Below are 57,318 nucleotides of genomic sequence, written 5' to 3'. Positions count from 1 at the left end.
ATGCAGCGATGGGGACGCTGGAGTACGAGGATCGCGGCCGGGGTGTGTGTGGCCGGGCTGGTCTGGCTGATCATGACAGCGCTGCGGGACGGATGGGGTGAAGCCGACCCTGTCGCCAGTGTCCTGGGAGGTGCAGCCGGGCTCGGTGCCCTGCTGCTGGCGCTTCGCGTCGATCCCAGCAGTGCGTCCTCGCAACTGCCACTTCCGCCTGCAGCACCGCTCGTACCCGAAGGATGGGTGGATCGTGAGGAAGCGGACCTCGTCTTCACCGCCCTGCGCCGTGGAACCCGTAGGCGGTACCGCGGCAGCAGGCCGGGCGCGACAACCATTGGCCTGCACGGAGCCGGCGGATTCGGTAAGAGCACTTTGGCGAAATACGTGGCCGGGCAAAGCGCTATCCGGCGCCGTTTCCCTGGTGGCGTGTATGTGATCACCATCGGCAGGGACGTAGGTGGACGTGCCGCTATTGCCGCCAAGGTCGCCGAAGAAACACGGCGCATCACCCAGGAAACCACCGAAGCTGGTCAGGACCCCGAGCAGGCAGGCGCTCGATTCGGGGCTTTGCTGGAACAACGACCACGAACCCTGCTCGTGATCGATGACGTCTGGCATAAAGAGCAGCTTGCTCCGTTCCTCATCGGCGCTGAACGAAGCTGCATCCGTCTCGTGACTACCCGCAACCACAACGCCCTTCCCGACCATGCCACGCGCATCGTGGTCGACCGGATGACGGAACCGCAGGCCCGGGCTGTTCTCACCCACGGCCTGCCGCACACGCCCGATTCCTCAGCGATCCATGAGCTGACCAGGGCGACCGGGCGCTGGCCCCTGCTCCTACGAGTCGTCAATCGCGTCTTAAGCGACCAGGTTTCCACGGGAGCCGACCCCACGGCGGTCGTGCGTAGCCTTCTCGAGCGGCTACGCGTTGACGGACCAGCTGCTCATGATCCCCACGGGTTCGTCGACCTGGACGACCCGGAGCACCGGAACACCGCCGTCCACGCGAGCCTCGAAGCGGCCACTACGCTACTTCCTGCCGCCGGCGACCAGCGCTTCACCGAGCTGGGCATATTCCCCGAAGATGAAGCAGTCCCCATTCCTCTTGTCGCCAGGCTCTGGCAGGCGACAGCACAGCTCGACGAATGCACTGCGCGCTCGCTGTGCAAACAAATGGCCGACCTCTCGCTCATCACTATCGACCGTGGAACCCCGGGCGGCACCATCACGATCCACGACGTATTCCGCGACCATCTGCGGGCGAAGCTGGGAGACCGCGTCACTGACCTAAATGCCGCCTTCCTTGACGTTCTTGGCAGCACCGACCAAGACGCAACGGCATGGTGGACCACACGCAGCACGTACTTGCAGGACCATCTCATCGCGCACCTATTGGACGCCGGACGCACTGGTCAGGCCGAGACGTTGGCTACCGACTTCCGGTGGGTCAGCATGCGCCTGCACCAGCGCGGCCCCACCGCTCCCCGGCGCGACCTCGCTCGCATTCCCAGTCAAGCGGCTCGGGACCGAGGAGCGGAACTCGCCCGAGCCGCACATCTGCTGTCTCCCACCCAGCCTGCGCGAAGTCTGGATGCAATTCTTCGTAGCCGCGTTCCCGGCGACACGCGCTGGCAGCAAGCCGCAGACGCCGCGATTGCCCGCCCAGCACTGGTCAACCTCTGGCCGGCTCCCGACCTCCATCCCGTCCTGGTGCGCACCCTTACGAACCACCAGGGCCTTGTCTTTGCCGTGGTGGTCAGCCCGGACGGCACCTGGTTCGCCAGCGCGGGCGACGACCACACGGTACGGATCTGGGACGCTGCCACCCACGAGCCACTGCAGACCCTTGACGGTCAAGGCACCGTATTCGGCTTGGCAGCCAGCGCAAGCGGCAAGCTCGCGGCCGCCTGTGAGGACGGCACTGTACGCATCTGGGACACCGCCAGTGGAGAGTTACGGTACACACTCACCGGCCATAACGATCGAGTGGACGCGGTGGCGTTCAGCCCCGATGGCGCCTGGCTTGCGTCAGTTGGTGAGGACGCCGCGGTCCGCATTTGGGATGCCGCAACCGGGGAGCACCGTCGGACGCTGACGGCCCATCGGGGCTGGCTCGCCGCAGTGGCCGTCAGCCCGGACAACACGTGGATCGCCACCGGCGGCAAAGACGCCACAGTGCGGATTTGGGACGCGGCCACTGGCAATGCACTGCACACCCTCACCGGGCACACGTGGTCGGTGCTCGACGTGCAGATCAGCCCAGATGGCAGATGGCTTGCCTCTGCCAGCAGCGATGATGCCGACGCCGTACGCATCTGGGACGCGGCGACAGGCGAGCTGCTGCGTACCCTCGACACCGGTCGAGTGGACTCGGTAGCCATTAGTTCCGACAGCAAGCGGCTCGTCACCGCAGGCCATGATCAAGCAGTGCGCGTTTGGGACCCTTCCAACGCCCAGCTCGAGCACGCCCTCCGCGTGCATACCGGTGCCGTGCTCAGCGTGGAGTTGAGTCCGGACGGTACACGACTCATCAGCACCGCCGGTTCGACAGTGCGCACATGGGACCTGACCAACGCGCATCTTGAACACGCCCCTCAGGGCCATACCGACACAATCTATGAACTGGCAGTAAGCCCCGACGGCACGTGGCTAACATCCGCCAGCCGCGACTCCACAGTGCGGATCTGGGACACTGCCAACGGACAGTCTCTGCGCGTCCTACAAGGGCATACCGGGACAGTAGCCGCAGTGGAAATCAGCCCGGACGGCACCTGGCTCGCTTCTGCCGGGCAAGACACAGTCATCCGAATCTGGGATGCCGCCACCGGCAACCTGTTGCGCACCCTCACTGGCCACACCGAATACGTCAACGAGTTGGCGATCAGTCCGGACGGCACCTGGCTCGCCAGCGCGGGCGACGACGAATCGGTGAGGATCTGGGATGCCGCCACCGGCAGCCTCGTGCGCACCCTCACCGGTCACACCGGGTTCGTCTGCACGGTAGCGATCAGTCCGGACGGCACCTGGCTTGCCAGCGCGGGCGACGACGAATCGGTGAGGATCTGGGATGCCGCCACCGGCAGCCTCGTGCGCACCCTCGCCGGTCACCACACCAACCGGATTTACGAATCGGTGATCAGTCCCGACGGCACCTGGCTGGCCACTTCCGACTTCACCGGAAGAGTTCAGATTTGGGATGTTTCCAGCGGGAACCTGCGGCAATCCCTGACTGCTTCCGGACCCGTAGTCGCGATGACACTCACTCAGGACGGCACCCGCCTCGCGACCGGCGCTGGCCGTGCGATGGCGATCTGGGACGTGGCTACAGGGGAAGCCGCCGCCGTGATGCGGATGGACGCCAACGTCAATGCTGTCTGTTGGAGCTCTGACGGACGGTCGGTGTTCGCGGGCACGGCTGACTTGTTCGGCTACAGATACATCACCTAGTGGCCTGCCCAACCAGATTCTAGGCGGCCTGATCACTCGGATTGGTGATGGCGCCACACGTGTTGCGTTAGATATCGTCGCCGCTACCGCCGCTGAGCTGCCCGGACTCGCGTGCCATCATGTTCCTGCCCCGGAGAACTCCTGGCCGTCGGGGAGGACCACCGTGATCGGCGGCGGCTCCGGCTCGGGTGGCGTGTCCGCCACGGCTACGCCGCCTCCTGGCCCTCGCCGTCCTCACGTTCGAGGGCGTGCTTGAGCTGGGAGCGGGCATCGAGCCGTTCGGGCCCGGGGACCTCGTTCCAGAAGGCGTGCGTGAGGATCACTCCAGTGAGTTCGCGTTCTCTCTCCCGCAGCACGGCGACCTCCTGCTGCTCCTGATCCGACCAGCCCGGCGAGTCCGGGTAGGCACGGGAGGTGGCGAGCCAGTAGCCCTCGGGACGCTGCCAGGCTTCCATCGGTTCGACGGAGTACGGCAGCCGCTTGTACAGGGCAGTGAGGTCGGACCGCACCTGGTTGAGTTTCCTACCTGGCGCCCGAGGTGCAGCTCTTCTACAAGGCCCGCCAGCCCCGGCCGAAGGACGAAGAGGACTTCCGGGCTGCACTCCCAGCCCTCTGTGCCGGTCAACGACAGTGGCTGGCAACTGCCATCACCCAGGCGTATGGAGATCGTCCCTGGTGCGAGGAACTTCGGTAAGTGCCGAGGCGGCACCCACCGGAGTGTGCTCTTTCACGGAATCGCGAGCAGAGCATACGAGACCGATTCAGGCGTACATGGCCGTTTCAGATTGCCGGGTGCAGGGCGAACACTCTTGCCGGGAAGCCCGAGCCGCCGTACGGCTTCGGCCAGGTCGCGATGATCAGGGCGCCCGCCTCCGGGACCCGGTCCAGGTTGGCCAGGAGTTCGATGTGCCAGCGGTCCCGCTGAAGGACGTACAGCTCAAGGCTGTAGTCGCCCGTGGAGCCGGCCAGGCCGGGGTCCGTGTCGGTCTGCTCGTGGCCGATCGCGGTGACGTCCGCGTCCTCGAACAGGTACCGCAGGACGTCCGGCGACCAGCCCGGCGTACGGCTGATGCCCGCCTCGTCGCGGTTGGCCATCACCACCGGATCCGGCCAGCGCCGGCTCCACCCGGTGCGCAGCGCGACGAACGACCCTGCCGGTACACGGCCGTTGCGGCGCTCCCAGCCCCGCACGTCGTCGAGGGTGGGCACGGCGTCCGGGTCGGTCTCGACCCGCCCGTGCGCCTGCCAGCCACGAAGTGCGAGGGCGGGTCGACATGGGTGCCCCACTGGCCCACCAACGTGTGGCGTGCACGGTGAATCCGTCGCCGCGTTCGGTGTCGAAGAGGGTCTCGCGGCCTTCGTCGGGGAAGCCCGCGAAGTGCGGCTGGCCGGGGTGGAAGGCGCGGGTGAGGTCCGTACGGACGGTCTTGGCTGCCAGTTCGCGGTACGCAGCCCACAACCCGGGCTCAGGGAGCCCGGGTTGTGGGTCGGGAGCGGAAGGAGTCATCGTGCGGGTGCCATCACGGCGGGTGCGGATCCGGGCTCCTCAACTGCGGATGCGGATCCGGGCTCCTCAACGGCCGGCGCCGGCTTCAGGGCGCCCTTGCGGCGGGTCAGGCCGACGCCGACGAGGACGACGACCATGCCGGCCGCGACCCGGAGGCCGACGCTCTCACCCAGGAAGGCCGCGCCGAGCGCCACGGAGACCACGGGCAGCAGGTAGCCGACCACGGCGGCCTGGGTGGCGCCCTCGGCCGCGATGATCCGGTAGGTGAGGTGGAAGGTGACGCCGGTGCTGAAGACCCCGAGGACCAGGACCGCGACCAGGGCCGTCGTGCTGAGGTGGATCGCGTCCAGGCCGCCGACCGGCACGGCCATGGCGGTCAGCCCGGTCGCCGCGACCAGCTGGGCGGCGGAGAGGGAGAGGGTCGGGATGCCCCGGCCGACCAGGGTGCGGCCCATGTAGACGAAGGCGACGGCGTAGCTGGCCGCGGCGCCGAGGATCGCGAGGGCGCCCCAGCCGAGCGAGCCCGACCGCTCCCAGGGCGCGAAGATGACCACGACCCCGCCGAAGCCGAGCAGCAGCCCGGCCAGCCGGACCGGGCGCAGACCGCGCTCGGTGCCCAGGGCGAGCCCGAGGGCGAGGGAGAAGAACGGGGTCGTCGCGTTCAGTACGCCGGCCAGGCCCGAGTCGACGGTCTGCTGGCCGATGCTGAAGAGGGCGAACGGCAGGGCGTTGCAGAAGAAGGCGGCGATGATGATGTGCCGCCAGACCGTGCGGCCGGTCGGCAGGCGCCGCCCGGTGGCGTACAGCGCGCCGGTGAGCACGACTGCACCCAGCACACAGCGGGCGAGTGTGACCTGGAGCGGGGACAGCCCCCGTAGCGCCAGTTCGATCCACAGGAAGGTCGATCCCCACAGCAGCGCGAGCACGGCCACTCGTGCCGCACCCCTCAGACTCTGCGTGCTGCCACTGTTCACGATGGTGTCTCCGTATCTGTGTCTGGATCTGTGTCTGGTCCGTGGCTGGCTTGGTACGGCATCCCTGTTATGAAGGTGCCCCAGCCAAGCTTTGAGGACAAGCAAATGGTTCTACACCTTTTGTTAAGCTGTACTGCATGCTTGATGTGAGGCGCCTCCAGGTCCTGCGCGCGGTGGTCACCAGCGGCACGGTGACGGCTGCCGCGGCCCATCTCGGTTACACCCCTTCCGCCGTCAGCCAGCAGGTGGCGGCTCTGGAGAAACAGGCGGGTACGGCGCTCCTGGAGCGAGTCGGCCGGGGGGTCAGGCCCACCGCTGCGGGTCTGCTGCTCACCGAGCACGCGGGTCTGATCAGCGCGGCCGTCTCCCAGGCGGAGACGGCCCTGGCCGATCTGCGGGCCGGGCGGACCGGCCGCCTCTCGGTCCGCTACTTCGCCACGGCGGGCTCCACGCTGGTCGCGCCCGCGCTGGCCCGGCTCCGGCTCGAACACCCCGGCGTACGGATCGACCTCGAACTCGCCGACCCCGAGGACCCGTTCCACGAGGTGGTCAAGGGGCGGGCCGACCTGGCCGTGGTCGTACAGGCCCGGGACAGGACCGGCGACGGCTCCATCCGTCTCGTCCATCTCCTGGACGACCCGTACGCCGCCGTACTGCCCGCCGACCACCCGCTCGCCGAGCGGCAGGTGATCAACCTGAACGAGCTCGCCGGCGAACAGTGGGTGGGCAGCGAGCCGCCAGGACCCTGTCTCGAACCGGTGCTCGACTCCTGTGCGGCGGCGGGCTTCAGCCCCGACTTCGTCATCCAGACCGAGGACTACGCGACCGCGCAGGGCTTCGTGGCGGCCGGCCTCGGCATCGGTCTGATGCCTCGGTTGGGGCTGCGTACCCCGCACCCGGGCGTGGTCGTGCGCGAGGTCCGCAATCCCGAGCCGGTGCGCGTCATCTCCGCCGCGGCCCGCCGCACCGCACCGGAACACCCCGCGCTGCGCGGCCTGGTGGACGCACTGCGGGAGGCGGCCGGCACGGTCGGCACAGGTGCCGCAGCCAGCACAATCGATGCAGCCGGCACAGTCGGTACGGCCGGCGCGGGCGGGCGGTCCGATGTGTCCCGGTCGCTGTGAAGTCGGGGCAGATCGGACCCACCGGGGAGGTTGTGGATGCCGGCCGACCAGGGCGGGGGAGTCCTGCATCGTCGTCCTCGACGAAAGGGAACTCTTCGGGCGGTTCACGGACCGTGTCCAGGCCCCGCCGCGAGAGCGAATCCATAGATTGATCACGACTCGATACGCGCCCTAAAGGGGCGTGACCCTTGCGGCGCCTGGTGCGCTGCACAGCCCTCCCGCTCGGTCACTCGGACGGAGCGGAAGGGGCGCCGACCCGTACCACTGTCTGAGCGGGTGGCCAGGTGCCGGGTTTGCCCAGACAGACGGGGCGCCGATGGTGGCGCGTTATCGGTAGCGGCTGCCGCCACGCCGTTATACGTTGTGATTCACCAGTCGTGGTTCCGAAGTTCCGTTCGCCCGTGATCGCCATCACGGGCGTTCTTGCTGTTCAGCGCCTCTCCGGACCAGGGCGATCACCTCCCGGGCGCGCAGGGTGCGTGCCCGGTTTCCCTAGAAGGAGACAGTCATGGTCAAGGGCACTGTCAAGTGGTTCAACAGCGAGAAGGGCTTCGGCTTCATCGAGCAGGAAGGCGGCGGCCCTGACGTCTTCGCCCACTACTCCAACATCGCCAGCCAGGGTTACCGCGAGCTGCAGGAGGGCCAGAAGGTCGAGTTCGACGTCACCCAGGGCCAGAAGGGCCCGCAGGCAGAGAACATTCGCCCCGCCTGACGCCCGCCTCGGTAAAGCCCGGCATCCCGACTTCGGGCTTGAGCGTCGCAACACCTCACTTCAGGGGTGCGGTGGACTTCAAGATCCGGGATGACCGGAAGCCACAGGGCCGAAGGCAGTTGGTCCGGGAGCGGGAGGAATACCTTCGGCTTGTGGATCAAAGAACTCCGTACGAGGACGCCTGCCGGATCGTCGGCATCAATTCGAAGACCGGCAGGCGATGGCGTAACGGCCGCCATGCGGACCGCCGTCAAAAGCCGGCACTGCCTAGCACCGGGGTGGTGCCGCCTCACCTCGTTCCCGTGCCTGAGGAGCCGTCCGCCCCCTCGCGCTACCTGCGCGAGGCCGACCGCATCCACATAGCCGACCGGCTGCGGGAGAAGGCCACCGTCCGGACTATCGCGGCCGAGCTGGGCCGTAGCTCGTCAATCATCAGCCGGGAGATCCGCCGGAACTGGACTGTCCTCCCCGACGGTCGTTGGTCCTACCGGCCGCACGCTGCCCAGCGCCGCGCATTCTGCAGCTCGGCCTGAACGGCGCTTTGCCGGGGCGGCCCGTCGTCTCGTGAGCGGAATTCTTGCGCACCAGCTGTGCGGCGGTGCCGCGCCGGTATCCGTCTATCAGCCAGAGCTCCTCAAGGTAGGGGGACAGCCTGCTCGCGGTGGACGTGGCTCCAGCCGTGCCCCTGGTTGCCATGCACGCTTTTCGGGCGCCGTCCAGCGGATTTGAGACGGCCAGTACCGATGCCCCCTCGCCAGGCCGCCCAGAACGCCTCTACAGGCTCCGGGCTGAAGTACTGGGTGCGCCGGCTGGGTAGCCAGGGACGTTTCACTGCACGATGCCGGCGGTGCGGGCGGCGGCCAGCCAGTCGGGGAATTCCTGCAGTAGCTGGTCGAAGAGCTGGTGGTCTGGGGTAGCTTGTGGGGTGTGGCCGGCGTGGAAGAAGCCTGCGTTGTCGACGATGCGGTGGGCCGGGACGGCGAGAGTGTCCAGCTTGCGCAGGAACGCGAATTCGTTGTCGTCGGGGTCGCCGAAGCCTATGAACTGCCAGAACAACGGAAGGCGAGCGGCCTTGCACAGGTAGCGTTCGGCAGCGGACTTGCTGGTGGGGCCACCGTCGGTTTGGAAGATGACCAGGGCGGGGCAGTTGCTGCCGGATGCCATGTAGTGGTCGATGACCTCGTCCATGGCCCAGTGATAGTTGGTGCGTCCCATGTGGCCGAGGTTCTCGTGCAGTTTGTTGATCCGGCCGCGGTGCCCGCCGAGTGTCAGGTCGGTGGATCCGTCGACGTCGGTGGAGAAGAACACCACCGGAACGGTGCCGTCGTCGTCGAGGTGAGCCGACAGCGACAGAACCTGCTCGGCCAGGTGCTGCATGGTGCCGTTTCGGTAGTAGGGCTGCATTGACCTGGAGCGGTCCAGTACGAGGTACACCGCAGCCCGCACGTCCTCCAGCCCATGTCTATGCACGCTGGCACCCGCTGTCTTGTACAGACTGACCAGATCAGGTGCCCTCTCCAGCACCTTGGTCAGGCTGACAGCCGCAGTGCGCTCACCGTCGTTCGTCGAGATCACCCTCCCATAGTGGTACCCCGCTCCCGAGCAGGCACAGTATTTGCCCGTTTGGCTGCGAACAGCGTGGCCTGGTCTAGGTGCTACAGGCATGGCATTGAAGATCGAGCGAACTGACGCGCGTACGTGGCCGGATGAGCAGCTGAAGGAGCTTTTCAGCGAGGGCTTTCCGGAGTTCATCACCGCTGACCGGCTGGTGAAGGAGTACATAGGCAGGGTCGGTGGGTGGTTCGCCGGTCTGGACCTCACGCTGGTGGATGAGCATGAGGCGCCGGTCGCATCGGGCTGGGGTGTACCAATCCACTGGGACGGCCTGACCGAGACGCTCCCCACCGGGTATACCCAGGCCCTTATCCGTGCGGTCGAAGGTCGTGAGCAGGGGACCGAAGCCAACACTCTGGTCATCTGCGCAGCTGTCGTCACCCCGTCGCTTAACTGGCCGTTCTCTATCCGTCCATGTGGTCGGAGGGGTTCGAACAGGGTTCTGGTTCGGGTGAGTCGGCCGGTGCAGGTGCATGGAAGAAGGGCCTCTTGGTAGCTCGCGGTTGTCGAATCCAGCGAGAAGCAAGAGGCCCTGTTGTCGAAGTGTCGCGTGGTCGTGCTCGCCGAGTCCAGTTCGTCCGCTCCTGGGTGTGACTGCCTCGCTCATCGGTTCGGGAACGCGGCCGACCGGCCGGAGCGCCAGCCCCGGTACGACTCGGACATGAGCGAGGCGGAGTGGGCACTGGTGCGCGAAATGCCGAGCGCCTTGGGCTGCTACCGAACCAGCTCAAGACCATCGAGATCCGCCTCGACACCGTCCGAGACCTGGCACTGCACATCCACGCCCAGGGGCATCTCACCTGAGCATTGTCCCGCAACTGATCTTGACATGAGGGTGGTCGGTCAGGACTGGATCCTGGGGGCCTCTGGGGCGCTCCGCCGCCACGGTCGCATCGTTCTCTTGGACCGTCCGGTTTGATCACTTGCGGTCCAAGGCGGCCCCGGGCGTGACCGGATGGCGGGCGGATCCGCCTGGGGAAAAGAGCGGCAGAGTCCCCCTGCTATGGTGCGCCGATGTCAGCGATCAAGAAGTTCCAAGTCACCTTTGACTGCGGAGAACCAGAGCGCCTCGCTCGCTTCTGGTGCGAGGTGTTGGGGTACGTCATACCGCCCCCGCCGGAGGGGTTTGCCACTTGGGACGAGTTCAAGCGCTCGCAGCCACCTGAGCAGCGGGATTCATGGTTCGCCTGCATAGATCCCTCAGGGGTGGGCCCGCGACTGTACTTCCAGCGCGTTCCCGAGGGGAAGGCCGTCAAGAACCGGGTGCATCTTGATGTGCGGGTCGGCACCGGCCTCGTGGGTAAGGAGCGCCTCGCCGCACTTGAGGCCGAATGCGCGCGGCTGGTCCCCCTCGGTGCGGTACACGTGCAAACGCTGTATGACGGCAATGATGCGTGCATCCCGATGCTGGACATCGAGGGCAACGAGTTCTGTATCGACTGAGTATTCTCCGAGCCGGGGAGGTGGCAGGGCTGCGTCGTTCAGGTGATGTGTCCTGGTTGATCACATGATGCCGAGGGTGATCAGTGGACGGTTGGCGTCGCGGGTGTGGTGGCGGAGTCCAGCGGCGATGTTCGTCTGGTTGGCGAGTCGGAGAGCGCCGATGGCCAGGTTGCGCAGGGATGCCATGGCACGTGGAGCGGTGCCGGTGCGTACGCGGGAGGCGTCCTCGGCGTACGTGGTGTCCCTGACGTGGTGGATCTTGTTCTCGATGCCCCAGTGGCCGCGGACGCGGCGGGCGATCTCGGTTGCGTCGGCCTGCTCCGCGGTCAGGTCGGTCACCCCGTAGATGCGTTCCAGGGTGACCTTGCCGGTGGTGGCGATCCGTCGGCGGCGCACGATCTGGACGGCCTGCACCGCGTGTGGGAACGCGATCCCGGCGACGGCGGCGGCCTTGATCCGGCGGATCTCGTCGCGGCCGTGCGCGGTGGCCCGCGTCTTGTCCAGGAGTGGCACTTCCCGCCATGGCAGGGCCTTCAGCCACTGGTGCAGGGTGGGCTGATTGCCCTTGATCAGCGCGATGTAGTGGGCGTGCTTGTCCTCGACGAGGAAGCGCGCGTGGGCGGTCTGCGAGTGGAGGGCGTTGAAGGTGACCACCGTGCCGTGCAGGTTGAGCGGGGCAAGCAGGGGCTGGAAGACGGTGATCTCGTTGGTCGTGGCGTCCACCTCGCGCTGGGCGGTGATCAGGCCGATCCCCGTCATCGCGGCGAGCAGATGGACCTGGGTGCCGTCGGTGCGGCGGGCACCGCGCACGGTCTTGCCGTCCACGGCGAGGGAGGGCAGGGGCCGCCGGTCGCTGTCGTTCTCCTCCTGGCCGGCGGCGCGTTCGCGCCCGGCGAGCCAACTTCCGACGGCTGTATCCAGCGCGTCGCCGTCGATGCGTTGGAGGACACGACGCACGGTGGCCTCGGCCGGGGCGACGGGGCCGCGGCCCGGCTCCCGGCATGGGCCACCGAGCCGGGCCAGGACGTTGGGCGGGGCGTCGGCGGCCCACTCCGCGATCGCGGCCAGGGACTTCGCTCCGGCCAGGACCGCGCACGCGGCCAGGGAGAGGACGAAGGCGAGCGGGTGGCGTCGGCCCTGGTCCCGGCGGGGATCGGGCACCTGAGCCAGGCAGGTCAGCAGGCCGGGGAGGTCATCGGGGACGGTCGGCGCGGTGTCGGCGAGTTGGCCCAGAGGGCGCGGGATGAGCGAGGATGAGCGGGCAGGCACGGTCTTCCGTCGTGGTGATCAGGGACTCGACACCTCATGATCACCGGAAGTCGTGCCTGCCTCCGCGTCAGCCCCCGCCGACCAACCCGCAGTCCTGCCGCAGCTCCTGAAGCCCCATCAACCCGGATGCACCGCCGGAACGACGCCGCCCTGCTCGCGTACCCCGTCGGTCACCGTCATCGTGGCGCCGAGGGGGTACGCCCGTCACCCGCGAGCGGAGTGCGACTTCAGCGGATGCGGTGCTTCCGCCAGAAGGGGCCGAGATCCCTGTGCGTCATCGCCTGTGCGGCCTTCTTGAAGTCGACGGTGGTGGAGACGCCGTACCAGTGGTCGTGGGCGTACTTCTTGATGAGGCGCGCCATGGTGCCGGCCCCGAGGACGTGCTCCAGGTCGGCCAGGACGCAGGGGCCGATCCCGTACACGACCTGGAAGTACTCGCCACGGTGTGTAGACCAGTAGGCCATCGAGTTGGTGAGCGCGGCGGTGGCGCTCGGCCAGGAGTCGTCCGGCGAGCACTCGAACCCGTCCCAGCGGTAGTAGCGCGCGTTGGCGTACTGAGCGAAACTCTCGTCCAGCCAGGGTGAGTTGTACTCGTCGTTGCCCACGACGCCGTACCACCACTGGTGGGCGATCTCATGGACGGTGGCGCCGCCCTCCTCCTCGGTGCCGAGGATGACCAGGCCGGGGTACTCCATGCCGCCGGCGAACCCGGGGGTCATCACGAGGTCTATCTCGCCGTACGGATAGCGGCCGAACTCCCTGCCGAACCGGTCGATGGCGGCGACGCCGTCCTTGCGGTTGAGGCGGACACCGGCGGCGGGCGTGTTCGGCGACCAGTACGACTTCACGCGCACGCCGTCGGGCGAGGTCTGGGTCGCGGTGCGGAACGGGCCCGCCGCCCATGCGAAGTCCCGCACCCGCTTGGCGACGCTGTGGGTGACCGTACGCCCGGTACCGCCGGAGCGGGTCCATGTGCTGCCGCTCGCCGGGACCTTGAGGGCGGATGGGTGGTCGAGGCGCACCCGGAAGTCGCTCGCCAGGGTGTAGAAGCTCTCGCCGTACGACACATACGGATCGAGGTGCCACCCCCTCGCGTCGTGCACGGCGAGGACCGGCAGCGCGTTGCCCAGGAAGCGGAACGCGCCTTCGCGGCCGAAGCGGTTGTTGCGTGCGGGCACGGTGAGGGCCACGTCGAAGGAGACGGCCGTCCGCTCACCGCGTGCGAGCGGCCTCGGCAGAGTGATGCGCAGCGCCGTGCACTTCACCCCGGGGCGGCCCGGAGTGCCGCCGCGCACGTGGGAGACGCGGACGGGGGACGGTCTTCCGGATGTCCCGCAGCCGTCCTCGCCATTGCCCCACAGGCGTATGTACACCTCACGCAGGGGCCGGCTGGAGGCGTTGCGGAAGGACACCGTCTGCCGGCCCGCCCAGTGGGAGCCGTCGGCGTCGGCGCGCAGCTTCACGTCGTAGCTGGGGCGGTCGGGCGTCGCGGGTTCGGCCGCTCTCACCGCGGCGCCGGGCGCCGGGCCGGACGGCGTGCCGGCCTCGGCCACGGTGGAGCCTGCAGTCGCGAGCAGCGCGAGCAGGGCGACCAGCAGACGGCGACCGGTTCTTGAGGGGCCCCTGGGCGACGAAGGCAACGAAGGCATGGCAGACGACATGACAGATGACATGCCAGCGGATCTTGTCACAGGGTTCCCCACGGCCGACACAGGCCCGCGCGAAGAGGGGAGGTCGGCTCCGCTTGGGCGGCGAAAATGCCAGGGTACGCAGGGGATGTTCGCTGTACGTTGGCGCACAGTAAGGATCCCGGTTCAACCCATCCGCAGTTCATCGCCTTCCATGAGGCCTGGCCACGTGTTCCTGACCATCACCACCACCGGCACCCCCGAACGCCCCGCGACCGACCTCGGCTACCTGCTGCACAAGCATCCCGACAACGCGCAGACGTTCTCCACCTCCTACGGCGCTCCGCAGATACGTAGGTTGAAACTGCTCTCCGCTCTGCCTATGGCAGAGACACAGAGGGCGCTACTCGCCGCGCGGATCAGCGTGGACACCGACGAATCAACGTCCATCCCAAGGCAGTTGGAACTCCGATCCCCGCCGGGACCAGGACCGACGCCACCCGCTCGCCTTCGTCCTCTCCCTGGCCGCGTGCGCGGTCCTGGCCGGAGCGAAGTCCCTGGCCGCGATCGCGGAGTGGGCCGCCGACGCCCCGCCCAACGTCCTGGCCCGGCTCGGTGGCCCATGCCGGTGGTCACCTTCGACGCCCTCCACTCGCAGACCGCCCACGCGCGCTTCCTCGTCGAGGACAAGCACGCCCACTACATCGCGCTGATCAAGGGCAATCAGCCCACCCTGCACCAGTGGCTGAAGGCCCTGCCATGGCGGGAAGTGCCACTCCTGGACAAGACGCGGGCCACCGCGCACGGCCGCGACGAGGATATTTGTCGGGGTTCGGTTGTCGCACTTCCTGCGTGCCGCTGTTCTGCCGTAGCAAGCGCCGCAGGGCCTGCTCCCGAACGCGCCTGGCTGAGGGCAAACACGTGCCCGGCCGCGGGGTGGCCGGGCATGATCCGACGAGTCCTCAGCGCGGCGGCCGCCATGGCCGCCGTCCTCGCCTGAGGCTGACGAAGTGCTGGAAGCCTGCTCGCTTTGGCCGCCAGTCAGTGCGCCTGGGCCTCCGTGTCGGCTCCGCGTTCCTCCTCGTCGCGCGGTGATCTTTCTGTTGCGAGGATTTCGCTAATGGGGCAGCCCCATGCTGCACCTGGTGTGTCGGGCTCGATCAAGGAGAGTCCGCACGCCTGGAAGAAGGCGAGCCGACCAGGTGCACCGTCGCCATCCTGGGGAGCCAGGGCGAGGAACGTCCGGCTGGCTTTCTGTGCCCGGCGGGCGACCTCGACGAGTAGTGCTCGACCGACACCGTTGCGCCGATGCTCGGCTGCGACTGCGATGTTGTAGATCCACGTCTGCACGCCGGGATGGTCAGCCCGTCCCTGAGAGCGGCCGAAGTCGCAACTGAGGTCGTACTCCGCCAGTCCTACGACATGTCCGTGACGTTCAGCCACGACGACGTCGATGCCCTCGAAGCTGTAGGAGCCACTCTGGCCGAGCTCTTCACTTTCCAGCAGATGCATGATCACCCGATAGTCAGACCTGGCTGCACTGCGGATCAGCGTCATGAGCCGAGTATCCCAAGCAGCGCGCAACGCCTTCTCGCACCGCAGTTGCTCATCGCGGCGCAATCGTGCGGTCTTCCTCGACTTCATCGCCTATCTGCGGCTCGCCTCCGTCAACCGGGCGTTCGGCTCGCTCGAGGACTTCGAGGCCGCCATCGCGAATCCCGCGATCAACTTCCGGGAGGCAATTTCGTGATCACCTGCTCGGCGAGGATGTTGGTCATGGCGGTGACGATGTCGCCGTTCTCGCCGACCGGCTGGCGGCGGACGGTGACCCAGTCGCCGTCGCAGATCGCGGCCTCGATCACGGAGTCGCCGACGACCTGAAACCGACGAGTTCGCCGAATCTCAAAGGACTCTGCTTGGTAACCGGCGGCAATTTTGTCCTGTCGCGTTGAGTCTGGCGTGGGTTCGCTCGCATATCTGGGCGAGATTCTTCCGTTGGCCGCATCATCGGTCTTTGGCACGGGGCGAAGACATCTACCTGGCGTGGTGCGGGCTTTCGGTGATCACGTGCGGAGGCGGCCTAGTAGTAGTCCGTGGCAGAAGACGGCATGTTGACCCGAAAGGCCGATGCCGCGTAGGCGTCCGAAGGGGCTGCGCGCAGAGCGACGGGTCGGAGAGCTGAGGCATGGTCGCCTTCTACTCCTTCGCGCTGGACGGAGTCGCCGCCAACCCGAACGGCTCTTCCCGCACCGCTGCTGCTGCGACTGATCGCCTTCGACGTTCGACGGCAGGGGCTACGGTCCGCCCTTCCAAGCCCTCCACCGGCCGGGGCTGCCCGAGTTGTCCGTGGCGGCTGTCCTCACCGGTCCTGGACGCGCGAGTCCAGTTCGCGACGAGCAGCCAGGCGGATGCCGAGCAGCGGGCCCGGCTCGCGGACAACCCCTCGCCCAAGGTGCGGGCCGCCGTCGCAAACGGACCCGAGTGGACCCACGATCACGGGACGAAGGTCCGTCCGCTACCGGACGCCGTGTGCAGGCGTCTCCTGAAGACCCCGAACCGTCCGTACGGAGCGCGCTGTTGTGCTCGCACCACTTGGCGCCGTCCTTCCTCGCCTCCCTGGTCCGGCATCGCGATCTGGCCGCACGACGTGCCGCACTGCGGGTTTGGACGGAGAAGATCGCCAGCCGCAGGTCCCGAAACGCGCGCGTCTCCCCTTGCTCATGGAGAAATCCGTCGCCGAAAGGACGTTCGGCAATGGCGAGGCACTCGGAGCTTCGTGGGTCCTGCCTTGGTCGTCATGCGGCACACGACGCTCACGTGGGTCGAGGCGCAGATCGCCGGGATCGTCGCTGCCCGGATCGACGGATCTGTCTGAGAGGGCTACCCCAGCGTCACCACGTCGATGAACACGGTCCGCTGCCGCAGTTCGGTGGCCAGGGTGGCGTTGTCGCCGACGACGGCGGGTTCGATGTCCTCGATCTCCCGGACCACGACTCGCAGCCGCCCGCCGTTCGCCGGGACTGCCAGCACCGGGAGCGTTTCGCCGAGCACCCCCGCCACCACGTGTCCCGGCACCCGATGCCACATGCCGACAACGTCCGGCGAAGCGGAGGTGAGGTCGCTGGCCGACGCGCCGGAGCACTCCTCGACGAGGGCGACGACCCGGTTCCGGGTCGGCCCGAGTGGCCCGGTTCCGGTCAGCAGCACCTGCAGACCGTCGGCCACGCGCTGCACGGACAGCGTGCGGTCCGGCATGAGTTGCACGAAATCAGTGGTCACCGGGGTCGACAGGGCGCAGCCGGGCAGGCTCTCTGGTTGGTAGCGCGCGAGCACCAGCCGCACGAACGGGCAGTACGAGTCGGCCGCGGCGCCGGGCAGCTCGACGTCGGCGTACCAGCGGTCGGTCTCGACGTGCAGGTGCGCTGCGTAGGGCACCACCTGCACCACGGTGTCGGTGCCCGGCAGCATGTGCTCCTCGGTCTCGCCCGCCGTTCCGGCGAACGCATCGGGACGGGCGATTCCGGCGGCATCACCGGTGGTCCAGATCGGATCTCGCGAAACCCGGGTGAGGTCCGGCCCGGTGAGCACGGCAAGCAGCTCGCCCGCGCCGGACAGGTTCCACGGTCGCGCAAGCTCGACTCGGATCCGGCCGCCGCGACGAATCCGCTGCACCGGCCCGGCTGCCAGGTTGGCCGAGCCCTCCCAGCGAAACGATGGGGACACCGCGAGCACGACTGGCGCCAAGGGTGGCGCCGAGCTGGGGATAATGACGACCTCGGCCAGGGTGGTGTCATCCTGGAAGGCGGCGTCCTCTCCGGCCACGAAGAACTGCCGGAAACGGCTCAGCGCGGTCAAGGTGTAGGTGACGCGGCGATGCCGGGTGTCGCCGAACTCGTGCCGCACCTCCAGTTGGGTGGCATCGGGCGCGACCGCGATCGAGCACACCTGCTCGGTCAGCAGGGGGCCAGCAGCATCGCTGTCGCCGGGTTCGTGCCACTGCGCCGCCACGTCGACCTGGCCGGTGGACTTGCGGTCGACGCCGAACAGCTGACGGTCGGAGTCGGCGAGCGTGGCCCAGGTGGCGCCAACCTCGCGGGTGGCGCGCAGGGCGGCGGCCGGTGCCTCGAGTGGCCTCCGAATGGCGTGTACCAGCCGCACCACCCGCGGTGGGGTCAGCATCGGGTGCCGCCCTGCTGCCAGGCTGGCCTCCGCGGCGTTGGGCACCCATTCCTTGATCTCGAACTCGTCGATCTTGTTGGCGTCAGGGCGGGAGCTGAGCTCGAGCTCAGCCTGTTCTCCGGGTGCCAGCCGCACCACCAGCGTCTCGACGACGCCGCGGCCGGGACGTTCCTCCCACTCGATGACCGGCTCGCTGGGCCTGCGGCGATCCTGCAGCACGAGCGCCTTGGCGGAGTAGTCGGGCCAGCGCGGCTGCCAGGCGCTGTCGGTGTTCTCCCCCGGCGCCGGCGCATCGGGGCCCGGGGCGAGGAGGCCCAGCACGCTCACTGCGGCCGGATCGGCTAGCCAGCTGTAATCGCCCTGCTCGGTTGCGCTCGGAGGGGTCACCGCCCGCTGCACCCAGCCGAAGATGACGGTGTCGTCGATCGCGTTGCCGTTGGCGTCGGTCCCGCTGAGCCGGCCGTGTTGCTCGGCGAGGGTCATCGAGGTCGGCGGCGGCAGCAGGATCCGGCGGTCGTTGCGCGGATACTCGGGGTGCGCGGCGGCGAACTGGTCCGGGTCGAGGGCGGTCGCGCCCTTCGGGTCGCTCCGGATGACCAGGCAGTCGAGGGTGCCGCCGGGACCGAACGCGGCCGGGTTGGCGACCAGTTGACCGGACTCCAAGTGGAACGCGTCGGGTGGCGGCGCGAATTCTGGCGGCGGGATTGGCTCGTGCCGCCGATAGAGCACGAGGTCGGTGGCGTTGCGGTTGCTACCGGGCGGCAGGTCGTCGAAACGGAGACCGCCGCCGGCCATGTCCGCGACCCGGATTCGCATCTGGTAGCCCTGCCCGAACCGCAGCTCGCCCAGCTTGCGCTCGGACCGGCCGAAGTCCAAGTGGAAGTCGAAGGGCAGCGGCAGGCGGGTCGCCGCGCTGGGCACCGGGCCGCGCTCGTCGAACACCGGGCGGGGCAACACCTGGCTCCACCCGGTCCACTGGGTCACCACCTCGTCGGCGCGCAACACCCGGCCGTCGCCGATCACCGCGGCGTTGGCCTTCACGTGCCCCTCCTCGACCTGTTCCGCCGGACCGATCGGCTGATTACCGACGCGGTAGGTGGCGGTGCGCTCACACAGTGGGAACCACTGGCCGGTATGCCCCTCGGTGCTGGCCTGCCGAATGTCGACGCGGTAGCCGAGTACGAGATCGTCGGCAGTGAGTTCGCGCTCGTGCAGCGGCCGCTGGGCGTTCGCGGCCCGTTGTCCCAGTTGCGCGCCGCGGCCGTTGCGCAGCAGTGCCAGTCCTGCTGACCGCAGCACCGGCAACGTCACTACACTGTCGCTGTCAGTGATCGATCGGGCGCCGTCGCGGAGCCGGTCGACGCCGCCGGCCACGTCGAAGGTGGCCACGCTCCAGGTCGCCGTAGTGGCTGGGTCGGCGGCGATCTGCTTGGCGTCCGTGAGGTTGACCATGCCGGTGCGCAGGTCGCTGCCTGCCCCGGGGGCCGGCACAAAATGCACCCGATCGAACTCGAAGCGCGTCCACGGGGTGACCATGCGCCAGTCGCCGGGCAGGTCCGCGCCGAGCGTGCACCGCACCCGGATCAGTTGCGACCCGACCGGGATCGTGGCGACGTCGAGGGCGAACTCGAGGATCAGGCCCAGCCGGGTGAGCACCGCAGGATGCTCGCGCAGCAGCGAGATGGTGCGCGCGAAATCCGGCGTCCGCCACGCCTCGGGCCCGAGCTGCCCAGGTACCGCGGCGGGTTGCTCAGTGGCCCACTGCGCGTACTGCTCGCGCAGCACCGGGTCGGCCTCGACCGCCGGGTCGGCGATCGCCTGCGCGGACAGGGTGTAGGTCTGCCGGATCCGGGCGGCATCGGTCGATGTGGGGCTCACCGCCGGGGTGTCGTATACCCGTCGACGTGGCGGTTCCACCACGGTGGCGGGGAAGAACGACCGCCACACCTCGCTGGCCGGTGCGGTCAGCGGGGTGAGCCCGGTGACGGCGGTGACGATCGTCTCGGCGTTGGGCGCCGTCTCCACGGTGAACTCGGCACCGGCCAGAGTGGCCGGCCAGTCCTGCAATCCGAAGCTCGAGAGCGGCTGCGGTGTCGCCGTGTCGAGCTTGGGCACCACCAGAACCCGCAGGGGCGCGCGATCGCTCGTGACGGTCCCGGCCGGCACCGCGATCCACAGGATCTCGTTCACGCGAACGCTCCTCGATAGTTCCGCCAGGCCTGCAGCGCGACCGGATCCGGTCCGGGCGGTGGTGCGGTGAAACCTAGCGGCCGGGGTGGCGTCGGACCGGAGCGTTCACGAGGCGAGCCACCAGCGATCATCCATTCGCCGCTGTCCAGCTCGACCGACTCGGAGAACAAGGTGACGTCGATCTCGATAATGATCTTCGCGCGCCCCACCAGCGCGTTGGTGTCGAACTGGTAGGCCAGCTCGACCTGCAGATCCACCGACACCGACACCAGCCCGAGCAGCTCCACGCTGCCGCCGATGTGGATGAAGCCGGTGAGCCGGGGTGCGCCCGCCACCAGCTCGTAGCGGATGCCGCCGAATGCGTGCACCTCCGCGGTGGCCACGCCGAGGTTGATTGCCAGAGCGGCGCCGAATTGCAGCGACACCTCCAGCCGGCGCAGCCCTGAGCGGTCCAGCTCGAGATCGAGGTAGCCACCGCCGCCGAACATCAGCACGGTGAGCGTGAATGGCCGTGCCCGCGAGGCGAAGCCGAGCGACATCGACACCGGTTGGCCGTCGAACGGCACCCGCAGCGCGGCGCTGAAGCTCAGATTGCTCAGCACGAAGGAGAACGCCGCGACATCCAGCAAGGGCACCGCGTAGCGCGCGGTGATGTCCTTGGCGGTCGGCACGATCTGGGGCCCGAGCTTGCCCAGTCCCACCTTCTCCTGCAGCACGTCCAGCAGCCGTAGCTTGCCGACGAACGTCGCGCTGAGCCCGTCGATGGCCAGATGCGGCGCCTTGCCGGTGAGCTGCCGGAATTCGACCCGGCCGAAGCTGATCTCGATCATCGGCTCGCTGCGTGGTAGCACCAGCTTGAAGTCGGTGATCACACAGGTCGTCTCGTTGCCCGTTGCGGAACTCGTGTTGCGCAGGGTGAGCGTGGATGTCTCCGCCGACAGCGGCAGGAAGTCCCCGCCGGGTGCCGCAGCGAGAGGGATCTTCTCCCAGCTCAGCCGGACTTCCGGGGGTGTCGTGTCGAGCGTGACCATCTCAGGCGGCGCGGGAATGTCGCGGACCAGGTCGCGCAGGTCGAAGCCGAACAGCGACGCCCCCTCGGCGAACAGGGCGGCCGGGGCCTTCGACCTCGATCCGGCGATGTTGACCAGGCCCTGCATCCGGGAGATGCCGTCCGCGATGAACTTGGGCGCGGCGAGGCCGCCGGAGCGATCGGCCATGGTGGTGAAGTCGACCTCGAGATCGTCGAGGATGCGCAGCGGGATGCCGTCGGAGGTGGCGTCCAGATAGGCCTGGTCGAAGATGGTCCGCACCCGCGGGTCGGTGTCCAGTAGGGTGCGCAGCGTCGGCAACGCGACCTCGGCCGCCCACGACCCGAGCTCGTCCGCGCGGCCCAGCGACGGGACGAAACCACCGCCCGGCGACGGGCTGCTGGCGATGTTGAGCCGGTGTACTTCCTGCACGTCGCCCGGCGCCGTGCGGGCCGCGTCGAGCACCATGTTGATCTTCGCGCCCGGCAGGTCCACCATCCCGTGCCCCAGCTCGGTGTAGAACTGGTGGACCCGCTCGGTCACCTCCAGGTTGTCCAACGACCGGAACGTTGCACGGACGTCGTCGCCGAGCTCGAGGTCGGCGACGAACACCAGCGGCAGCTCGAACCCCACCTGACGTCCGGGCTGACGGCAGCGCACCGGAAAGCGGATCGGCGCGCCGTTGCGAGTCGGCAGAAAGAAGGTCTCCACCGGATCGGTGCCCAGGTTCTCCCGCTGCAGCAGCTCGATGGCGCGCAGCGCGTCCCGCCTGTTCGTATCCAGCCGCAACCAAGTGTGCGCGGCCCCGGCGCGGGTGGGCCCCTCCGGGTCGTCCGGGTCCAGTAGCTCGGCTGCGTCGGCGGGCGAGCCAGCGGCGAGTTCTTCCACCTGCGGCATCCCGGCGAGCAGCGCGTCCGCCCCGTACAGGTCGTCGAAGACCCGCTCGGCCTCGACCTCGGCCTGCAGTGCCTGGTTCTCGAGTTCGGCGATCTCCCGGGTCGGCCGGGGCACCGTCTGCCAGTCGGCGTCGTCGAGACCGCCGAACTCCAGCGTGGTGATGTCCACCTGCTCGAACGGGAACGCTCGGGACAGCACTCCGTCGACCGTCGACTCAGTGACGTATAGCGCCCGGGTCTTGCGCAGCACCGCGACCGGCTCGCTGGTGCTGCGTTCGGTGGTTTCGACGAACACCGCCTGGTGCCCGAACGGGTACAGCACGCCCTTGGTGGCGGTGCGCACCCGCTGGTCACGCCCGCCGACCGTGCGCTGCTCCCACTCGAGCGTCCGCCAGCTGCCCGCCGCGATCAGTGTGCCGCCCAGGCTGCTCAGCTCCAGCCGGTCGGCGCGCGCGGGCGGGGACTGCCCGGCGATGCTCACCCGGTTGGCCTTGGTCAGCGCCACCGGAAACGGGTCCGGCCGCCCGGCCCGCAGCGCCGCGACCGCGACCCCGCCGTCGCCCGCATCGGTGCCGAATCGGGTCCGCCACAGCCCGGTCGTGCCGTCGAGGTCCACCGGCTCACTCGGGTGCCGGGTGACCACCGCGCCGGCGCCGGGCTGCGGGACGAGGATCAGCCCCCAGGGCAGTTCGACGGCCGTGCGCTGCTCGTTGCGATCGATCGGCGCGTCGTTCAACGCGGCCAGCACACCCGCAGCGGTCAGCTCGAACTCTGGCGCGGCGGTGACAGCGATGCGGCTCGAACCGGCCAGCCGCGCCTGCCAGACGTCGCCGAGCAGCGCCGACGCGCCGGGCCCGGACACCTCCTCGGCGATGTGTTGCGGCGGGAAGGTCACCACCAGGTGGGCGTCACCCGCCTCGGCCACCAGCCGCGGTACCGGGTCGGTGGTCATCCGGTAGCCGACCGCGTGCACCCCAAGCACGACGTGGTCGGCGGGCCGGGTGAGCAGGAAGGCTGGCGGTACGTCGTCAGTGGCGCCGGCGAGCGCGTCCTGCGCCAGTTCGGGCAGCACGGCGCCGGCCGCGTCGCGCCGGTTGGGCAGATCCAGGATGAGATGCGACCAGGATTGGGATTGGGTGTTCCAGGACGCTACCCGCACCCGGTCGGCGGCAACTTGGGCGACCACGTCGACGCCCGCCTGGGCGCCGCCCCGCTCGACCGTGACCGGATCAGCGGTCCAGCCATCTGTAACCGGCGAGAAGTCGTCCCAATGTTGTCCCCGGTCTTGCCAGATCCAGTGGTGCAGCAGCCCGGTCGCGTCCCGGAAGAAGATGTCCGGCCCACGCGCCGCCACCGCAGCCTCGAACGGCAGCTGCTCCCTGCGGGTGGGATCTGGCCCCCACCACCCGGTCGGATGGGGGCTGACGAAGAAGCCCTTCCCCCAGTGCATGAGGGTGCCGTCCCGCAGTCGGCTGTACACATCCTGTCGGGTGTAGTGGAAGCTGGCCGGCCAGGCGATCGCCGCGACCGAGACGATGCCTAGCAGGGTTTCGCTGCGTGGCAGCCGCACCGGCTCCTGCCATTGCCCGTTCTCGAAGGCTCGGTGCACGATCCCGAGCGAGGTGGTGTAGGTGTCGATAATCCCGGGCAGGCGGCGCACCGCAACCAGGCCGTCCATGTCGGCGATGTCCGCGCGGGTGGTGTGGGTCCACGGGCCGCCGTGGCGGGACTCCCAGATCCGCAACCGGCCGCCGAGGTCGGCGGCGAACACGTAGAGGGTATCGCCGTCGGCCACCGGTACCGGTCTGGTCGCGAGGTAGCCGGGCAGTTCCTCGGGTCCGATCATCCGGCCGCGCTCGGCGTCCCATCGCCAGTGCAGCAGTTTCAGCCCGCCGACCGCGAACACGTCGAGGCCCTGTGGTTCCCGGTGAACGGCAACCGGCTCGGCGAACCAGTCCACCCAGCCGCCCAGGTCGAGGGCGCCGGTTACGCCGTCGGCGAGCCACAGGTGCACCAGCGTGGCCTCGCGTGAGCGGACGAAGATGTCGAGCCGGCCGGGGTGGAGGTAACTGGCCCCGGGCTTGCCGAAGATCGCCATGATGCTCGCCTACAGCCCGATGCCGAACGCGAACGCGATCGGGGCGAAATCCGATGCGTAGCCGCGAATTCCGTCGCCACCCCAGTGCAGGGCGACGATTTCGTTGCTCTCGTTCACTACCACCGACCCGGAGTCCCCGGACCGTGACCACACCCCCTCCGGATTCAGCCCGAGGTCGGGGATCATCACGATCGACACCTGTCCGAGCAGCATCCAGCGCGCGCTACCGTCGTGGTTGTGTGCCACGTAGGCGCCGAGCGTGCCCTCGACCACTCCGTGCGACACGCCGGTACGGTAACCGCGCTTGCGTACGACCGAACCGATCCGCGGCGAGGAGATGGCGGTCGCGGCGCCGATGTCGGCGATCCGCCCGACCTCCGCCGTGCGCGCGCCGTCGACCGAGCACAGCGCGGCGTCGAAGAAGCCGGAAATCAGACCACCGGGGAACGGCGACGGGATGTCGGGCGCCAGACACTGCCGCAGCGAGCCGAGCCGTTCGATCGTCGGTGCCGGGTCGGTCTGCGGCGCTGGCTGCTGGATCGGATCACTGACCGCGCCGCAGATGACGTGGGCGTTGCTGACCGCGACCGGCAACCCGGCCGAGTCGCGGAACACGCAACCGAGTGTGCCCGCGTGCACGTTTCCACCCACGATCGCCGCGGGCCCGAGCTGGATTCCCCCCATGATCGGATCGTTGCCCGGCATGCCGTAGGTCTTCTGGTCCGGAATCCCGGCCTGCTCCAGTTGCGGTTTGCCGGCGACGAGGATGTACGGGAATCCCCCGATCGAGTCCGGCAGCCCCAAGGGTGGGTCGTCCGGATCGTCCACCAGAAGTCGCAGCGTGTATTCGTCGGCGTCATCGACCCCGACGTCGATGCCGTTCACACCTCCGAGCTGCAGCAGGCCGAAGGCGTTTTCGTTGAGCGCGGCCGCCATCTCGACCGGTACCTCGTCCGCAGGCATGTGGGGCTCTCTCTGCTGGGCTAGACGAACTCGTTGGCGATCAACTTGTGCAGGTCGGGCATCACCCCGATGAAGGCGCCCGGAGCCCCTGCGCTGCTGTTGAGCGGGCGCGTCAGCACGCCGCGTATCCGTTGCGCGGAGATCTTCCCCGGCGCCCCGGTCGCCGGGTTGAGGGTATGGAACAGGCTCTGCACCAACAGGCAGACGCCGGCGATCACCGGCGCCGCGGCCGAGGTCCCGCCGAACGGCGGTGCGGTCCAGTAGCCGTCGACCTTCGTCGGCGCTTGGGGGTTGCCGCAGGTCACTACGTTCTCCACCCACGAATAGCAGTCGATACGAGTACCGAAGCTGCTCACTACCCCATTGGTCGCCGGGTTCGGTGCGGTCAGCCTCCCGTGCGGGAGCGCCGATGAGCCGCCGCCGACCACGATCGCCCCGGAATCCTGGAAGTCCGGGCTCTGCCGGTCGAGCATCCGGCGGCCCTGCGGATTGACGAACTGGTCGAGCGGGGCGCCGTTGTTCCCGGCCGCCTCAACGACGCTCACCCCGCGCGAGGTCGCGAGCCGAATCGCGGCGAACACCGCGGGATCGGTCTCGGCCGGAACGAAGTGGTTGACGCCGCCGATGAACGCCGCCAGTTGGGCCTCGAGCAGCAGGACGTCTCCGAATCGCAGCTGCGCCTGCGCCGTCATCACCGCGTTGGCGAGCTCCTGGCGGCTCTGGGAGGAGTTGAACGGCGGATTCGACTGGTTGTACGACATCACCCGGGTGGACGCGGCCGGCGCGATGCCGCAGATTCCGACGGTGTTGTCGGCACCGATCACCTCGCCGAGCACGGCGGCACCGTGCGGGAAGCTCTTGGCGATGTTGTGTCCGCCGAGTAGCTGGATCCTGGCCGGCAGGTCCTGGTGTCGGAGGAACCAGCCCTGCTCGACGTCGATGAACTGCAACCCGGAACCATCGGCGCTTTTCGCCCACGCCGCCTGCACACCGATTCCGTCGAGCGCCGCCCGCAGATAGCCCTGCTGGTTGAACAGCGGGTTCGAGGTGCCGACGACGGGGTCGGACGCCAGCGGCGTGGTGTATGCGAATTCCACTGTGCCGACCAGCTGGGACAGCACCGCGGCCAATCCGTCGGTGTCGAAGCCCGGCGGGCAGTCGATCGCGAGGAAGTTGTTGAAGTCGGCTGCCAGGTAGTCGGGGTCCGCAGCGCGGGCCTCGTCGATCATCACCTGGATCTCGTCGCCGGTGTGCGTGTCGAAGACGCGGCGCAGCCGCAGGTTCGGCAACAGCGAGTCGATCACCGCGATCACCGGTTCGAACCCCGGCCCGACCACCGCGTTCGCGAAGTCGGTGAGGGTGAGGGCACCGCCCGGGCCGAGCGGGACGAAGGTGCCGTCGACTACCTTCACCGTCACTGACGGAGCCAGCTCGCGTTCGAACAGTTCCTGCGTCACGCCGACAGAGGGGTTGAAGCGCAGCGATCCCTGCTCGAACACATTCGTTCGCCCGAACGGAACGGTTGCGTCGTCGATCTCGTCGGTGACCGGATAGCCGAGACCGCTGTACTCCGCGCCGAGGTCCAGGTAGGTGGCCAGGATCAAGCCGTGCAGCTCGAATGCCTCGCCGTTCCGGGGATGGAACAGGATCCGACCGAACTCGTAGGGGCGCATGGCGCCCCCGTCGTACAGGGCCTCCTCCGGCCCCACGGGAGCGCCCAGGTTCAGACCGGACGCTAACAGCTCGGCGTGCTTGTCATCTGCCCACGTCACCGTCTCGCGCACCCTTCGGAGGTATGCCACTACCGACGCTCCCGAACGGCGCGAACGTATCCCGTTCGAGGGTGCGTTAGGCGATGACACGCTGGTGATGTCGGTGAACGGCTCCGCCGACACTCCGGGGCGCGAAGGTCTGCCATGCCACCAGAAGTGAGCCAAGGTGCCCCCGAGGCTGCTATGTCGTGTCAAGCCGCTTGACGTAGATCATCTAGAGATCACCAACAGCATCCGGGACTCTGGGCAGAGCCAAAATTCGAGGTCGGCATCAACCTCGACGTCCGCCTTTCCAACCCCACCCCCCGGAGACAGCTCTGCGACTCCTCCTCGGCACGCTGGCCGCAGGTGCGTGGCGCCCTTCACCTGGTGCAGTCCGTCCGGTGATCGCGTGCCAAACCTGATTCTTATCGCCCTACGGGGCGATGGGGCCATTCTTCTTGTCCGGGTGTGCCGACAGGACATAGCGAGTGGCGGAAAGGTTGGACAGGCCGAAGAGCTCCATCAGCCGGACGGGGTCGGCACTGTGGCGTGCTTCGTCGTAGATCCGATCCACACGCAGGACTCCGGCTGCCAGGCCGAGCCGCTTGAAGGGCTTTTGGACGACGCCAGCGCTGATGGGCGGGCCGGAGTCGTCGACGGCGGTGTTGCGGGTGACGAAGAGGTGGGGGTGGAACTGTCGGGCCAGCGTCGGTATCGCTGGAGTTCCCACGTTGTGGCCAGGCGCAGGGTGAAGTCGTCGAGGTAGATGAGGTGGTCCATGCGTCCTGGCCGGCGCAGGCGTAGCCGGCCCTTGCTGCGGTCGAGGTCGGTCTGCAGGAGGTGGACGAGCTGTCCGGGGAGGAGAGCGTGGACGGCGACGAGGGCGACCATGAGGCGGTCGCGGGGGTCGTCGAGTCGGTCGAGGAGACCGGCGATGCGGTCGGAGGGCAGCGAGGCGGGCAGAGATCGGCTGCTGGTGAGAGAGACGCTGCGGGCGGGATCGCGGAAGACGAGGCGCTCGCGTTTGAGGGCCCTGAAGAGGGAGCGCAGCGAGGTGTGCAGGCGGCGGGCCTGATCGCCGTGGAGCGGGTCCAGGGCTTCCTCACCACCATCACGGAACTGCTGGAGGACCTCGCTACCCGCGAGCTCACAGCGGCCGAGCGGGAGCAGCGAGCCTTCGAAGCTGCCCGTGAGCCCGGCATCGATTACACCGAGCAGGTCCAGCAGGCCCGTGCCGATGACGGCGCCTTCGTGGGGTCCGCTGTTCTGGGTCATGCTGCGTGCACTGCTTCGGGAACCAAGTGGGTGATGGCGTCGACTTCCTCGGCGGTGAGGCGGATCGCGGCCGAGGCGAGGTTCTCGTCGAGGTGAGCGGGCGACGTCGTGCCGGGGATGGGAAGAATCAACGGTGAGCGGTGCAGCAGCCAGGCGAGTGCGATCTGGGGCACGGTGGCGCCGTGCTTGTCGCGGATGGGGCTCAGGACGGCGTTGACGTCGTCGGGGTCAGGGCCTGCGTCCGATGCGCCGGCGGAGAACTTGGCCAGACTGGTGGGATACCAGGGGGAGAAGACCGTGCCGGTTTCCTCGACTGCCGCGAGCAGGTCGGCGCCTGTGCGGTCGCCGAGGTTGTACAGAGCGGTGACGGCTGCGATGTCGACGATCCGGGATGCCTCCCGGAACTGCTCGGGGCTGACGTTCGACAGACCGATCTGACGGATCAGCCCCTCCTCGCGCAGTTCAGCGAGGGTGGCGACCTGGTCGGCGAATGGCACGTCGGTGGCGTTGGGGCTGTGCAGGTAGTAGAGGTCGATCTGCTCGACACCCAGGCGCCGGGCGCTGAGGTGGGCCGACTGTCGCAGGTACTCGCGGTTGCCCACCGCGCCGAAGTCCGCGTAGTCCGGACCGCCCCGGATGAAGCCGCCCTTGGTCGCGATCACAAGGCCTTCGGGGTAGGGGTACAGGGCGTCGCGGATCAGCATCTCATTGGTGTGGGGGCCGTAGGCGTCGGCAGTGTCGATGTAGGTGACGCCGGCCTCGACAGCGCGCCTGAGCAGCGCGACGCCGGCCTCGCGGTCGGGGAACTCTCCCCACATGCCATCGCCGGTCAGGCGCATCGCTCCGTAGCCGATCCGGTCGACCACCAGCTCCGATCCGATGGACACGGTACGGGCGGGCTCGGGGGCACTGTGCTGGGGTCCGGGCATTTCTGGATTCCTCCGTCGGATGATCTCGTCGGTCCGGCCGAGGCGCTGTTCCGGCGGCGATCGCCGGTTCGGTGCAGCCCGTTTTGGGCCGGTGCATCCAGCGAAGCGCACCTTCGACGCCCGCGGACCGGCCAAAGGGGGCTCCTTCACCAGGGGCCTGCCGATCCGGGGTCTGCCAGACCCCCTCTCCCAGGGGCTGTGGTTCGCTCGCCGCCTATGCTGGGAGCCGTGAGCAGTGCGTCTTCCGGCGCAGGCGGCAACGCGGAACTGAGCGGTTTCCTGCGGTCACGCCGCGCCCGGGTGACTCCGGAGCAGGTGGGCCTCGCGGCCCGGGCGGGCCGTCGGGTGACCGGTCTGCGCCGCGAGGAAGTCGCGCTGCTGGCCGGCGTGAGCGCGGACTACTACACGCGTCTGGAGCGCGGCCGCCCCATCAACGCCTCCGACACCGTCCTCGGGGCCATTGCCCAGACCTTGCGTCTGGACGCTGCCGAGCGAGCCCATCTGTTCGCCCTGGCCCGGCGTACCGCGGCCCCCCGGTCATCTCGCCCGGTGCCCCCTCAGCGCGTGCGGCCCGGTCTGCACCGTCTCGTGGACAGCCTGCACGACACCCCTGCCATGATCATCGGCTGTCGGATGGACGTCCTGGCCAGCAATCGGCTGTCCCGCGCCCTGTACACAGACTTCGACGCCAAGCCACACCGCGAACGCAACGTGGCCCGCTACGTGTTCCTCGACCCGGCCGCCCGCAGCCTCTTCACCAACTGGCCCGCCGCCGGCCGTGACACCGTCTCTTCCCTCCGCCTGTACGCGGGCAGCCACCCCCACGATCCGCTCCTGACGGAACTCATCAGTGAGCTGTCAGACCGGGACCCCGACTTCCGCGCCTGGTGGAGCGACCACGACGTGACCGGCCACACTCACGGCAGCAAGGACTACCACCATCCCCTGGTCGGTGACCTGACCCTCGAATTCGAATCCCTACCCGTGCCCGACACCCCCGACCAGTCCCTCATCCTGATGACCGCAGAGCCCGGGTCTGCGTCCGCCCAGGCCCTGCAACAGCTCGCGGAACAAGCAGACGGAGTAAAGACGCACTGAGCCCACACGCGAGACGGGTCCAGCCCACCTCCGCGGCAGCCGCTCCCGACACGGACCCCAGGCTGAGGCCGGATCAGGCACCCGTCACGCTGAACCACACCCCCACGAGTCGACCCACAACGCGATCGACCGCTCCGCGGTACGCGGACATCCCACCAGCTGCGCATCACCCCGCGGCCGCCTGCGGTCAGGGTGAGCAGGCTAGGCCGTTTCTGACGGCTCTTGGACGAGGTCGCGGAGCCAGATGACGATCGCTGCGACGGCCAGGGTGCCGTTGAAGATGTAGTCGCGCTTGTCATACCGGCTGGCCACTGCCCGGTACTGCTTCCACTTGCTGACGCACCGTTCGACGGCACTGCGGCGGCGATACTGGGCCTTGTCGAAAGCCGGTGGACGCCCTCCGGCCCGGCCCTTGCGCTTGCGGACGGCCCACTGCCCGCCGGGCTTGCCGTTGGCGGGCAGTAACGACTCGATCTTCTGCCACTGCGCGTCCGTGAGCTCATGTCGCCGCACCATGAGGCGCACCTGCCCAGCCGAAGGGCTGATCCACCCAGTCCAGCAAGAGCCATCAGAAACGGCCTAGTCCAGGACGCCCAGCTCGGTGTCCGGGCGGCAGTGCGGGCACGCCGGCACCTGCTGCCCCAGCGTCTCGACCGCCTGCTTGCGGGTCACCGGCCGGTACCGCCCGCTCTTCCTCGCCGCCCAGCAGTCACCGGCATGCACGGCGTCCACGTTGGCCCGGTTGAGGCCGTACTGGATCAGCCAGTCCGCCGCCCGGGCCTGGCGCGCCTCGGCGGCCCGTCGCCCCGCTCCCGCTGCTCCTCGTCCGCGATCCACCGGTCGATGAGGGCCAGCTGCCGGGTGGACCACTCAACACCTCGGGCTCGTCCTCGACGTCGTCCGCCGCAGCGACGATGCCCGCGGCTTCCAGGCACTGCCCCGCCGCTGGGTCGTCGAACGATCCTTCGCCTGGCTCCTGCGCAGCCGGCGCTTGGTCCGGGACTACGAGCGACGCACCGACACCAGCGAAGCCGTCATCCGGTGGTCGATGATCACCCTCATGAACCGCCGCCTGGCCGCACCACCTCATCTGTCTGCTGCCCTGCCGGCAGGGTGAACATCCCCGGCTTCGTCTCCACCAGCCAGCCCCGTTCCACCAGCCTCTTCAACCGTGCTCTCGCACCCTCGACCCGGGAAGCGGACGCACTGTCCCAGCCGACACCACCGCCGCCTGCCGGGCACCCAACCGGTCGCCCCCGGCCTCCGCAGCGGCAGCGATCACCGCCTGGTAGTCCATCGACAGATCCTCGAGCCCGGCCGCATTCTCCCGATGCGGCACCGCACGGCGCGGTCCCACCGGCTTCCTTCGCGACGGACCGCCAACCACCACGGCCGGTGCTTCCTCCTCGGCCAGCGCTTCCAGATACTGCTCCAGGCCGCTCACCCGGCGTCTGAGGACCTTTTCCGCGTCCGCCAAGTCCGCCCGCACCCGCTCCAGTTCGGCTTTGAGCTCCTTCACCCGCACCACCGCGGACTTCCGCCGCGCTTCCAGAACAGCCCGCATCGACGGCATCCGCCACCCCCACGGCAACTCGATCAGCAAGGAGTCGAGGCTTCCGTGACCGCCGCAATCCCATGCCTGACCAGCGGAATCCGCACACCAGATTCGGAAAGAGAACGACCTCTCAGTCGTTGACGTGCAGGATGATCTTCCCGCGCCGGTGTTCGCGCTCGAGGGCCTCGTAGGCTGCCCGGCCCTCGGACAAGGGCAGCACACGATCCACCGCCGGCCGAAGGCGGCCGTCTTGAACGAGCCGGGTGATCGACTCCAGTCCGGCCCGGTCGGGCTCTACGACGAAGAAGACGCCGCGGGCGCTGTGACGCTCGGCCTCGTGCTGGTCGGGGGGTGCCGCGATGCCGACCAGGACACCGCCCGGTTCCAGGACCTTCCAGCTCCTGGCCAGTGTCTGCCCCCCGACCAGGTCGACGACGACGTCCACGGGGTCGATCTCGTCCTCGAAGCGCTGGCGGACGTAGTCGATGGCCGTGCCGGCTCCCAGTGATCGTACGAAGTCGAGGTCGGCGGAGCCCACGGTGGCTGTGACGTCGGCGCCTAGAGCGGAGGCGATCTGCACGACGAAGGACCCCACCCCGCCGGCGCCGCCGTGCACGAGGACGCGTTGACCGGGGCGCAGGTGGGCGTGGTTGACCAGGGCCTGCCAGGCGGTCAGTGCGGCCAGCGGCACAGCGGCGGCCTGGTCATGGGTCAGGGAGGGAGGCTTGGCGGCCGCCATCTCGGCGGGCAGGGTGACGTATTCGGCCGCGGCGCCGTTGCGGGTGAAGGGAATCAGCCCGTAAACATCGTCACCTTCCTGCCAGCTGGTGACGGCGTCACCGCGGTAGGACACCACGCCGGAGAACTCGTGCGAGGGGATGGTGGGGGTCCGGTCGTGGCCCGAGCCGTCAAAGCTGTCGGTCCAGGTGGCGTCCCAGCCCAGTTCTCCGGCGGTGACCGAGGCAGCCCGCACAGCGACCAGGATCTCGCTGGGGCCGGGCTGCGGGCGTGGGGCCTTTTCGTAGGTGAGTTGCTCCGGGCCGCCGCGGCGGTGTGCCCGGATTGCGTTCATCTCGCTCATGATCGTTCCTTTGCGTGCGGAAGGATGGGCGGGTGGACGGCTGCGGGGCGGCGATGTACGGGCCGGACGGCTGCCGTCCGTGTGATCACCAGGTGGGGACGAATCCCCCGTCGATGATCATGTCGCTGCCGGTGATGTTGCTCGCCTGATCGCCGGCGAGGAACAGGACCAGGCCAGCGACTTCCTCGGGCGTGGAGAAGCGGCCGGTCGCGGTCGAGCCGGCCACCTGAGCGACCACGTCGTCGGGGGCGATGTCGGCGTCGGCGGAGACGGTGGCCGCGACGCCGCCTTCGGCCAGCCACAGATCGGTCCGCACTGGTCCGGGGCTGACGGTGTTGACACGGATGCCCTTGGGCCCGACCTCCTTCGACAGTGCCTTTGAAAAGGCGACGAGGGCGGCCTTGCCGGCGCTGTAATCGATCACCATGGGGTCGGGCAGGGTGGCGTTGACGGACGCAACGGTCACGATGGAGCCCTGCCCGGCCTGGAGCAGGATGGGTAGGGCCGACCGGGTGACCCGTACGGCGCTGAGCAGGTTCAGATCGAGGATGTGCTGCCAGTCGGCGTCGGTCACGGACAGGAACCCGCCGGTCCGGGCGGGAGCGGCACCGACGTTGTTGACCAGGACGTCGATGCGTCCCTTGGTCTCGTGGATGAGCCGCTCGGCGTCCTGGGGCTTGCTGAGGTCGACGGGGACCCAGGTGACCATGCCCTCCTTCACCAACGCGTCGAGTTGGGGTGTGGAGGTGCGGGATCCGGCGACGACGGTCGCCCCGGCTTGTGCCAGAGCTGTGACGATGGCCAATCCGATGCCTTTGCTGGCACCGGTCACCACGGCGGTGCGGCCTTGCAATGGGGTGTTCATGAAAGCTCCTGGTTGTCCTCGTGGGGTGGTGGGTCAGCTGTAGGAGAGGTTTTGGCCCTTGATGCCTTGGCGGGCCAGCCACTGGAGGGCGTAGTCGGCGACGACGGGCCAGCCGTGGTCGATCACCAGGGAGTAGCCGCGGTCGGGGAACTGCTTGAGTTCGGTGACAGCCGGCAAGTTGTCGTACAGCTTGTACGCCGAGCGGGTCACCACGTCCGGGACGGTGCGGTCGGCTTGGCCGGAGATCAGCGGCAGCGGCCCGCGCTCGGCGTTGTCGGTGGCCACCGCCGCGGCCGAGGTGGGGGTGAAGTCGGCGAACGCGGCTTCGAACAGCGGCATGCCCAGCGAGGGGACGCTGAAGCGCGCGTGCAGGTCGTCGGACTCCTCGCGCGGCAGCGCGTTGCCGGAGGGAGCGCCCTGACACCCTTGATCTGGGTCGGGTCGACAGCGACGGCGGCACGCGCCAGACCGGTGCCCAGCAGCTTCTGCGCGATCAGACCACCGAAGGAGTGCCCGACGATCACTGGGGGGCGGTCCAGGGAACGGATGATGCCGGTGTAGTGGGCGGTGACGTCGTCGATCCCGAGCCCGGCGACCTCCTCGGGGTGCCGACGCGCCTCGGCCACAGTGGCGGCCTCACCTGGCCAGCCGAAAGCGAGCGGCGTGTAGCCGTGCTCGGCGGCCAGGTCTAGCCAGGGCTGCCAGGAGGAGGCGTGCAGCCGCAGGCCGTGGATGAACACGACGGGGGTGCGTGAGTCGGACATGGCCTCTCCTGGGCTTGGAGAACCGCTTCGGGCGGTTTTCACAGCCTCCAGGCTCCCGTGACAGTCACGGGCCCGCATCACTAGCTGTTGTCTTTCCGGACGTGATTGCTGCGTTGCCGCTCGGGTGCTACCCGATCCGGCGCTGTCTGACTTGGTTCGCTTCGAGTAGCAGCGAATGCTGCTGATTTGGGCAGCAGCCCGCGAGCAAGTGGAGACACCGCATGTCTGCGGCCGCTCGAACGCCAGCCGGTCCCGCTCCCACACCACCAGCTCACCGTCCAGCCCGGTGTCCGTCGGCAGCTGCGCGAGGGCCGCCGCCCGGATCTCTGGAAATGACGCCGTCATGTCCGTCTCCTGCCTGGAGTGCAGCAGCACCCGCCGGTCCGCGTACACGGCGAGCTGGGCGCGGTAGCCGTCCCATTTCCGTTATGCGCTGTTGAGCTGTTCACGAGATGGAGTCCAGCGCCATGTCGATCACGGATGGCGAGTGCACTTCACTCGCCGGTATCTGGCCTCATACCTCCTCGCTGCATGGATCGGACGCCGTGCTGAACGCCCGTTGGACATCAGCCTGAAGGCCATGCCGAACAAGCATCAGCTACCGACGGGGAGTTGGCGCCTGGGCGCCCGTAGTGGCGGGGCTGACGTGCTGTCACTGTGGAAGTCCCTGGACTACGGTGAGGTCTGGATCTCGCACGGGCATGAAGGGGAGCGGAGTGGATAAGAAACTGCCCGAAGCTGTGAGGCGGGCAGAGTCTGGTGGTCGGGCAGACCCCCGTAGTGGTGAACAGTGGTTCCGTTCAGAGCAGACTGCGCAGGCCTGTCCATATCCCGGCCTGGCCTCCTTCGGACCCCATCAGGCGCAGTGGTTCTTCGGCCGGGAGGAACGGCTCGGACTGCTGATTGATCGTCTCAGCGGGCGACTGCGCTCCAGTGGCGCGGTGGCGGTGGTTGGTCCGACGGGCGTGGGCAAGTCGTCGTTGCTGGCAGCTGGCCTGCTCCCCGCGCTCGCCGCCGGAGCCATCCCCGGCACGGATCGCATGCCGCAGCTGTACTTCACCCCCACCGAACACCCGATGAACTCCCTGCTCGCCCGCCTTGGGTCCCTCGCCGGCGTGTCACCCGACAGCCTGGCCGAGGCGCTGTCGGAGAACCCGCAGCGTTTGGCGGAAATACTCCGAGAGGCGGCCCATGCACAGGCCGGCGGCGAGGTCGCACATGCCCACGTGGTCCTCGTGGTCGACCAGCTCGAAGAGGTCTTCACACTCTGCCAAGACGAGCAGGAGCGCCGCGACTTTCTCTGTTCACTGTCCGCCCTAGCGAGACGAGGCCCCGGTGGAACACCACCCGTTGCACTGGTGGTGTACGCACTGTCATCCAACTACCTCGCCGAGTACCTCACCTTCAGCACCAGGTACTCCGAGCTAGAGGTGGCGTTGCGCGACCCCGTGTGGGTTGGTCCGCTGTCGGTCCCACAGCTGCGAAAAGCCATCATGCTGCCAGCTCAGGCAGCGGGACTGCAGATCGATCCCGGTCTGACCGAGCTGCTTCTGCGGGACCTTGAGGACGGATCCGAGGCCGCCCAACTGCCATTGCTAGCAAACGCGCTGCACGAGGTATGGCGCCGACGAGAAGGCCTCCGACTGACTGTCACGGGTTACCGAGCCACCGGCGGCATCCGACATGCTGTGGCGGCCATGGCCGAACGTGTATTTGCCGGGCTGGATCCAGAAGAACAGCCGACAGCCAGAAAGATCTTCCTGCAGCTGGTCAGAGTCGCAGACGACAGCCAGCCGACCCGGCGGCGCGTTCCCCTGACCGACTTGATCGGCAACGACCGCAACACTTCCTCTGCTCAAAAGGTCCTGGACGCCTTCACACAGAGCCGTGTCCTCAGGCTAGACCAGGAGACCGTCGAGATCACACAGGAGGCGTTCCTGCGAGTCTGGCCGCGCCTGCGGACATGGCTCTCCGACGAACGTGCTGGTCTCCTGGTTCGCCAGCAGGTCGAGGAGGCCGCAGCAGCCTGGCTGCGCCTCGATCGCGCCCCTAGGGCCCTGTACCGAGGCCACCAGCTAGCCGTGGCCTGGACTTCGTTTGAAGACGGTTGTGATCTCAGCCCGGTCGCAACCGAGTTCCTCTACGCGTCGGTCCGGCGCTGGCGCCGTGCCCCTCGGCTCCTAGCCTTTCCCATCCTGGTCCTGTCCGTGATTGCCCTGCTAACGGCTGGTCTATTCCTGCTGATGCGGGCTCTTCCTGCCGCACACGGCGGGTGGTCGCTGGGGAGCTTCCTCGTGGTGTGGGCCGTGGTGGCGGCGGGAGGGCTTCTTACCGCGCGTCGCAGCCGCCATGCTGGACACGCGTCTCAGCCAGACTCCCAAGCTCGTATCCTCGCCGCTCGATCGAGCGCCTTTCTGGATGGCTTGCGCGATCTGTGGCCCTACCGTTCCACCCCGGGAACAGCTACTCCCGGCCATCGAGTCCCTGTTCGCCCGACCGTTGACAAGCCCTCCCGCGAGCTGAGCCGGCGCAATGTCGAGGAGGCGCTGCGCGAGAGGTACGGTCAACTCGGCGTGCCGCCCGAAGAGTTGGCCCCGTGGCCTGGCTTTACTCACGGCCGCCAGCCCGGAGAAGCCGAAAGGGGCGAGCGGTGACTACGACACCGCCCGATGAGCCGGGCGCTACTGCCGCCGTCGACGATGGCGCGGAGCCAGCCCAGGTGCCGCCACCGTACTCGACTCTGCCGGCGGCCAGCCAGGCGGAGGTATGGGAACGTGTAGTCCCAGGCGCTGGCGAACGCATCCTGCGGCTCATGGAGCAGGACTTCGAGCGCCAAGCTGAGAAGCACCGGCAGTGGTGTCTCGACCGTGTCCATGAGCGCCGCTTGGACTTGGTCAATCTGGCCCTGCGCGCAACAGGCGTGATCGTTGGCAGTGGCGGTGTAGCCGGTTACCTGTGGGTCGCCAAATACTTCGTCGACCACGGCGCCGCGGTGCCTGCGGCGGGCATACTCGGCGGTGGTGTCGCGGCGCTCGCCGCAGCGTTTCTAGGCAGCTCAAAGCGAAACCCTGGTGCTTGAGCATCGAGCGCCGCCAGTGTGCGGCGAATCGCGGTCCACGTTCGTGGACAAGGGACAAGACCAAACCCTGCCCATAACTTCGGCTCCGCCGCCCACCCGGCGGCCAGCACAGGACTGTCCACCGCGATGGTCAGCATCGGCTCGGGCAACGACCATGTCATGCGGCGATTCCTTCCCCATCGGCACCGGGGGCCCGGTGGCGAGCGTCCGGTCGCCCGCCAGCCGGACCTGAGTTAGTCGAGGATGCCGAGGGCTGTGCATGGTCGGCAGTGGACGCAGGCCGGTACCCGCTGGCGCAGTGCCTCCATGGCCTGCTGCCGGGTCACCGGGCGGCATCGTCCGCTCTTGGCCGCTGCCCAGCACTCGCCGGTGTGCACGGCGTCCACGTTGGCCCGGTTGAGGCCGTACTGGATCAGCCAGTCCGCTGCCTGGGCCTGGCGCGCCTCAACGGCCCGTCGCTCCGCCTCCCGCTGCTCCTCGTCCGCGATCCACCGGTCGATGAGGGCCAGCTGCCGGGTGGCCTGCTGTTTACGACGCGGCGGGCGAAACGCGGCATGTCGAGGCGTGTCAGCGGGCGTGATTCGTTCACGTGTTCGATAATAAGAGGTGTGCTGCCCACCGGCAGCAGCAGGGGGCGAGCGACAAGGAGGCGGTCATGCGGGATGACCTGCAGATCCTCACAGCCCTCGGCATCGACCCCACCCGCCTGGACCCAGCCCCCGACGGGCCACTGCGCCACTCCGGGGCCCGGGACCGGATCCACCCGCCAGGCCGCCACCGGTGCTCATCCTGTGGAGCACCCGCCGTCGCCACCTGCCGCCGCACCGTGCCCGGCCTGGGCCTGCGCTGGCAGGACTCCTGCCGCGACTGCATGATCGCCGGTTGGGCGCTGTGATCCCCGGCCGCTACCACCTCACCCTGACCGCCGCCGGCACCACGATGATGCACGGCTGGTGGGGGAACGAGACGACCGCGCGCCGCCAGTTCTCGACCTGGGTCGGAGAGCGTGGCACCCTTCCCGGCGCACGTATCACCCTCACCGACGAGGAGACCGGCGGCGTGTTGACGGCCTGGCCGACAGAGCGGTAACTCTCTGCCAAGCTGGGGATCATGGCTCACCGCCCCTACCCGGATCGCGGGCGTGCCCGCCGACAGGTGGACCGCCACCATGGCGCGGTCGATCGCTGGGCGTCCGCGCGTCCCCGAACCGCTGCCGAAGGCCCGGCCCGGGGGCCGGTGGACGTTTTCCGGGTGGGCGAGTATCAGATCTCTGCCCGCTGACCGGCGAGTCCAGCCCTGGCTGGGCTCGCCCCGGACCGCTGCCCGTCGATGTCGGTCGGCCGTCGTTCCCGGCACACCTGGTGCGCGTCGCATGCGTGCGGTGCGGTTACTTGTGTGCCGGGCGGGCGGGCTCTCTGTGCGCGTCGGGGAGCGCCTCCAGGTCGGCTGGCAGCACGGTACGCCAGCTGCAGCCGCGCCCACGGGCCCGGCGAAGACGGGGGAGACGGAGGCTGGGGGCTACTGTCGGGGGCGGGTTTGCCGGGTGCGCATCCTGTCTGTCCCGGTCCCCCAAGGGCCGGGACAGACAGGGTGTCGCTGTCGTGATCTCCTGCGTCCGTGTGTGGTGGTGGTCGCGGCAGGTCGGTGGGCTAGAAGTTGGAGATGACATTGGTCAGGACGTTGGAGATGGCTTTGGGGTCGCGGGCGTTGTAGGCGCGGGCGTGGGTTTTTTCGGCGATTTCTTCGAGGTACGTCTTGCCGGTTGCGGCATCCACGGCAATGTCGGCTTCCCTTCCGTAGGCGATGGTGAAGACGCGGATGGGCGGTTGGGCGGGGTCGCTGATCCGTTTGATGAGATCGGTGAAGGCGGGTGGGGTGTTGGCGGGTTCGTTGTTGCCGTCGGTGAGGATGACGACGGCGTTGATGGCGTCGGCGTCGTAGGAGCGAGGTCGAGCTTGCTCGGTTCGCCGGCGGCCTTGTCGTTCGTCCCGCTGCGTACCCCCCAGTTCATCGACCCGGAGGTGTCGATGAGGGTGAGAACGTTGGCGGGTTTACGCACCTCGCGCCAGGTGGCGAGGAGCTGGTCCAGGACATCGGGCGCGGGAGTTGCCAGTGTTTGGATCTTCTCGCCGGGCAGGGCGCCGTTGTCCTGGGTGAGCTCCGTGGTGGGTTTGTCGGGCGAGGTGCGGAAGCCCAGCTGGATGAAGCGCTGGCGGGCGGTGGCGGAGGCGAGGGACTTTTTGAAGTCGTCGGCGACGGCCTGTTTGGCCGCGCCGATGCTGTTCAGCTGGATGTAGGGGTGGTCGGAGTAGAGGGTTTCGGCCTCCGCGCTGTCGCCGGAGGTGGTGTCGGTGGGATAGAACGCGACGAGGTTGGTGAGCGGCGGCTTGAGGTGGCCGGGAGTCGTGGTGCAGGCAGGCTCGGCTGATTCACTGCCGCACGGGTAGCCCTCGTTGTAGGCGACGACCGCGTCCTCTTCCACGGTGACGGCGGAGATGTAGGACGTGCCCTGGCCGGCGTCGTCCGCGCGGCGCAGATTCGCCAGGAACGTCAGGGTGGTGTTCCCGTAGTGGACGACCGCCTTCTCGATGGCGCGGACCCGCGTTGACACCCGAGGTCTGCCCCTCATGGTCATGGTCACCCCCGCCGACCTGCACGACGCCGCGGCCGCGAAGGAAGTCCTCTTCCGCCTCCGCCTGATGCACCCCGAGATCACCATCGTCTGGGCCGACTCCGCCTACGCCGGCAAGCTCGTCGACTGGGCGAAACAGCACCTCAACCTCACCATCAAGCCGGTCAGCCGTCCCAAGGACGCCTCCGGCTTCGTCGTGCTGCCCCGCCGCTGGGTCGTCGAGAGGTCACTCGCGTGGATGATGCACGCTCGCCGACATGCGCGCGACTACGAACGGCTCATCCAGCACTCCGAGGCCCTGATCACCTGGGCCGCCATCACCCTCATGACCCGCCGTCTCGCCCGGAAAGGCGCCACCCCCAGCTGGCCCAGGAAGCCTCAGCTCTCCTCCTGACCCTGTGATTTCCCAGACGGCAGGGCCCGGATCAGCGAGCGAAGGACCGTGTCATGGCGGATGGTTCGCAAGGCGAGCAACTCGATCTGGCTGGGAGAGACCGGCCAGACGCGTCATCCGCGCAGGACGCGTGCTGGAGTCAAGGGCCCAGCGTCCAGATGAGCGGCGATGCGCGTGATCGTCCCGATGTTGTCCTCGAACAGATGCGCCTGCATGCCCGCCGCCTGGGCGGCCTCAACGTTGGCTGCGACATCGTCCACGAAGAGACAGCTCTCCGGCCCCACCTCCAAGCTGGCGCAAGCAGCTTCGAAGGCACGCAGGTCAGGCTTCTCAATGCCGATCTCGTGCGAGTAGACGATCTGCTCAACCAGTTCGTCGAAGTGGTACAGCGCCGTCTCCCGTTCCCGAGCCCCGACGAAGCTGTTGCTCAGGATGCCCAGCCTGCATCGTCCCTGCAGCCCTCGCACATAGGCGATGAGTTCCTCGTTCGGCGTTCCCAGATACTCCGCCCAAAGGTCAGCCATGAAGGCTTCGAGCTGGCGAACGTCGAGGCCCAAGCGTGATGCCACTTCCCGGTGCACGTCGTGTTCGCTGATGCTCCCGACGCTTCCAGCACGCCACACGTCGCGCATCCGCTCATTCACGGTGCCCAGCGGCAGCTCCAACTGCTCTTCCCACCGTTGCACCACTCCGGTTTCCGGCGTGATCTCCAGTACGCCACCGATGTCGAGAATGATGCAGGTCGTGGTCACGCGAACTCCCCCTCTTCGTCCCGCCTGGCCAGCGAGCGCACTCCTGTGATCTACGGAGACACTGTTGTCCTTCCCTTGGGGGCAAGGTCAAGCAATCTTGGAACCTGTGACAGCCCTGTCGCGAGCCGCTGACACGATTCGGCCGCAACAGCAGGTGCCATCAAAGTGACGCGAGGAACGATCGCAGCAGCACCGAGGACTCGGGATAAAACAACGGGTGAAAACGACCTCTTACACGCAGCTCATGGTTGCCTACGACAGCGGCTGGGTGTTGGCGGCCCTGGCTGGCCTTCTGATGGCGTGGCAGGGCAGCAGCGCCGGTGGCGAAGTCTGGATGGGCTACCAGACAGCCGCCGCCATTGCGTTCGCCGCGCTGCTTATCGCCGCTGCCCCTACGCAGATGACCTCGGATTGAGCGAGACAGTCGACCCGCCCCCGTCTCGCTCGAACTGAGGCACCTCAGGTCAGGCACGCACGCTGCCTCACCTTCCGCGAGACTGGACACTGCCCCCTGGATGCCTTGAAGCTGCCCCGGTGGCCGGCCGCCTTGGCGGTCTTCGGTACGGCCTCGATCTCCGCGGCCACGACCCACAGGTGGGAGAGGTCCGGCTTCTCTTCCTTCGTAGGCAGCACAGGAGGGCCGTCGGGATCGGACTCCGTAAGGGGCTTGGTCTCCGTCACCGGTGGCGCGGTCTCGGGGAGGCGAGCCAAGAGAACACAGACTCCTGCAGGTGCGACCGCCGGTCTCGGACGAAAGAGGAGCCATCGCGGCCGTCACCGTTCCTCGGGATCACTGCGGGGTTGACGTAGAGCGATGCAGTCGCGGATTCATGCACGTCATGCGGCGGTACGGCGGAACCTTCCACCGGAATTTCCACTCCGCCTTCCGCCGACCGTCAGAGGCTGCCGCGTCCCGGTCTGCTTCGGCCTTCGCCGGTCGCTGGGAGGCGGTGGGGTCGACGACGTGCACGACACCGTCGCCGATGGTCGGTGCAAGGCCTGTCTGCCTCGCCTTGGCCTTCGCCTTCTTCCGCGCCGCAGGTGGGAAAATGTTGTGCCGTCTGATGTCAACCAGCTGCGTCTCCCCAGTGTGCTGCTGCATCATCTGCCACGCGGTGTAGAGCACGCTGGCTCAGTCGTGCGGGTCCGGCTGCGGCTGATCCTCGAAGTGCTCGCCGATTGGCAGTAGCGCCTCGTCGTGCCAGTGGAGAGGACCCCACAGGTCGGTGTACCGGCGGGAAAGCACGGCGTCGTGTGCCCGGGCCATGGCAGCCGTCACGGGCAAACCGTCCATCATTGCGACCGGAGCGTCGTCGGGCACGTCGTGCGTGGCACCGTGTCGGAGGTGCACGAGGGTGGCCAGGAGCCGGTCGACGAACACCAGCCGGTGCTTCGCGCCCGCGCCCGCGGCCCGCTGCCGTGGCCTGGACGCAAGCCTGGCCTGCTGGCGTTCATGCCACAACGGGCCCGGTTCGGTGCCGAGTTCGGCGATCACATCGGCCGACAGGCCGTGATCCTGCGGTCGCTGACGATCGTGGCATGAGACGCCTTCCTCACCACCCGGCGGCGGCCCCTCTCTTCTTCACCCCGGTGACACTCGCTGCTAGCCTTGCGCCGCCCCACACCATGATCACCGCAGAGAAGGGCTTCGAGTGAAGAACCATAGGCGGGCGGCCGGGCATACACCGCTGCGCATACGGGCCACGGTTGCCGCAGTCGCCACGGCGGCCTTCGCGGCCCTCGCCCTCGCCGCTCCCGGCGACGCGACGGCCCCGGCGCAGGCCGGCGCGGCGCGGACGGGAGTCTCCGACGCGAAGGCATCGGCCGCCTACACGACCCCGGCGGGCCTCTCGCCGATCGTGCAGAGCGGACCGCGCAACATCATCACGCGCGTCCAGGACACGTACGTCAGCAGCACGGACGCGCGCGACCACTCCACCGGCGCGGTGCTGCACATCGGCACCCCCGACAACGGCACAACCAAGTACCGCAGTTACCTCAAGTTCGACGTCTCCAAGCTGCACGGCGCCAGCATCAAGAGCGCCAAGCTGCGGCTCTACGACTCCTACACCGGCTCCTGCGACGGCTGGTGGATGTACGCAGACCCGGTCTCCGCGTCCTGGGACCAGTCGACCATCACCTGGGCCAACAAGCCCGCTGTCACCGCCGGTTACCAGGCCTCGGCCAATTTCGGCATCGGCCACCCCAACTGCCCGGACGTCCCCAACCGCACCGACCCCGACCAGTCGAACGGCCTGCGGCGCATCGACGTGACGTCGATGGTCAACGCCTGGGCCCAGGGCACGCTGACCAACTACGGCATGCAGCTCTCCGCGGGCGAACTGGACAGCAAGGCCTACAAGGACTTCTGCTCCATGAACCCTGACTCCGCCGACTATGCGTGCAACATCGGCTACTACACGCCTACTCTCGAGGTGGAGTTCAACGCGGGTGCGACCGCGCTCATGGCCGGGGACAACTACGCGGTGGACTACGGGGGTTACCCCGCCACCAGCCCCGCGCTGGAGTTCTACGACAGCACCAAGCCGTCGGTGTGGTCGGCTTCCGGGCCGTACCAGCGCTGGGTCCCGGACGCCTACCACTCGATCCTGGACTCCTCCCTGGTCAGCGGCACGTCCACCGTGCCCGGCGGCACCTTCGGCGGCGGCACGGAGTTCAAGCTGCGGCCCACGGGGGCGTACAGCTCCAGCGGCGCTCTCAGCAGCCAGCTGATGGTGGTCGGCGACGGCAACAGCGGGTTCATCGGTGTCATCCCGTTCCCCGCGCTGTCCGGCTACCGCTGGGCCATCAACGTCGGCCACAACGTCAACATGCACGGCGTGGAACTGCTGCCCAACGGCAGTGTGGCGGTCGCCGAGGTCGGCACCGGCTCGGTCCGGCTGTACACCGCGGCGCAGGGCGCGCCCGGCAACGGCCCGAGCGCCTGGCAGACCCCGTACGACTCCCAGCCGCTCGCGGGCGCCCACCAGGTGCTGTGGGACGACACGATGAGCTCCCTGTGGGCGATCGGCGACTCGGAACTGGTGCGCTACAGCCTCACCGCCGAGGGCAAGCTCCACCGCGAAAACGGCTACGCCCTGCCGAAGAACGGCACCAGCCTGGCATACGGCCACGACATCTCGCCGGTGTACGGAAACCCGGACCGGCTGTGGGTGTCGGCGAACGCCGGCGCAGTGCAGTTCTCCAAGAGCGGCCAGAGCGCCTGCTACACCAGCAGCCGCTGGCCGACCACGGGGGAACTGGGTCCCGACGCCTCGCACTGGTGCACCGACTATCCCTATGAGTCGCAGGTCAACCGGTACTCCATGGTGAAGTCCGCCGGCAACGACCCGGTGACCGGCCAGGTCGCCACCATCTGCCTGCAGCGTGACCCGAACAAGACCGACAACTGCCACGCCCCGGTCGGCAGCGAGAAGTGGCGCGACTGGACCACGCCGGAGATCGATTTCGTGGATGCGAACGGCCGCAAGAGCTACTCGTGGAGCGAGGGCGTCGCCGGGTACTACCGCGCGCGCTGGCTGGTTCCCAGCTACACGTGACGCGCCACGGCTGACCGCACGGACTGGGCCACCAGCAACGCCACGTCGTCGTGGTCGTCCGGGTGGCGCAGGCCGTACAGCAGGTCGCCGGCGCACGGATCTGCATCGCGCGGCGTCGACCGTGGTGAAGTGAAGACCCGGGCAGCGCGACGTCTTCGGCGGTTCCGAACCCGAGCGTGCGGGTATGGCCGCGGTGAGGTCAGCGCTCATCGCCCCAGGGCGGCCGACCAGATTCAAGGAGATGGGGCTGACCTCATGGGCCCTGGAGTGCTTTGCGCGCAGCGTCTGAATGACAGTGTCGCCGCGCCGTTGGAAGTCCCAAGTCCAATCGGGGTCCACGGTGTCAGCCCGGCCGCCCAGCGCCCGGACACGTTCGACGAGATCGTCCGCGCCCAGCAACATGGCCTTCTCCTGGTTGAAGTCCTTGGCTGCCTCGCGCAAGAGGCCGCGGGTGAAATGGCGCCTGGACCTTGGAGGTCTGTCCTGGATTCACGAGCCCCCTGGCATCGCTGCCCGGCTGGCACCCGCCACTTGAGTCGGGGCCTGGACTGGTACCTGGCGGGGGCGTGGGCATCGATCGGCTCGCATGAGGTCCAGGCGCTGCGGACATCTTCGCGCGGGGAACTGCGCGACCAGCCCCCACCCACCCGCAGGCGAACACGCACCCGCGACTCCCATTACTCCCGGGGGAGTAATCCGCACCCCCCGCCACCCCAGGCAGTACCCGCAGGCTCCCCCTCCCGTCTGACGTAAACCCCTCCCCGTGCCGGAAGGCTGACAGCTGAAACGGTAGTCGTCGTAGCGAGGGAGATCTGCTCATGACGGTCGGGAAGACAACCACGAAGGGCGTGGGACGCAGGCGGGCCGTGCCCTGGGCGCTGCTCGGGCTATGGGTGGCCGTGCTCGCGCTGGTCGGCCCGTTCGCGGCGAAGCTCGCCGACGTGCAGCACGACCGGGCCACCGACTACCTGCCCTCCAGCGCCGACTCGACCCAAGTGGCCCGGATACAGGACGCGCTGCCCGGGGGCGAGAGCACCGAGATGGTGATCGTGTATCACCGGGGCGGCGGGCTGAGCGCCGACGACCGGCGGGTGGCGGCCGGGCAGGTCGAGGAGATCGCCGAAGCGCATGAGCTGGTCGGCGGGGCGCCCAAGGGGATTCCGTCCGACGACGGTACGACCCTCATGTACCCCGTCGTCAGCAACGAGCCCGGGAGCGACGAGAAGCTGCGGGACGCGCTCGTCGAGGACGTCCGGGGCATCGCCCGCGGCCAGGACGGGCTGAGCGTCGAGGTGGGCGGCACCGCAGCGCTCGGCACCGACGCCGGGAAGGTCTACGACTCACTCGGCGGGCCACTGCTCTACACCACCGTCGCCGTCGTCGCCCTCCTGCTGATACTGATCTACCGCAGCCCGGTGCTGTGGCTCGTGCCGCTCGTAGTCGCCGGCATCGCCGACCTCATGTCGATGGGCGTCGCGTACGGGCTCAACCAGGCCTTCGGTACCACCGTCACGGGCCAGAGCTCCGCTGTGATGACGATCCTCGTGTTCGGCGCGGGCACCGACTACGCGCTGCTCCTCGTCTCCCGCTACCGGGAGGAACTGCGGCGCAACGAGCGCCCGTACGAGGCCATGGTCGCCGCCCTGCGCGGCTGCGGGCCCGCCGTGCTCGCCTCCTCAGGCACCGTCGCCGCCGGCCTGCTGTGCCTGCTCGCCGCCGATCTCAACAGCAGCCGCGGCATGGGCCCGCTCGGCACTGTCGGTGTGCTGTGCGCGCTGATCGCGATGCTGACACTGCTCCCCGCCGTCCTCGTACTGCTCGGGCGGCGGGTCTTCTGGCCGCTCGTACCGGCCTACGGCAGCGAACCCAAACAGCGGCGGAGCCTCTTCGCCGCGATGGGCGACTCCGCCGGACGCAGGCCGCTGACCGTGCTCGCGACCGGAGCCGTCCTGCTCGGCGCACTCGCATTCGGCACGCTCAACCTGCCGGGACCGGTCAAGCAGGAGGATTCCTTCGTCACCAAGCCGGAGGCCGTCACCGCCATGGAGACCCTCGCCCGGGCTTACCCCGAGCGCGGCACTCAGCCCATCGACGTGATCACCCCGGCGGACCGCGTCGACCGGACCCTCGCGGCGATCCGGGCCACCCGTGGAGTCGAGAGCGCCGAGAAGAGCCGTACCGGAGACGGCTGGGCCGAGATCTCCGTCATCGCGAAGGACACACCCCAGTCGGCGGGAGAGACCGCCACCATCAAGTCCCTGCGCAGCGAACTGAAGGGCTCGTACGTCGGCGGGGACAGCGCCGAGCAGATCGACCTGGAGGACACCAACAGCCGGGACACGAAGATCGTCGTACCCCTGGTCCTCGTCTCGGTGCTGCTCATCCTGTTCGTCCTGCTGCGCAGTCTCGTCGCGCCGCTCATCCTGGTGGCCGCCGTGGTCGCGGTCTGGGGCGCGGCCCTCGGGATCGGCGGGCTGGCCTTCGGGCCGGTTCTCGGCATCAAGGGAACCGATCCGGGGCTCGGGCTGCTGTCCTTCGTGTTCCTCGTCGCCCTCGGCGTCGACTACGGCATCTTCCTCATGCACCGGATGCGGGAGGAGTCCCTGGCCGGCGCGGAACCGGCCGCCGCCGCGCTCACCGCCCTGCGGAGCACAGGCGCCGTCATCGCCTCGGCCGGCCTGGTCCTCGCCGCGACCTTCGCCGTGCTGATGAACATGGGGCTCGTGCAACTCGTCGAACTCGGCTTCGTGATCGCCGTCGGCGTACTCCTCGACACCTTCCTCGTACGGACGTACCTGGTGACCAGTGCCAGCGTCGCCCTGCACCGGAAGATGTGGTGGCCGGGCGGCCTCTCCCGCGAACCCGCGCCCGGCGCCGGGTCGTCCGAACCGACCGAGCCGCCGCGGCAGCCGGAACAGGTCGGCGCGCCCTGAACTGCCGGGCTCACCACAGCCGACCGGGCGCCTCTCCTGCCTTCTGCCGGAGGGGCGCCCCCATGACGGAAGATGGAGTCGTGCAAGATCGGGGAGCGACCTCAGCCGCAGGGGACCTGAGAACCACCGTCGTACGGGGTGACGCGCGGCCCCGCCGGATCGAGCGCGTCATGGCGGTCGTCAACCGGGACCCGCTCACCGCGCCGCACCGCACCCGCAACGACGCGTTCCTCGCCGTCGCTGTCGCCGTGCTGGCCGTCATCTTCGCGTTGCTCCTCGACGACGGACTCCCGCTCGGTCCGCCCGGCTGGGCCCTGCTGGCCGGCGCCCATGTGCCGCTCGTGTGGCGGCGCAGCCGTCCGCTGCTCGTGCTGCTCGCGGTGGCGGTCTGCGTCACCCCATACCACGTCCTCGACTACAACCACGCCGTACCGATCCCCGCGACCCTCCTGGCGCTCTATACGGTCGCGGCGACCGGCACGGTACGCCGCTCGCTGCTCACCGCTGTCGTCGTCCTCGGCCCGACGCTGATCATCAACAGCTTCACCAACCCCGACGGGGCACTGGAGCTCCTGCGGATCTCCGGCTGGATCATCGCGGTCCTGTTCTTCGGCGTCGACGCCCGTTTCTACCGCCAGTACGTTGCCTCCATCGTCGAGCGGGCCGAGCGGGCCGAACGGACCCGCGAGGAGGAGGCGCGGCGCCGGGTCGTCGAGGAGCGGCTGCGGATCGCCCGCGACCTGCACGACCTGCTCGCGCACAGCATCACCCTGATCGGCGTGCAGACGTCCGTGGCGGCCCACGTCCTCACCGTGGATCCGGACCGGCTCAACCGCAAGGCGGTCGCCCAGGCGCTCGACGACATCGCGGAGACCTGCCGGACGGCCCGGGGCGAGTTGCGGACGACGCTGGAGGTGCTGCGGGCGAACGAGATGAGCGTGAGTGTCGGAGGGGAACGGGAGTGGACGGCCGAACCCGGCTCCGGATCGAGTTCCGGTTCCGGGCTCGGCTCTCCGGACGGGCGCGGGCCGCTGCCCGGGCTCGACGGGCTGGGCGCGCTCGCGGAGGCGGCCAGGGTGGCCGGGGCCAAGGTCGAACTGTCCGTCCACGCGGACGGCGTACCGCCCTCGGTGGGCGCCGCCGCCTACCGGATCGTGCAGGAGGCGCTCACCAACGCCTTACGCCACGGGGGCCGCGACGACCTGACCGTCCGGGTGGGACTGCGGGCGGCGGAGGGGACCCTGCGGGTGACCGTCGCCGACGACGGGGCGGGGCAGGGGGCGGGCCGCGGGGTGAGTAGCGCGGTGCGCAACGGGGTGGGGCACGGACAGGGAGCCGTCGGCGGCGCGCCGGGGTTCGGGCTCGTCGGGATGCGTGAGCGGGCCCGTAGCGTGGGCGGCACACTGGACGCCGGACCGGGTCCCACCGTGGGCTTCGAAGTGACCGCCGAGCTGCCGCTGCCCCGGGAGGAACCCTCGTGACGGCCCCGATGCCGATCCGCGTACTGCTCGCCGACGACCAGACCCTCGTACGGGCCTCGTTCGCGATGCTCGTCGCGTCCGCCGGGGACATGGAGGTCGTCGCCGAGGCGGGCACCGGGCGGCAGGCCGTGGACCTCGCCCGTTCCGCGAGGGCCGACCTCGTCGTGATGGACATCCGCATGCCCGACCTGGACGGCATCGAGGCGACCCGGCTCATCGCCGCCGACGAGGACTTGGCGGGCGTGAAGGTGCTCGTCCTGACGACGTACGACACCGACGAGCACATCGTCGATGCGCTGCGGGCCGGGGCGTCCGGCTTCCTGGTGAAGGACATCCAGCCGGCCGAACTCCTCGACGCTATCCGGACCGTGGCCGCCGGGGACTCCCTGCTCTCGCCAGGACCCACCTCACGGCTCATCGCCCGTTTCCTGCGCGCACCCGACACGGCGATGTCAGCGGTGGGCGGCCCGGACGGGCTGTCCGAGCGGGAGCGGCAGGTGCTCACCCTGGTCGCGCGCGGGTTCAACAACACCGAGATCGCCGAAGCGCTGGGGCTCAGCCCGCTCACCGCGAAGACCCATGTAAGCCGAATCATGGGCAAGTTGGGGGCACGTGACCGGGCGCAGCTGGTGATAGTGGCGTACGAGTCGGGGCTCGTGATACCCGGGGCGGTCTGAGCGCCGCCGCCAAGTCCGGGTGTGTCAATTTAACGGCCCTGTCTCATATTCGGTGGTGACGCAGAGTGGTGAGGTGTCGTTGGTATCCATGTGAAGGATGTCAACGAGCTTGTGCAGACGGTGTTTTCAGGACTGTCCCCACTGGTCATCGAGGATGTGGTCGACGAGGGCGAGCGAGTCGTGGTGCGGGCACGGACTCCGCAGGACACTGCGGCCTGCCCGGTGTGCGGGGTGTCGTCGGGGCGGGGGCGGGTGCACGGCTATCACTGGCGGACTGTGGCTGACGTGCCGGTCGACGGGCGGCGGGTGGTGGTCCGTGTGCGGGTGCGACGTCTGGTGTGCCCCACCGGCGGCTGCCGACATACCTTCCGCGAGCAGGTGCCCGGAGTCCTGGACCGATACGAGCGCCGCACCACCCGCCTGACCAGGCAAGTCAAGGCGGTGGTCATGGAGTTACTGACCCTTTCGGCGTGATGTCGTTGGGGGCTGACGATGTGTGACCGTCGCGGTATGCCTGTGGTGTGAGATATCCGCAGGGTGGTGGGCTGACGCCTGAACGGCAGGCGTTTCGCGAGCGGATCCGGCTGGAGGCCGCGGAGCGATTCGCTGCGGGCGCCTGCACGCCGAGGTTGCCAAGGACTTACGGGTGAGTGTGCGCTCGGTGCAGCGCTGGCGCCGAGCCTGGCACGACGCCGGCACCGAGGGGCTGCGGTCTGCCGGGCCGGTGTCACGGCCCAAGCTGAGTGAGGCCCTGTTCACCGTGCTTGAGCAGGAGCTCGCCAAGGGGCCGGTCGCGCACGGCTGGCCGGACCAGACGTGGACGCTGGCGCGGATCAAGACGCTAATCGGGCGCCGGTTCCACAAGAGCATGACGCTGTCGGCGATCGCGCAGATGCTGCACCGGCACGGCTTCAGCCACCAGGTCCGGCCCGCCGAGCGGTCGAGCGAGACGAGGAGGCCGTGGCGGGCTGGGTGAAGGAGACCTGGCCACAGGTGGAAGGTCCGTGGCGGCGCTCGACGCCTGGCTGTGCTTCGAAGACGAAGCCGGCTTCTCGATGACGCCGCCCACCGCACGGCCCTGGGCCCGGCGCGGACACACACCCGTCATCCGGGTTAGGGGACAGTGTTCCGGCGATGTCGCGCAGGGAGCGGATCAGGCGTTGCGAGCGGACGTCAGGGAGGTAGGCGAGGGTGCGGTGGGCGGCGTGGGTGGCGGCGTCGAGGTCGGGATTGGGCTTCCTCGCATGGTGGAGGGCGATGTCGGCCGTGTACAGGGAGCGGTTGCGGGCGTGGCCGGAACTAAAGAGCATGACTGCCTGCTCGGCTCCGGCGCACGCTCGTTTGCTGGCCGAGATCGGCGCGGCACAGCGACTCCAGGCCAGCTAGTTCAGCGGGGACGTAGAACTCAAGCCAGTCAGGATCCGCGTCGGATGGGCCCTCGGCGTACAGGTCGTAGGCCCGGACCAAGGCTTGTTCGGTGAGGGTACGGTCGCCCTCCGGCCCAGCCGCGGGCCTGGCGCATCGCCAGCAGGGACAGCCAGCGGGGGGATCCGAGATGGGCTGCGGCGCGCTGGGCGACCTGGGCGGTTCCGACAGCTTCGCGGGGTCGGCCTGTGGCGTGGGCGAGGAGCGACAGGCAGGCGAAGGCGTGGGCCTCGAGCCCTGGGTCTTCGGCGTGCCGTGCGTTGGCGAGCCCCTCGGTGTACAGCGAGCGGGCGTCGTGGGTGCGGCCCGAGTCCAGCGCGAGCCACCCCGCGGCTACGGACAGTGTGCCGGTCGCGGAGTGGAGGTGGCGGCCCATGCCCTCGCCCGCGGGCCGCCGCCTCGGCCACCCCGTAGCCACTCCTCCGACAAGATTGAGTAGCGCGCCTGCTCAAGGACCAAGGCAGCAGCTATGGGGAGATCAGCAGCAAGATCGGTATCTCGAAGACCTCCCTGCACCGCTACCTCCAGGGGTAGCCGCATCGCAGGTGCGGAGGTGGTCAATGCCGGACGGCGCCTCCAGCGGAGGTCGGTGAGCCTCGACGGCCTGTTCTGGCGGTTGTCGCGGTGCGCAGCCTCGGGGCCAGAGCTGTGCGCAGTGCCGGGGTAAGGATGTGGCGGGTCTCGGACGGGGTGAGGGCGGCGGGGGTAGGCAAGGGGTTGAGGTAGCGGGTGTAGATAAGGCCGCCGAGGATCGTCACCACGGCTGTGGCGCGGGCGGTCGCGTCCCGGCCACCGAGAAATTCAACAAGCCGGGTCAGCAGCTCGTGTTCCAGGTATTCGCGGATCACTTCGGCGGCCTCGTCGCCCTGGGTGGTGAGCTGCTGGAAGTCGGAGTTCTCCCACAGATCCGTGACCGCGTCGATCAGGCGGTCGGGGAGGGTGGCCGGGTCGCCGCCGAGGACGTCGTCCACCGCCAGTGCGTTGGCGCACTGGAACTGCATCACCTCTGCGAACAGGCCCTTCTTCGAGCCGAAGTGGTAGGCGATCAGCGCCGGATCGACCCCGGCCGCCCCGGCAACCGCACGCACGGTGGTGCGCCGATACCCGTGCTCCAGGAACAACCCGCGGGCCGCCGAGACGATCACCTGGCGGGTCGGCGGGTTGCCGCGAGGGCGGCCTCGGGTGCGGGCGGGTGCGAGGGCGGCGTTATTCATCAACGTTGAGCTTGTGCTTCGTGATCAGCACAGTCAAGGGCGTTCCGGGAAACACACGAAGGGATGACCCGACACCATGCGTATCGCAGTCTTCGGCGCCAATGGACCGACCGGCCGCCACCTCACCGAGCAGGCCCTCGCCGCCGGCCACCAGGTCGTCGCCGTGACCCGCCGCCCCGGCTCCCTGCCCGCGCGGCCCGGCCTCACCGTGGCCGTCGCCGACGCCACCGACCCGGTGGCCGTCGATGCCGCGCTCGGCGGGACGGACGCCGTCCTCTCCGCGCTGGGCGCACGCTTCAGAAAGGAGACCATCACCACGTACTCGGCGAGCGCCACGGCCATCACCGGGGCTATGGCCCGCCACGGCATCAAGCGACTTCTCGCCGTCAGCTCCAGCATCACCGACCCGACCTGGCGTCCCACCGGCGCGCACTTCTTCAACCATGTGCTCGACCCGCTGGTGAACCGGCGCCTGGGCCGCACCCTTCACGAGGACATGCGCCGCATGGAGGACGTGATCCGTCAGACGAGCCTCGACTGGACCCTCGTGCGACCCTCGGGCCTGTTCGAGAACCCCGTCGTCACGGAATACCACACCGCCGAGACCAGCGCCGACGGCGTCTTCACCGCCCGCGCCGACCTCGCCGCGAGCATGCTGCGCGAGCTGGAGGAACGGCGGTACGTCCGGACAGCCATGGGCGTCATCACCACGGCCGTGAAGCCGAATATCGCCAAGCTGATCTGGAATGAGGGCGTGAAGAAGAAGTGAGCCGGGCGACCGCCGAACTCCCGGCCAGCACGCGGGCGTTCCTCACTAGCCCATACCCGGCCACCTTCACCACCCTCCGCCGCGACGGCACTCCGCACGTCACCCCCGTCCGCTTCACCTTCGACGCGTCCACCGGCCTGGCCCGGGTGACCACCCGGGCCAAGGCCCGGAAGGCCCGGAACGTGGCGGCGGGCGGCCCGGCGGTCCGCGTCGCGCTCTGCCAGGCGGACGGCTTTCGCTGGGTCACCCTCGAAGGCCGGGCCACCGTCACCGACGACCCCGCGCGCCTGGCCGAAGCGGTCCGCCGCTACATCGTCCGCTACCGCGCGGCCCCGCCCGCCCCGCTGGACCTGGTCGTCGTCGAGATCGCCGTCGACCACGTCCTGAGCCTCAACCTCTGATCCCCCGTACTGAAAGCGAAGTGACCCGCGATGCCCACCCTTCCCGTCCTCGAGTCCACCCTCCACTACCGCGAGTCCGGCGACCCCGCCGGGCTGCCGTTCGTCTTCCTCCACGGCAACCCCACCTCCTCCCACCTGTGGCGGAACGTCTTGCCGGGCGTGGCCGCGCCCGGCCGCCGCCTGCTGGCCCCGGACCTCATCGGCATGGGCGACTCCGGCAAGCCCGACCTCGCCTACTCCTTCGACGACCACGCCCGCTACCTCGACGCCTGGTTCGACGCCCTCGGCCTTACCGAGGCCGTCCTCGTCGGCCACGACTGGGGCGGCGCGCTCGCCTTCGACCGGGCCGCCCGTCTCCCGGGCCGGGTCCGCGGTCTTGCCTTCACCGAGACAATCATCAAGCCGCTGGTCGGCGACGAGTTCCCGGCTGCGGGGCGGGAGTTGTTCACCCTCCTGCGCACCCCCGGGGTGGGCGAGGCGATGGTCCTGGAGAAGTCGCTGTTCATCGAAGGGCTCCCGGACACGGTCGCCACCCCGCTCGCCCCTGCCGACCTGGAGGTCTACCGCCGCCCCTTTCCCACCCCGCGGAGCCGCCGCCCGGTGTTGGCGTGGACGCGCATGATGCCGCTGGACAGCGAGCCCGCCGACGTCGTGGCCCGCGTCGAGCACTACGACGCTTGGCTGGCCGAAAGCCCCGAAGTCCCCAAGCTGCTCGCCGCGTTCGAGCCGGGGCCCGGTGCGATGACCGACCCAAGGGCCGTGGCCTGGTGCGAGGAAAACATCGCAGGCCTGGAGGTCTCCCGTCACGGCCTCGCCGGTCACCACTCCCCGGAGGACCGCCCCGAGGAACTGGCCGCGGCGATCAGCGCCTGGGCCGACCGCCATGGCCTGGCGCGCCAATAGGTGTCCTCTACCACGACGTGCCGATCGTCCCAGGGCAAGCTGTGCTGCCCCAGACGGATGTACACGCCGCGATCGGGTCACCCTCGAACGCTCAGCGAACGGGAGCCCCGGACGCCGCCGCCCGGCCATCTCCTGGAAGCCCTGCCTGTGGGGCAGCAAAGACGCCATGGCGAAATGACTGCTCAATCAACCCATGGTCGAAGGAGGGTGGTGCGGCCCCACGCGGTGTCGCTGCACGCCCCTGTCCGTGTGGGGAGTTGGGCAGGGCGCGCTGCCCCCACTGCTCCTGCCCGTCCTCCTTCACCTGCTCGGCCAGGGTCGCCGACCAGTCGCGCGCCAACCGCGCCAGGTCACCCGCAGGAGGCCACCGCAGGTTCACCACGTTGACCGCCAGGGCCGCCACGCCAAGGGGAAACCCGAGCAGGCCTGCAGGCTCGACCACGCCGCCGTGGGCCAGCCGCACCACGGCATACAGCACGCTTGCCGCCACAGCTAGGCAGTTTCGTTTAGATCAGTCGGTCGTTGGTCCGGGTGTGCCGTTAACAGATGTGCAATGGGCGCGGATTGAGCCGTTGCTCCCGGACCGGACGCCGAAGCGGGGTGGCCGGTGGCGTGACCATCGTGAGGTGATCGACGCGATCGCGTTCAAGTTCCAGACCGGAACGCAGTGGGTCCACCTGACCGAGAAGTACGGCAACTGGCGAGGCGTCTACAACCGGCTGCGGATGTGGGCCCTCGACGGCACCTGGGAGCGGGTGTTCACCGCGCTGATGGCCCAGGCCGACGCCGACGAGGACCTCGACAGGGCCGTATCGGTGGACTCCACGATCGTGCGTGCCCACCAGCACGCGGCCGGGGCACGAAAAAAGGGGCCCCGGCCGGCGAACCGGCCGACCACGCCATCGGCCGGTCCCGCGGCGGGCTGACCACCAAGATCCACCTCGCGGCGGATGCCCGCTGCCGGCCCCTCGCGTTCGTTCTCACCGCAGGCCAGGCCGAGGACGCACCTGCCTTCACCGACGTCATGGCCCGCCTGCGTGTTCCCCGACGACGCGGACGGCCGCGAACAGGCCGGACGTGGTCCTGGCAGACAAGGCCTACTCGTCCCGTGCGATCCGCGACCACCTGCGCAGGCGCGGCATCCGGGCGGTGATCCCGGTCCCGGCTGATCAGCGTGGCCACCGGCTGCGTCGCGGCAGCCGGGGCGACAGACCACCGGCCTTCGACCGCGAGACCTACAAGCAGCGCAACACCGTCGAACGGTGCATCAACCGCCTGAAGCAGTGGCGCGGCATTGCCACGCGCTACGAGAAGACCGCGACCATCTACCTGGCCGGACTCCATCCGGACTCCATATTGCTGGCATTTTCCTCTGGTCCGTCTGCTGACAAAGGGAAGCTGCGTAGGGTCAGCTGACGTAGATCGGTACGCCCATTGTCAGACGCTGCTGGCAGCATCACCGTTATGAACGCCATCTTCACCACCCCACCGCGGCCGTTCGACATCACCGCGCTCTTCCCTGAGCTGGCTCCTCTGGCGCGGACGGCGACCCGGCTGCACCCGCGGCCGGGGGCGCCGACCGTGCGCGACAGCTCCGTGGGCGGCCCGCTCCTGTGGCCCGCCGGCGAGCCGTGGCCGCACTGCGACGAGCCGCACGACAGACACGCGGCGCCGGTGGTCTACTCACCGGACGACGTCCGGCTTCTCCGGCGCGACCGCGCCGTAGCGGCCGAGCGGCTGCGCCTCGACCCCCAGGCACCCCAGTGGACCCCCGAGGAACGGGCGACCTGGGAGCGGATCAATGTGGGCCGCCCCTGGTTCGACGCCCCCATCCCCCTCCTGCCCGTCGCCCAGCTCTACGCCCGCGACGTCCCCTTCCTGTGCCCGCCCGACGCGGACCTCCTCCAGGTCCTCTGGTGCCCCTTCGACCACGAGATGGCCCACCCCCGGACAGCCCTCTTCTGGCGCTCCTCCGCCACCGTCACCGACGTTCTCGACGCACCGCCCGAGCCGCCCATCGTCCAGCGGGACAGCTACCTCCCGGAGCCGTGCCTGTTCTCACCGGAGCAGGTCACCGAATTCCCCCACCCCGGGGAGCTGAGCAAGGAGCTCCGGGAACAGCTGGACGACATGAGTCGCTGGGAGACGATCGATCCTGCGCGGTACAACACGTACGCGGACGACCCGGGCGAGCTCTACCTGAACAACCTCTCCACCGCCCCTGGCTGGAAGACCGGCGGCTGGAGCAGCTGGCCCCGCACCGACCCCAAGCCCCGCCCCTGCCCCGAGTGCGGCACCGAGCAGGTCCCGCTACTCACCATCGCCTCCTGGGAATGGGACGGCGGCAGCGGGACCTGGATCGCCAAGGAGGAACTGACCAACCCGGCCCCGCCTCCCCTGGGAGCCCAGGACGGCAACTTCACCTTGATCGACATCATCGGCGGCTACGATCTCCAACTCCATGTCTGCCCGGCATCCCCGGACCATCCGCACATCGAACTGCTCCCGTGAGCCCGGCGGAAGTCCTCCGCGCCGACGCATACGCCACTATCGGTACCGCGATCGAGTCTCCAGTGAGCAGCCTTGGCCAACTACCAGATCATCCAAACGACGGGCCTTAGTACTGCAACGGTGCTTGTGGTGACTGATGGCCAGGTCAGGGGTTGTGTCCGTGTCGCTTGTAGTGGCTGGTGCGGGCTTGGTGTTGT

45 protein-coding genes and 13 pseudogenes are annotated in these 57,318 nt (G+C 68.8%); 30 read left to right on the top strand and 28 right to left on the bottom strand.

Annotated features, from left to right (window positions below):
• Positions 1–48 precede the first annotated feature (48 nt).
• Positions 49–3,444, top strand: coding sequence for an NB-ARC domain-containing protein (locus tag ACZ7L0_RS28345; RefSeq protein ID WP_471245385.1), 3,396 nt, complete (start codon positions 49–51; stop codon positions 3,442–3,444).
• Between the two features lie 206 nt (positions 3,445–3,650).
• Here the strand turns inward: ACZ7L0_RS28345 and ACZ7L0_RS28340 are convergent, their stop codons facing one another.
• The 3 genes from ACZ7L0_RS28340 to ACZ7L0_RS28330 form a co-directional block, all read right to left on the bottom strand.
• Positions 3,651–3,953: a nucleic acid-binding protein gene (locus tag ACZ7L0_RS28340; protein ID WP_471245384.1), complete on the bottom strand. Its 303-nt coding sequence runs from the start codon at positions 3,951–3,953 to the stop codon at positions 3,651–3,653.
• A 271-nt stretch (positions 3,954–4,224) separates the two neighbouring features.
• Complete coding sequence (locus tag ACZ7L0_RS28335; RefSeq protein WP_471245383.1) at positions 4,225–4,653, bottom strand: cyclase family protein; 429 nt, start codon at positions 4,651–4,653, stop codon at positions 4,225–4,227.
• A 294-nt stretch (positions 4,654–4,947) separates the two neighbouring features.
• Positions 4,948–5,925: a DMT family transporter gene (locus ACZ7L0_RS28330; RefSeq protein ID WP_471245382.1), complete on the bottom strand. Its 978-nt coding sequence runs from the start codon at positions 5,923–5,925 to the stop codon at positions 4,948–4,950.
• 137 nt (positions 5,926–6,062) lie between these two features.
• Here ACZ7L0_RS28330 and ACZ7L0_RS28325 point away from each other — a divergent pair, with 137 nt between their 5' ends.
• The 3 genes and pseudogenes from ACZ7L0_RS28325 to ACZ7L0_RS28315 all read left to right on the top strand — a co-directional run.
• The gene (locus ACZ7L0_RS28325) at positions 6,063–7,049 is read left to right on the top strand and encodes a LysR family transcriptional regulator (RefSeq protein ID WP_471245381.1); all 987 of its coding nucleotides are present in this window, start codon (positions 6,063–6,065) and stop codon (positions 7,047–7,049) included.
• Between the two features lie 508 nt (positions 7,050–7,557).
• Positions 7,558–7,761: a cold-shock protein gene (locus ACZ7L0_RS28320; RefSeq protein WP_471245380.1), complete on the top strand. Its 204-nt coding sequence runs from the start codon at positions 7,558–7,560 to the stop codon at positions 7,759–7,761.
• A gap of 71 nt (positions 7,762–7,832) precedes the next feature.
• Positions 7,833–8,276: pseudogene (locus ACZ7L0_RS28315) on the top strand (helix-turn-helix domain-containing protein); the annotation flags it as partial.
• Positions 8,277–8,589: 313 nt separating this feature from the next.
• Here ACZ7L0_RS28315 and ACZ7L0_RS28310 read toward each other — a convergent pair.
• Positions 8,590–9,336, bottom strand: coding sequence for a vWA domain-containing protein (locus ACZ7L0_RS28310; RefSeq protein ID WP_471245379.1), 747 nt, complete (start codon positions 9,334–9,336; stop codon positions 8,590–8,592).
• Positions 9,337–9,424: 88 nt separating this feature from the next.
• Between ACZ7L0_RS28310 and ACZ7L0_RS28305 the strand changes: the two genes are divergently transcribed.
• Entirely contained in the window at positions 9,425–9,871 is a 447-nt protein-coding gene (locus ACZ7L0_RS28305; protein WP_471245378.1) for a hypothetical protein, read from the top strand.
• 518 nt (positions 9,872–10,389) lie between these two features.
• Complete coding sequence (locus ACZ7L0_RS28300) at positions 10,390–10,818, top strand: VOC family protein (protein ID WP_471245377.1); 429 nt, start codon at positions 10,390–10,392, stop codon at positions 10,816–10,818.
• A gap of 60 nt (positions 10,819–10,878) precedes the next feature.
• Here ACZ7L0_RS28300 and ACZ7L0_RS28295 read toward each other — a convergent pair whose 3' ends face one another.
• On the bottom strand, positions 10,879–12,087 hold the full coding sequence (locus ACZ7L0_RS28295) for an ISAs1 family transposase (protein ID WP_471245376.1): 1,209 nt from the start codon (positions 12,085–12,087) through the stop codon (positions 10,879–10,881).
• 227 nt (positions 12,088–12,314) lie between these two features.
• Positions 12,315–13,736 (bottom strand): M1 family metallopeptidase, encoded by a 1,422-nt coding sequence (locus ACZ7L0_RS28290; RefSeq protein WP_471245375.1) that lies wholly within the window; start codon positions 13,734–13,736, stop codon positions 12,315–12,317.
• A gap of 208 nt (positions 13,737–13,944) precedes the next feature.
• Between ACZ7L0_RS28290 and ACZ7L0_RS28285 the strand changes: the two are divergent.
• The 3 genes and pseudogenes from ACZ7L0_RS28285 to ACZ7L0_RS28275 all read left to right on the top strand — a co-directional run.
• Positions 13,945–14,059 (top strand): annotated as a pseudogene (locus tag ACZ7L0_RS28285) (hypothetical protein); the annotation flags it as partial.
• A 177-nt stretch (positions 14,060–14,236) separates the two neighbouring features.
• Complete coding sequence (locus tag ACZ7L0_RS28280; RefSeq protein ID WP_471245556.1) at positions 14,237–14,428, top strand: hypothetical protein; 192 nt, start codon at positions 14,237–14,239, stop codon at positions 14,426–14,428.
• Positions 14,338–14,715 (top strand): hypothetical protein, encoded by a 378-nt coding sequence (locus tag ACZ7L0_RS28275; protein ID WP_471245570.1) that lies wholly within the window; start codon positions 14,338–14,340, stop codon positions 14,713–14,715. Before ACZ7L0_RS28280 ends, ACZ7L0_RS28275 begins: the two co-directional genes overlap by 91 nt.
• 41 nt (positions 14,716–14,756) lie before the next feature.
• On the opposite strand, the gene ACZ7L0_RS28270 is transcribed toward ACZ7L0_RS28275, so the two are convergent.
• On the bottom strand, positions 14,757–15,272 hold the full coding sequence (locus ACZ7L0_RS28270) for a GNAT family N-acetyltransferase (protein WP_471245374.1): 516 nt from the start codon (positions 15,270–15,272) through the stop codon (positions 14,757–14,759).
• Between the two features lie 76 nt (positions 15,273–15,348).
• Here ACZ7L0_RS28270 and ACZ7L0_RS28265 point away from each other — a divergent pair.
• Positions 15,349–15,465 (top strand): annotated as a pseudogene (locus tag ACZ7L0_RS28265) (transcriptional regulator NrdR); the annotation flags it as partial.
• Between the two features lie 25 nt (positions 15,466–15,490).
• On the opposite strand, the pseudogene ACZ7L0_RS28260 reads toward ACZ7L0_RS28265, so the two are convergent.
• From ACZ7L0_RS28260 to ACZ7L0_RS28230, 7 genes and pseudogenes are all read right to left on the bottom strand, one after another.
• A pseudogene (locus tag ACZ7L0_RS28260) lies at positions 15,491–15,595 on the bottom strand (S24 family peptidase); the annotation flags it as partial.
• Between the two features lie 1,000 nt (positions 15,596–16,595).
• Positions 16,596–20,084, bottom strand: coding sequence for a hypothetical protein (locus ACZ7L0_RS28255; protein ID WP_471245373.1), 3,489 nt, complete (start codon positions 20,082–20,084; stop codon positions 16,596–16,598).
• Positions 20,081–24,106, bottom strand: a complete 4,026-nt coding sequence (locus ACZ7L0_RS28250) for a hypothetical protein (RefSeq protein WP_471245372.1) — start codon at positions 24,104–24,106, stop codon at positions 20,081–20,083. Before ACZ7L0_RS28250 ends, ACZ7L0_RS28255 begins: the two co-directional genes overlap by 4 nt.
• 9 nt (positions 24,107–24,115) lie before the next feature.
• The gene (locus tag ACZ7L0_RS28245) at positions 24,116–25,069 is read right to left on the bottom strand and encodes a hypothetical protein (protein WP_471245371.1); all 954 of its coding nucleotides are present in this window, start codon (positions 25,067–25,069) and stop codon (positions 24,116–24,118) included.
• Between the two features lie 20 nt (positions 25,070–25,089).
• Positions 25,090–26,853, bottom strand: coding sequence for a S8 family serine peptidase (locus tag ACZ7L0_RS28240; RefSeq protein WP_471245370.1), 1,764 nt, complete (start codon positions 26,851–26,853; stop codon positions 25,090–25,092).
• A gap of 492 nt (positions 26,854–27,345) precedes the next feature.
• Positions 27,346–28,098, bottom strand: coding sequence for a hypothetical protein (locus ACZ7L0_RS28235; protein ID WP_471245369.1), 753 nt, complete (start codon positions 28,096–28,098; stop codon positions 27,346–27,348).
• Positions 28,095–29,027, bottom strand: coding sequence for an aldo/keto reductase (locus tag ACZ7L0_RS28230; protein ID WP_471245368.1), 933 nt, complete (start codon positions 29,025–29,027; stop codon positions 28,095–28,097). Before ACZ7L0_RS28230 ends, ACZ7L0_RS28235 begins: the two co-directional genes overlap by 4 nt.
• A 228-nt stretch (positions 29,028–29,255) precedes the next feature.
• On the opposite strand from ACZ7L0_RS28230, the gene ACZ7L0_RS28225 reads away from it, so the two are divergent.
• On the top strand, positions 29,256–30,125 hold the full coding sequence (locus tag ACZ7L0_RS28225; protein ID WP_471245367.1) for a helix-turn-helix transcriptional regulator: 870 nt from the start codon (positions 29,256–29,258) through the stop codon (positions 30,123–30,125).
• 201 nt (positions 30,126–30,326) lie between these two features.
• Here ACZ7L0_RS28225 and ACZ7L0_RS28220 read toward each other — a convergent pair whose 3' ends face one another.
• Together ACZ7L0_RS28220 and ACZ7L0_RS28215 are read right to left on the bottom strand one after the other, a co-directional pair.
• A complete protein-coding gene (locus ACZ7L0_RS28220; protein WP_471245366.1) occupies positions 30,327–30,641 on the bottom strand; it encodes a hypothetical protein in 315 nt (104 codons plus the stop codon).
• Positions 30,642–30,704: 63 nt separating this feature from the next.
• Positions 30,705–30,962 (bottom strand): DUF6233 domain-containing protein, encoded by a 258-nt coding sequence (locus ACZ7L0_RS28215; protein WP_471245365.1) that lies wholly within the window; start codon positions 30,960–30,962, stop codon positions 30,705–30,707.
• Between the two features lie 64 nt (positions 30,963–31,026).
• Here ACZ7L0_RS28215 and ACZ7L0_RS28210 point away from each other — a divergent pair.
• Positions 31,027–31,242: pseudogene (locus ACZ7L0_RS28210) on the top strand (transposase); the annotation flags it as partial.
• On the opposite strand, the pseudogene ACZ7L0_RS28205 reads toward ACZ7L0_RS28210, so the two are convergent.
• The 6 genes and pseudogenes from ACZ7L0_RS28205 to ACZ7L0_RS28180 form a co-directional block, all read right to left on the bottom strand.
• Positions 31,184–31,689 (bottom strand): annotated as a pseudogene (locus tag ACZ7L0_RS28205) (hypothetical protein). The pseudogenes ACZ7L0_RS28210 and ACZ7L0_RS28205 overlap by 59 nt on opposite strands.
• Positions 31,690–31,810: 121 nt before the next feature.
• Positions 31,811–32,761 carry an NADP-dependent oxidoreductase gene (locus ACZ7L0_RS28200; protein ID WP_471245364.1) on the bottom strand — a complete coding sequence of 317 codons (951 nt, stop codon included), beginning with the start codon at positions 32,759–32,761 and terminating at the stop codon, positions 31,811–31,813.
• Between the two features lie 85 nt (positions 32,762–32,846).
• Complete coding sequence (locus tag ACZ7L0_RS28195; RefSeq protein ID WP_471245363.1) at positions 32,847–33,626, bottom strand: SDR family NAD(P)-dependent oxidoreductase; 780 nt, start codon at positions 33,624–33,626, stop codon at positions 32,847–32,849.
• A 33-nt stretch (positions 33,627–33,659) separates the two neighbouring features.
• Positions 33,660–33,965, bottom strand: coding sequence for a hypothetical protein (locus ACZ7L0_RS28190; RefSeq protein WP_471245362.1), 306 nt, complete (start codon positions 33,963–33,965; stop codon positions 33,660–33,662).
• Positions 33,872–34,567: an alpha/beta hydrolase gene (locus ACZ7L0_RS28185; RefSeq protein WP_471245555.1), complete on the bottom strand. Its 696-nt coding sequence runs from the start codon at positions 34,565–34,567 to the stop codon at positions 33,872–33,874. The genes ACZ7L0_RS28190 and ACZ7L0_RS28185 overlap by 94 nt, the downstream gene beginning before the upstream one ends.
• 57 nt (positions 34,568–34,624) lie before the next feature.
• A pseudogene (locus ACZ7L0_RS28180) lies at positions 34,625–34,801 on the bottom strand (ATP-dependent DNA ligase); the annotation flags it as partial.
• 305 nt (positions 34,802–35,106) lie between these two features.
• Between ACZ7L0_RS28180 and ACZ7L0_RS28175 the strand changes: the two are divergent.
• Both ACZ7L0_RS28175 and ACZ7L0_RS28170 read left to right on the top strand, forming a co-directional pair.
• Positions 35,107–37,044 carry an nSTAND1 domain-containing NTPase gene (locus tag ACZ7L0_RS28175; RefSeq protein WP_471245361.1) on the top strand — a complete coding sequence of 646 codons (1,938 nt, stop codon included), beginning with the start codon at positions 35,107–35,109 and terminating at the stop codon, positions 37,042–37,044.
• Between the two features lie 158 nt (positions 37,045–37,202).
• The gene (locus ACZ7L0_RS28170; RefSeq protein WP_471245360.1) at positions 37,203–37,469 is read left to right on the top strand and encodes a hypothetical protein; all 267 of its coding nucleotides are present in this window, start codon (positions 37,203–37,205) and stop codon (positions 37,467–37,469) included.
• A 233-nt stretch (positions 37,470–37,702) separates the two neighbouring features.
• Here ACZ7L0_RS28170 and ACZ7L0_RS28165 read toward each other — a convergent pair whose 3' ends face one another.
• Complete coding sequence (locus ACZ7L0_RS28165) at positions 37,703–37,846, bottom strand: DUF6233 domain-containing protein (protein ID WP_471245554.1); 144 nt, start codon at positions 37,844–37,846, stop codon at positions 37,703–37,705.
• Between the two features lie 278 nt (positions 37,847–38,124).
• Between ACZ7L0_RS28165 and ACZ7L0_RS28160 the strand changes: the two genes are divergently transcribed.
• Both ACZ7L0_RS28160 and ACZ7L0_RS28155 read left to right on the top strand, forming a co-directional pair.
• Positions 38,125–38,364 (top strand): hypothetical protein, encoded by a 240-nt coding sequence (locus tag ACZ7L0_RS28160; RefSeq protein ID WP_471245359.1) that lies wholly within the window; start codon positions 38,125–38,127, stop codon positions 38,362–38,364.
• The gene (locus ACZ7L0_RS28155; protein ID WP_471245358.1) at positions 38,352–38,558 is read left to right on the top strand and encodes a hypothetical protein; all 207 of its coding nucleotides are present in this window, start codon (positions 38,352–38,354) and stop codon (positions 38,556–38,558) included. The genes ACZ7L0_RS28160 and ACZ7L0_RS28155 overlap by 13 nt, the downstream gene beginning before the upstream one ends.
• Before the next feature lie 583 nt (positions 38,559–39,141).
• Here ACZ7L0_RS28155 and ACZ7L0_RS28150 read toward each other — a convergent pair.
• Positions 39,142–40,080: a hypothetical protein gene (locus ACZ7L0_RS28150; RefSeq protein ID WP_471245357.1), complete on the bottom strand. Its 939-nt coding sequence runs from the start codon at positions 40,078–40,080 to the stop codon at positions 39,142–39,144.
• On the opposite strand from ACZ7L0_RS28150, the pseudogene ACZ7L0_RS28145 reads away from it, so the two are divergent.
• Positions 40,073–40,492: pseudogene (locus tag ACZ7L0_RS28145) on the top strand (transposase); the annotation flags it as partial. The gene ACZ7L0_RS28150 and the pseudogene ACZ7L0_RS28145 sit on opposite strands and share 8 nt — an antisense overlap.
• 116 nt (positions 40,493–40,608) lie before the next feature.
• Here the strand turns inward: ACZ7L0_RS28145 and ACZ7L0_RS28140 are convergent.
• Complete coding sequence (locus tag ACZ7L0_RS28140; protein ID WP_471245356.1) at positions 40,609–41,247, bottom strand: HAD-IA family hydrolase; 639 nt, start codon at positions 41,245–41,247, stop codon at positions 40,609–40,611.
• Positions 41,248–41,479: 232 nt separating this feature from the next.
• On the opposite strand from ACZ7L0_RS28140, the pseudogene ACZ7L0_RS28135 reads away from it, so the two are divergent.
• Positions 41,480–41,662, top strand: a pseudogene (locus tag ACZ7L0_RS28135) (hypothetical protein); the annotation flags it as partial.
• Between the two features lie 903 nt (positions 41,663–42,565).
• On the opposite strand, the pseudogene ACZ7L0_RS28130 reads toward ACZ7L0_RS28135, so the two are convergent.
• A pseudogene (locus ACZ7L0_RS28130) lies at positions 42,566–42,807 on the bottom strand (helix-turn-helix domain-containing protein); the annotation flags it as partial.
• Positions 42,808–42,899: 92 nt separating this feature from the next.
• Between ACZ7L0_RS28130 and ACZ7L0_RS28125 the strand changes: the two are divergent.
• From ACZ7L0_RS28125 to ACZ7L0_RS28095, 7 genes and pseudogenes are all read left to right on the top strand, one after another.
• Positions 42,900–44,807: a DNRLRE domain-containing protein gene (locus ACZ7L0_RS28125; protein ID WP_471245355.1), complete on the top strand. Its 1,908-nt coding sequence runs from the start codon at positions 42,900–42,902 to the stop codon at positions 44,805–44,807.
• Positions 44,808–45,625: 818 nt separating this feature from the next.
• On the top strand, positions 45,626–47,740 hold the full coding sequence (locus ACZ7L0_RS28120; RefSeq protein ID WP_471245354.1) for an MMPL family transporter: 2,115 nt from the start codon (positions 45,626–45,628) through the stop codon (positions 47,738–47,740).
• Positions 47,741–47,802: 62 nt separating this feature from the next.
• Complete coding sequence (locus ACZ7L0_RS28115) at positions 47,803–49,221, top strand: sensor histidine kinase (protein WP_471245353.1); 1,419 nt, start codon at positions 47,803–47,805, stop codon at positions 49,219–49,221.
• 8 nt (positions 49,222–49,229) lie between these two features.
• Entirely contained in the window at positions 49,230–49,898 is a 669-nt protein-coding gene (locus ACZ7L0_RS28110; RefSeq protein WP_471245553.1) for a response regulator, read from the top strand.
• A 90-nt stretch (positions 49,899–49,988) separates the two neighbouring features.
• A pseudogene (locus tag ACZ7L0_RS28105) lies at positions 49,989–50,354 on the top strand (transposase family protein); the annotation flags it as partial.
• 65 nt (positions 50,355–50,419) lie between these two features.
• A pseudogene (locus ACZ7L0_RS28100) lies at positions 50,420–51,022 on the top strand (helix-turn-helix domain-containing protein); the annotation flags it as partial.
• Positions 51,023–51,767: 745 nt separating this feature from the next.
• Positions 51,768–51,857, top strand: coding sequence for a hypothetical protein (locus ACZ7L0_RS28095; RefSeq protein ID WP_471245552.1), 90 nt, complete (start codon positions 51,768–51,770; stop codon positions 51,855–51,857).
• Positions 51,858–51,880: 23 nt separating this feature from the next.
• Here ACZ7L0_RS28095 and ACZ7L0_RS28090 read toward each other — a convergent pair whose 3' ends face one another.
• Positions 51,881–52,537, bottom strand: a complete 657-nt coding sequence (locus ACZ7L0_RS28090) for a TetR/AcrR family transcriptional regulator (RefSeq protein WP_471245352.1) — start codon at positions 52,535–52,537, stop codon at positions 51,881–51,883.
• 76 nt (positions 52,538–52,613) lie between these two features.
• On the opposite strand from ACZ7L0_RS28090, the gene ACZ7L0_RS28085 reads away from it, so the two are divergent.
• Genes ACZ7L0_RS28085 through ACZ7L0_RS28075 form a run of 3 tightly spaced genes read left to right on the top strand, consistent with a single transcriptional unit; the run spans position 52,614 to position 54,610 of the window.
• Positions 52,614–53,306 (top strand): NAD(P)-dependent oxidoreductase, encoded by a 693-nt coding sequence (locus ACZ7L0_RS28085; protein ID WP_471245351.1) that lies wholly within the window; start codon positions 52,614–52,616, stop codon positions 53,304–53,306.
• Positions 53,303–53,707 carry a pyridoxamine 5'-phosphate oxidase family protein gene (locus ACZ7L0_RS28080; RefSeq protein WP_471245350.1) on the top strand — a complete coding sequence of 135 codons (405 nt, stop codon included), beginning with the start codon at positions 53,303–53,305 and terminating at the stop codon, positions 53,705–53,707. Before ACZ7L0_RS28085 ends, ACZ7L0_RS28080 begins: the two co-directional genes overlap by 4 nt.
• A gap of 30 nt (positions 53,708–53,737) precedes the next feature.
• Positions 53,738–54,610 (top strand): haloalkane dehalogenase, encoded by an 873-nt coding sequence (locus ACZ7L0_RS28075; protein WP_471245349.1) that lies wholly within the window; start codon positions 53,738–53,740, stop codon positions 54,608–54,610.
• 91 nt (positions 54,611–54,701) lie between these two features.
• Here ACZ7L0_RS28075 and ACZ7L0_RS28070 read toward each other — a convergent pair whose 3' ends face one another.
• A complete protein-coding gene (locus ACZ7L0_RS28070; RefSeq protein ID WP_471245569.1) occupies positions 54,702–55,100 on the bottom strand; it encodes a hypothetical protein in 399 nt (132 codons plus the stop codon).
• A 43-nt stretch (positions 55,101–55,143) separates the two neighbouring features.
• Between ACZ7L0_RS28070 and ACZ7L0_RS28065 the strand changes: the two are divergent.
• Together ACZ7L0_RS28065 and ACZ7L0_RS28060 are read left to right on the top strand one after the other, a co-directional pair.
• Positions 55,144–56,026 (top strand): annotated as a pseudogene (locus ACZ7L0_RS28065) (IS5 family transposase).
• A gap of 48 nt (positions 56,027–56,074) precedes the next feature.
• Positions 56,075–57,121: a hypothetical protein gene (locus ACZ7L0_RS28060; protein ID WP_471245348.1), complete on the top strand. Its 1,047-nt coding sequence runs from the start codon at positions 56,075–56,077 to the stop codon at positions 57,119–57,121.
• Positions 57,122–57,318: the final 197 nt, after the last annotated feature.

This window comes from Streptomyces sp. NPDC039424, assembly GCF_055639495.1.
This window is presented reverse-complemented; position numbering and strand designations above follow the sequence as displayed.

Bases quoted from the DNA above. Each gene is read 5' to 3' on its own strand.
- ACZ7L0_RS28325 (WP_471245381.1), top strand. From the start codon at position 6,063: ATGCTTGATGTGAGGCGCCTCCAGGTCCTGCGCGCGGTGGTCACCAGC.
- ACZ7L0_RS28320 (WP_471245380.1), top strand. From the start codon at position 7,558: ATGGTCAAGGGCACTGTCAAGTGGTTCAACAGCGAGAAGGGCTTCGGC.
- ACZ7L0_RS28305 (WP_471245378.1), top strand. From the start codon at position 9,425: ATGGCATTGAAGATCGAGCGAACTGACGCGCGTACGTGGCCGGATGAG.
- ACZ7L0_RS28300 (WP_471245377.1), top strand. From the start codon at position 10,390: ATGTCAGCGATCAAGAAGTTCCAAGTCACCTTTGACTGCGGAGAACCA.
- ACZ7L0_RS28290 (WP_471245375.1), bottom strand. From the start codon at position 13,736: ATGCCTTCGTTGCCTTCGTCGCCCAGGGGCCCCTCAAGAACCGGTCGC.
- ACZ7L0_RS28275 (WP_471245570.1), top strand. From the start codon at position 14,338: ATGCCGGTGGTCACCTTCGACGCCCTCCACTCGCAGACCGCCCACGCG.
- ACZ7L0_RS28270 (WP_471245374.1), bottom strand. From the start codon at position 15,272: ATGACGCTGATCCGCAGTGCAGCCAGGTCTGACTATCGGGTGATCATG.
- ACZ7L0_RS28250 (WP_471245372.1), bottom strand. From the start codon at position 24,106: ATGGCGATCTTCGGCAAGCCCGGGGCCAGTTACCTCCACCCCGGCCGG.
- ACZ7L0_RS28245 (WP_471245371.1), bottom strand. From the start codon at position 25,069: ATGCCTGCGGACGAGGTACCGGTCGAGATGGCGGCCGCGCTCAACGAA.
- ACZ7L0_RS28235 (WP_471245369.1), bottom strand. From the start codon at position 28,098: ATGACCCAGAACAGCGGACCCCACGAAGGCGCCGTCATCGGCACGGGC.
- ACZ7L0_RS28230 (WP_471245368.1), bottom strand. From the start codon at position 29,027: ATGCCCGGACCCCAGCACAGTGCCCCCGAGCCCGCCCGTACCGTGTCC.
- ACZ7L0_RS28220 (WP_471245366.1), bottom strand. From the start codon at position 30,641: ATGGTGCGGCGACATGAGCTCACGGACGCGCAGTGGCAGAAGATCGAG.
- ACZ7L0_RS28200 (WP_471245364.1), bottom strand. From the start codon at position 32,761: ATGAGCGAGATGAACGCAATCCGGGCACACCGCCGCGGCGGCCCGGAG.
- ACZ7L0_RS28195 (WP_471245363.1), bottom strand. From the start codon at position 33,626: ATGAACACCCCATTGCAAGGCCGCACCGCCGTGGTGACCGGTGCCAGC.
- ACZ7L0_RS28190 (WP_471245362.1), bottom strand. From the start codon at position 33,965: ATGCCGCTGTTCGAAGCCGCGTTCGCCGACTTCACCCCCACCTCGGCC.
- ACZ7L0_RS28170 (WP_471245360.1), top strand. From the start codon at position 37,203: ATGGAGCAGGACTTCGAGCGCCAAGCTGAGAAGCACCGGCAGTGGTGT.
- ACZ7L0_RS28160 (WP_471245359.1), top strand. From the start codon at position 38,125: ATGCGGGATGACCTGCAGATCCTCACAGCCCTCGGCATCGACCCCACC.
- ACZ7L0_RS28120 (WP_471245354.1), top strand. From the start codon at position 45,626: ATGACGGTCGGGAAGACAACCACGAAGGGCGTGGGACGCAGGCGGGCC.
- ACZ7L0_RS28115 (WP_471245353.1), top strand. From the start codon at position 47,803: ATGACGGAAGATGGAGTCGTGCAAGATCGGGGAGCGACCTCAGCCGCA.
- ACZ7L0_RS28110 (WP_471245553.1), top strand. From the start codon at position 49,230: ATGCCGATCCGCGTACTGCTCGCCGACGACCAGACCCTCGTACGGGCC.
- ACZ7L0_RS28090 (WP_471245352.1), bottom strand. From the start codon at position 52,537: ATGAATAACGCCGCCCTCGCACCCGCCCGCACCCGAGGCCGCCCTCGC.
- ACZ7L0_RS28085 (WP_471245351.1), top strand. From the start codon at position 52,614: ATGCGTATCGCAGTCTTCGGCGCCAATGGACCGACCGGCCGCCACCTC.
- ACZ7L0_RS28075 (WP_471245349.1), top strand. From the start codon at position 53,738: ATGCCCACCCTTCCCGTCCTCGAGTCCACCCTCCACTACCGCGAGTCC.
- ACZ7L0_RS28060 (WP_471245348.1), top strand. From the start codon at position 56,075: ATGAACGCCATCTTCACCACCCCACCGCGGCCGTTCGACATCACCGCG.